This is a genomic window from Streptococcus sp. E17BB, from assembly GCF_041807725.1.
In the GTDB taxonomy this organism is placed as follows: Bacteria; Bacillota; Bacilli; order Lactobacillales; family Streptococcaceae; genus Streptococcus; species Streptococcus entericus.
This window is the reverse complement of record NZ_JBGTZC010000004.1, coordinates 1-57671: the sequence shown is the minus strand read 5'-3', so window position 1 is coordinate 57671 and position 57671 is coordinate 1. Positions and strand designations below refer to the sequence as shown.

The following is a 57671-nucleotide window of genomic DNA, read 5'->3' as shown; positions in this document are numbered from 1 at the left end:
CAGGGTGTAAACGCCGTTTTCATCTGGCTTGATGTAGATACGGACGGTGTTTGACCGTGTTACTTCACGACCATTTTTGAGGACTTCCTTGTAATCCTCGGCATTGACATTATAGTAGAGGGTTTCACGATAAATCTCGGTTGCTCCCCATGCAATACCTGGACGTGGTTTGAAAGTACGCGCGTCTTCATCGTAGATTGAAGCAGTGGTAATGGCAGGGCGTGAGGTATCAATCAAGATGTTAAAGCTTATTTCCTGAGATTTTGCACCAGGAACGGTTGGACGATAAGTTACGACGTAGACATATTTACCATCTGGAAGAACCTTGCCGTTATTGTCTTTACCAGCCCAAAGCGTGTTATCAAGAATAGTTGATTTGGAGTTGGCAGGTTTGCCGCCGTAGTAGTTTTTAGTTCCTGCTAGGCTATTCTCGCTGACCCAAACAGGATTAGTACGGTCGATGTCTTCGTCGCGATAAACAGCTGCAGTAACATCTGTAAAGTTCCGTAGCATGACAGCACGTAGCATGACAGCATCACGGTTATTATCACCGTTTGGTGAAATAATGTAGTATGGCTTACCTGTTTCATCACGGTAGAGGATATACTTGCCGTCACTATCTAAGTAAGTTCCAGCAATAATCGGTGTTTCTGGCGTGTAGATCCCCTTATTGTGGTCCCATTCGGATTCTGATGTCAAGAGTGTGGTGTACTCTTCGCTTTCAGTGAAATTCAGCTCGTCTATTTTTGAGCCTTCTTTGCGTTCAGGATAGTAGAACGGCAGGTCACCGTTGTTAAAGTCAAATTCACCGATTGGTTTTTCGATAACAGCTAGGTTTTCAAATGCTCCCTTGAAACCAACAAAAGGAATGCTGACCTCATCACCGCCGTCAACAGGGTTGACAAAGCGCACAAAGCCCTCAAGGAAATAACCATTGACCATGAGTTTGCTGAGCTCTTCTGTAAAGGCTGAGCTGTCCACAGTAATCGGAATCAAGACACTGCTGTTGGCAGCTACTGTGACCGTTCCGGTTGTTTGGTTCAGTTCACGTGGTTTGAGGGTGACGCGACCGTCAACAATCTCATCAGTATTCAGGTGAGTGATGTAGTTGAGGGTCTTGTCGCTGTTTGAGGTGTTATACAGACGCACATTAAAAGTAAAGCTGTCATCAACATTCCCCAGAACGATGCTGGTCAGGTCATCGTCGCCTGTCAAGTAAAGGTCAGAGTGAATAGCCTTGTGGGTATCTGCGATACCAGCACCTTGTTGACGAGGAGAAGTATAGGCCTGAGTATCAGTGTTAAAGTGTGGCAGAGCAGTGCTCATCAAAAGCTGTTTGATACGAATTTGCAGATCCTCAGGGCTTAAATCAGGGTATTTTTTCTGAAGAGCCTGTTTCATGAGGACAATAACACCAGCGATATGTGGCGATGCCATGCTGGTACCGTCCATGCTTGCATAACCATTGTTGTTAATGGCAGAGTAAATCGCTCCACCTGGTGCAGAGACATCAGGTTTTAATTCACCATCAGCAGACAAGCCCCAGCTGGTAAAGTCAGACATTTTTCCAGCTTCAGGATTGACCACCGTTTCGTAGGCTTTGTTGAACTGGAACTTGTACTTGCCTGTGCCTGACTCTTTAGCTAACTCTTCACCGAATTGGATAGGGATAAAAATTGATGGGTAAAGCGCTGTTTCAGGTCCAGGGATGTTCATGGTGAAGTCCAGTGTTTGGGTCACGTTGTTGAAGACCACAGCACCGATAGCTCCAGCTTTTTTAGCATTGGCTACCTTGTCAGCAAAGCTGATTTCACCACGTTTGATGAGGGCGATTCTGCCAGTTAAGTCCTGTCCTTCAAAGTCTTCGGTTTTACCTAGTCCAACATAGAGGTAGTCATAGGCTACATTTTCAGCGAACTCTTTTTTACTGTTTGACCCCTTGGTAAAGTTGACCTTACCAAAGTTGAGCTCAGCATTATCTTCCATACCGAGAATGGTGGCAACTTCACGAGTGAGGTGGGTGTTGTTATAAGAAGCGACCGCAATACCATCTCGGGCTGTGGCTGGTGTTGCAACAACAGCATAGTCAGGGTTATCGGCGTAAGGCAAGGATTTACCGTCCCCAAATACCGTATCGTTACCTGCTGCAATGACAACGGTAACCCCTTTTTTACGAGCATCATCAATGGCACGCGTGATGTGGTCGCCAACATCAATCAGGGAGCCGTTTGGTGACCCCAGACTGAGGTTGATTGAGTCAGCACCGAGTTTAACGGCATCTTCGATAGCACGAGCGTAGAGAAACGGAGCTGTACCCCCGCCACGAGTATCAGAAAAGACCCGCATAAACATCAACTGGGCTTCTGGGGCAACCCCAACGATGCGTGTACCACTGCTATCCGTTTGAGTCGGATTACCCACTGAGATACCAGAAACGTGCATACCGTGAGAACGCACATCGCTTTCTTTTAGTTCGGTATTGCTGTCAGTATAGTTGTAGCCAAAAACAACCTTGTCGTTGTACCATTGACCGTAGTTGATACCAGCTTCAGCTTTCTTGGCCTCCATTTCCTCTTCGCTCTTGAATTTAGCAGTGGAAATATCGCTAAGGGTCAAGGCATTGTGCTCAACGTCAAGCCCTGAGTCGATAACAGCAACGACCATGCCTTGCCCCTTGATGTTTTCTTCCCAGACAGGCTGGACATTGATAATAGCATTGCTTTCAACAGATAGGGTCTCGGCTTCTGTTTTAGCATAAAGCTCAGCAAGAGCAAAGTTTGGCTGATTGCTCTCTGATGACGTGGTGCTTGCTTGTGGCTCTGGTGAAATCGCAGAGCTGGTAGCCGTTTCAGCTGTAGTGCTGTCAGAAACAGCTGTGATGGCTGGGCTAGTAGAAGCAATAGTCACATCATCATTAGCAGCTACTGAGTAGCTATTCAGACTAAAGGCTACCAAGGCAGTAAGCAAGGTAGGGCCTAATAGCCTAACTTTTGATGTCATTTGACGACTCATCATCAAACCTCCTAAACATAATTTCCTGAAAAAAATCTTAAAGTCAGGTAAGATGAATTATCGCACATTTTTTTATATTCTGCAAGAGATTATTTAAATTTTTTTCAGAAAATTAGCAAAAAGTGAATAATTGAGTGATTTGCAAAAATAATCTCTTTTCATTGTTAAAGAAAAATAGTATAATTAGGCGTATCAGCAAAGACTGCTGGAAATAAAATTATCTAAAAAAGATAACGGATAAAATTTTTACTAACCTGTAGAAAAAAGAGGTAAAGACATGGGCTATACAGTTGCCGTTGTTGGTGCGACAGGCGCCGTTGGAACACAGATGATTAAGATGTTGGAGGAGAGCACGCTTTCGATTGACCAAATTAAGTTGCTGTCGTCAGCTCATTCTGCTGGTAAGACCTTGACTTATAAGGGACAAGAGGTGACGGTCGAGTTGACCACAGAAGATAGTTTTGAAGGCATTGATATTGCCCTCTTTTCAGCTGGTGGGTCGACATCGGCTAAGTTTGCACCTTATGCGGTGAAAGCAGGTGCTGTAGTGGTGGACAACACCTCTTACTTCCGTATGAATCCAGATGTGCCTTTGGTTGTTCCAGAGGTCAATGCCCATGCCATGGATGACCACAAAGGCATTATCGCTTGTCCAAACTGCTCCACCATCCAGATGATGGTGGCACTGGAGCCTGTCCGTCAGCAGTGGGGCTTGGAACGCATCATCGTGTCAACCTACCAAGCGGTCTCTGGGGCAGGTATGGGAGCTATCTTGGAAACACAGGCGCAGTTGCGTGCGGCGTTGAATGACGGCGTGGCACCAAAAGAGGTAGAAGCAAACATCCTTCCTTCAGGTGGCGATAAGAAGCACTACCCTATTGGCTTTAATGCACTGCCACAAATCGACCTCTTCACGGACAATGCCTACACCTATGAAGAGATGAAGATGACCAAGGAAACCAAGAAAATCATGGAAGATGACAGCATTGCTGTTTCTGCGACCTGTGTGCGGATTCCAGTTCTCTCTGCCCACTCTGAATCTGTCTACATCGAAACCAAGGAAGTCGCAGACATTGAAGCGGTAAAAGCAGCGATTGCGAGCTTCCCAGGTGCTGTTTTAGAAGATGATATTGCCAACCAAATCTACCCACAAGCCATCAATGCGGTCGGTAGCCGTGATACCTTTGTTGGTCGTATTCGTAAGGATTTGGACAAGGAAAATGGCATTCACATGTGGGTGGTATCTGACAATCTCCTCAAAGGTGCTGCTTGGAATTCTGTTCAAATCGCTGAGACCCTTCACGAGCGTGGTTTGGTGAGAAAAACGGACGAGCTTGTATTTGAGTTGAAGTAGAGTGATGAGATGGCTGGCAAAATCGTCAGTCATCTCGAATCAGTAGCATCGTTAGAAAGGAATTCTTATGTCCATCGAGCAACTACGACAGGCTAAAATCATCACAGCCTTGGTCACGCCTTTTCATGAAGATGGTACCATCAATTTTGAGGCTTTCCCAGCTCTGATTGAACACTTGCTGGCGCACCATACAGATGCCATCTTGCTGGCAGGGACGACAGCAGAAAGTCCGACCCTGACCCATGAGGAAGAGCTAGAGATTTTCAAAGTTGTGCAAGCTATTGTTAAGGGCAGAGTGTCCTTGATTGCAGGGATTGGGACCAATGATACGCGGGATTCCATCGAGTTTGCCAAGGAAGTGGCTAAATTTGGTGGTTTTGCGGCGGGCCTTGCCATTGTTCCTTACTATAATAAGCCATCTCAAGAGGGGCTTTACCAGCATTTCAAGGCCATTGCGGACGCGTCTGACCTGCCGATTATTCTGTATAATATCCCAGGACGAGTCGTGGTGGAGTTGACGCCTGAGACCATGCTTCGCTTGGCAGAACATCCCAATATCATCGGAGTCAAGGAGTGTACAACCCTTGCTAACATTGCCTATCTGATTGAGCACCGTCCAGATGATTTTCTCATCTATACAGGAGAAGATGGCGATGCCTTCCATGCCATGAATTTGGGAGCAGATGGGGTAATTTCGGTAGCCTCTCACACTAATGGTGACGAGATGCACGCCATGTTTGAAGCTATTGAGCAGAGCGACATCAAGGCTGCTGCAGCTATTCAGCGCCAGTTTATCCCTAAAGTCAACGCTCTCTTTAGCTATCCGAGCCCTGCTCCTGTTAAGGCGGTGCTGAACTATTTGGGCTTTGATGTCGGACCGCTTCGCTTGCCCCTTGTTGCAGCACCAGAAGAAGAGGCCAAGCGCATTATCAAGGTCGTCGTTGATGGTGATTATGAAGCGACAAAAGCAACCGTGACAGGTGTGATTCGTCCACGGTATTAAAGCGTGATAATACCAGAGAGCAGAAAATCCTGCTCTTTTTTTGTGGAATATAGTATTTCCATATCGAAATAGTTGACAAAGAAAAAAGGAGATGCTAGAATTATCATTGTTCTATATAGAAATAAAAAAGAAAGGAGCTCCTATGACAAAAGAACAAGGGGGCTATCGCGCGACCCACATTAGCCTCTTGAATGGTCGTCTGTTTCAGCACTTGCTGGCACAGGAGCCAGAGGCACTTTACACGGGAGAACAAGGGAAGATTCTCCACTGTCTTTGGTTACATGGTGGGAGAGGAACTGCGACAGATATTGCCATTCACACAGGGCTTGCCAACAATACCTTAACCTCTATGCTCAAACGTTTGGAGGAGCAAGGCTTGATTGTGCCACAGCCCTGTCCCAATGACAAGAGAAAAAAAATCTGGCACCTGACGGATAAGGGCTGGGGGCAAGAAGTCATCGGAAAGCGGGTTAGCGAGCGCTTGTCAATCATCTTTTACGAGGGATTTAGTGAGGAAGAGGTGACCACCTTTATCAGCTACCAAAAGCGGATTTTGGATAACCTGAGACGAGGTTTGGATAGAAAAGACAAGGACGACGAGGAGGTTGCTCATGTGGACTAGACTGGTTGATTACCTAGCACACAACAGCCACCAATACCTGACCTATCTTTGGGAGCATATCTGGATTAGCCTTCTGGCTCTGGGAATCGCTCTGGTTTTTGGGACCTACTTGGGTTACCTGGCTTACCAGCGCTCCAAACTCCGGCAAGCCATCACAGGCCTGTCTGGTGGTCTGCGGGTCATTCCCTCGCTGGGTGTGCTGTTCTTCCTCATTCCCCTCATCGGTGTTGGGCAAATGCCAGCCCTTATCGCCCTTGTCCTGCTGGGCTTACCGCCCATTATCCTACAAACCTTGGTCGGCTTGGTGCAAGTCCCAGAGAGTTTGAAAGAAGTCGGCAAGGGGCTGGGGATGACCGACAGGCAGGTCTTGCTCAAGGTCGCTTTTCCACTAGCCCTTCCCCATCTCTTGACCGGGCTCAAGTTGGCTCTAGTGGAAATCATCGCCTCCGCTAGCCTAGCCACCTACATCGGAGCAGGAGGACTGGGCACTCTGATTTTCACAGGGTTGGGGCTCTATCGCTACGATCTCTTACTCTTGGGCGGTGGCTCCGTTGCCCTGCTCTCGCTCATTGCCATGTTGAGCCTTGATGGGCTCATTCATCACATCAAACAAACCCACTAAAAAGGAGTTAAACATGACAAACAAAAAACGCCTCGGAGGCCTGTTAGCCCTCCTTGTCCTAGCTGGTTTAGGATTATTTGCCCTCTTTGGGCAAAAGCAGAGCGCACCTGCAGCTGGTGACAAACCAGTCGTGCGGATTGGTTCAAAAGATTTCACAGAAAACCTCATCGTTGCAGAGCTCTATGCTCTAGCCTTGGAAGATGAAGGCTACACCGTTGAGCGCAAGTTTAACATCGCCAGCTCTTTGGTGCATACGTCCTTGACCAATAAGGAAATCGACCTCTACCCAGAGTACACAGGGACAGGTCTGTTGGCTATTTTGAAGTTGCCATTGGAAACCGACCCTGAGCAGGTCTATCAGACGGTTAAAACCGCCTATGCCAAAGACTTTAAGCTGACGTGGTTAGACTACGCCCAAGCGACAGACAGTCAGGGCTTGGTCATTCGGACAGCCGTGGCGAAGCAGTTGGGCATCAAGACCATCTCTGACCTGCAACAACATGCGAGCGAACTCCGCTTTGCGTCCCAAGGGGAATTTGACCAGCGTGAAGACGGCTTGGCAGGCTTGAAGACGGCTTACGGTGAGTTTAACTGGAAATCTTCCAAGGTCTACGACAACAGCCTGAAATACAGCGTGCTGAAAAACGACGAAGCAGATGTGACGCCAGCCTATACTACAGAAGGTCAGCTCATTCAGACAGATGAGTTTACCCTGCTGGAAGATGACAAGGCCTTCTGGCCACCTTACAACATCGCTCCTGTTGCCCAGAGCGACTTGCTTGAGAAAGAGCCAAACCTTGCGACAGCCTTGAACACGATTTCCAGCCAATTAACGACTGAAAAAGTCACCGAACTCAACGCTCAAGTCGATGTTGACGGTAAGGATTATACGGCTGTTGCCAAAGACTTCTACAAGAGCATCGCAAACTAAGGAGACCAGATGACGCAAGCATTAGTGACCTTTGAGGGGGTGGGGAAAACCTACGGCGATACCCCAGTCTTGTCCGATTTGACCTTTACCCTCTCTAAGGGTGAGTTTATTACCATTTTAGGGACATCAGGATCTGGGAAAACGACGACGCTCAAGCTCATGAACCGCCTCTTAGAGCCAGATACAGGGCAGATTTTGTTAGATGGTCAGCCTTTGTCGGCGACCGATCCTGTTGCCCTCCGTCGGCAAATTGGCTATGTGGTTCAGCAGATTGGGCTCTTTCCCCACCTGACCGTCCGAGACAATATCGCCACTGTCCCTAAACTCTTGGGCTGGGAAAACGAGCGGATTGACCAGCGTGTGGAGGAGTTGCTGACCATGGTGCAGCTCCCTGCCAGAGACTTTGCCCATCGCTACCCCAAGGAACTCTCTGGTGGACAGCAGCAGCGGGTCGGAGTAGCCAGAGCACTAGCTGCTGATCCGCAGATGGTGTTATTTGATGAGCCCTTTGGGGCGGTGGACGCCATCACCCGCCATCACCTGCAAGACCAGCTCAAGACTCTCCACCAGTCCTTGGCTGACAAGACCTTTGTTCTCATCACCCATGATATCCATGAGGCTCTCTATCTGGGCGACCGTGTCATGGTCATGGACCAGGGGCGGTTGGTGCAGTTTGATCGTCCGCAGGAGATTATTGCTTCCCCTCGGACGGATTTTGTCAAATCCCTGCTCGAAACGGTTCAGCGGCAGGACAGGCTAGTAGGAGGATTGACCTGATGGAGTACGCACTCAGCCATCGTGAGGCGCTTTTTCGCTTGGTCTTGGAACACCTCCAATTGACCTTGCTGGCTCTGGGATTTGCCTTGGTTTTTGGAATTGGGTTAACCCTGCTCCTCTGGCGCTTTCCACGCTTGCAGCAAGTATCCGTCTATCTCTTGTCTGTCTTGTATGCGGTGCCCTCATTTGCCTTTTTTGCCCTGCTGATTCCCTTGACAGGTCTAGGGCAGACCACCACGGTTATCGTTTTGACCCTCTATGCCCAGTATATCTTGGTGCGGAGCTTTTTATCGGGCTTGATTGAGATTGACTCAGCTCTTTTGGAGGCGGGACGCGGCATGGGCATGACGGAGGGACAGTTGTTAGTGGCTGTTCAGCTACCCTTAGCCGTACCTGCTCTCTTTGCAGGCATTAAGCTAGCAGCGACCTCCATCATCGCTATGGCGACCATTGGGGCGACCATCAATGCTGGAGGGCTTGGGACGCTCTTGTTTGATGGCTTGCGCACCGCATCTCTGACCAAGCTCATCTGGGGTATCGGACTAACAGTCAGCTTGAGTGGGCTTTTTTCCCTCTTGATTGATTTTTTAGAAGACTTGGCGACGCCGAAACAGTCATCTCTATCAGAAAAGGAGAATTAAGATGACCATCACCACCCGTTTTGCAACACCAGCTGACGCAGCTACCATTTGTGCTATCTGTTCGGCCGCTTGGCGTGTGACCTATAAGGACTTGAATCCTCCAGGGTATATCGAGCAGGTGATCGCTGACTTTTACAACCTCGACCGAGTGACCAAAGAATGCTCAACCAGTGATCAGCACTGGCACGGCTACATGGTCGCTGAGCTAGACGGTCACATCTTAGGGGCTATCGGTGGCGGTGTCAGTGAGGGTAATTTTGGGATATCTATGTCCTCTATGTTCACCCAGAGCACAAGGGTAAGGGATTGGGACGTGCTCTCGTTAATTTTCTGACCGACCACCAGAAGGCGACTTACGGGATTAACCGCCAACAAGTCACCGTTGCTAAAAACAACCAGATGGGTATCCCTTTTTATGAGCGGATGGGCTTCGTCTGTCAAGGAGAAATTCCCAGCTGGTATAGTCCTGAGCGCCCCAATAATCTCACTTATGAGCGAGAGGTGGGCAGTACAGTTGGGGATTAAAAACCAAAACATCGTAAGAGATGTCTAAAAAACTGGGCACCAAGAGACTGGTTGTGGTCTGTTGGTTGTGACAGCTTTGAGACTTCACTTGTTGATGGTATTAGTCGTATAGTTATCAGAATAAAGACAGCTTTTTAGCTGTTTTTATTTTCCCTTTTTTGCTATAATGGTAGGAGTAATCGCTCCCTGTTACCTAAGGTGTTTATAGCAACAATAGTCCTATGTGATTAAATTCTTCTCCATGACTGGGAGTTTTAGATCAGATTAGCCATCAGATAAACTGGTATTAAAAGAGTTAAGTCTAAGTCTGATGTTGAAAACCTAATTGATAATTTTCACAAACTGCCATTTCTTAGAAAGTGACCTGTAATGTTCAAGACGATTTCTTCTATTGAGAGACACATTGATTATGTCCTGCTGTTGCCAGTCTTTTTCCTGCTATTGACAGGTTTTTTTTCAGTTTTTATCGCGACAAGTCATGATTATCCAGACCGTGTGGGGATTGTGATGATTCAGCAACTCGCTTGGACAGCTATCGGTCTACTGATGGCTTTGGTGGTCATGCTCTTTAGCAAATCATTTCTCTGGAAGGTCAGTCCCCTGCTCTATGTGTTAGGGCTAGGGTTGATGGTCTTGCCCCTGATTTACTTTGATGCGGGGCTGGTTTCGTCAACGGGTGCTAAAAACTGGGTGACCCTTGGTGGCGCGACTTTATTTCAGCCATCTGAGTTTATGAAAATCGCCTATATTTTAATCTTGGCGGTTGTGACCGTGTGGTATCAGGAGAAGTTTCCTCAGGTATCTATTGCAAGGGACTTGAAATTGCTGAGTCTATACGGGTTATTAACGGTTCCTGTGTTTATCTTGTTAGGTCTTCAGAAGGATTTAGGCACATCTCTTGTCTTTCTGGCAATTTTGTCCGGTATCATTCTCTTATCAGGTGTTAGTTGGCGGCTTATTTTACCTGTTGTCGGAGGATTTGCTGCGGGAATTGCAGGTTTTTTATGGGTATTTACACAATCGTGGGGCAAGGATTTCTTTTTTAACTTGGGAATGGATACCTATCAGATTAACCGAATTTCGGCTTGGCTAGATCCTTTTGCTTATGCTGAAGGCATTTCGTACCAGCAAACCCAGAGCATGATTGCAATCGGTAGTGGTGGCTTGACTGGGAAAGGATTTAACGTGATTGACCTAAATATTCCTGTCCGGGAGAGTGACATGATTTTTACGGTTATCGCAGAGAATTTTGGGTTTATCGGCTCTAGTCTGCTTTTGATTCTTTATCTGCTATTGATTTATCGCATGTTAAAAATCACGCTGGTTTCTAATAATCGGTTTTATGTCTATATTTCGTCCGGCTTCATTATGATGATTCTCTTTCATATTTTTGAAAATATCGGAGCAGCAATGGGTCTTCTTCCCCTAACAGGTATTCCCTTGCCGTTCATCTCTCAAGGGGGGTCTTCTCTAGTTACAAATTTAATCGGAGTCGGTCTAGTCTTATCCATGTCCTTTCAACAATCACTAGAACAAGAACAGAAATCATCATAAACACAGGGCAAGGAGCTGTTGCCAAGTTCCTTGCCTTTTTTCTGTGTAGTCATGAGAAAATATTGGCTAGGTCTCTTTAACTGTCAAACGAGCAATAGACAGAGATTGTTTATCTGGTAGTTAGGAGATACGAAGTGAGTCAAACGGTTATCGTTGCCGTTTTGATGTCGTCCTAGTGATTTTTGCTGGATTAGCTTTATGATTTTCTGAAAATGTGGTAAAATAAAACTATGGTAAAACGTGATTTTATTGCAGGGATATTGTTGATTGTAACAGTCATTCTTGTTTTTGTCGGGCTTCAGTCTTTTGTCTTTGGGACTTATACGATTCAGGAGAGAGATAGCAATTCTTTCCTTAACACAGGTGATCAGGTCTTGTTTTCACGACGAGAGACACCTGATTATGGCAACCTTGTGATTTATGAAGTCGACAACGAGACTCACATCGGGCGTGTTATAGGGCAGGCAGGCGATCAGCTGATGTCTGTTGAGGATATTTTATACCGTAATCAGGAAGTGGTTGAACAGCCCTATATCGAGGAGATGAAACGGGCTTACCTGTCAAAAACAGGTCATGAGATGCCCTTTACGCCAGATTTCAGCTTGGCAATTTTACTGGATGACCCAGATGCTACAGTGCCTAAGGGGCAGTACTTTGTCTTGAACGACAATCGTCAAGAGATGACCGATAGCAGAGAGTTTGGTCCGATTGCTCGTCAGGACATCAAGGGTGTCCTCATCTTTCGCTTGAAACCGTTCGAGAGTTTTGGCTTCTTACGAACAGAGTAACATCAATTATAAAGGATAACGATGACAGAAAAACATATTCCAGCGGTGATGTCCAATTTGCGACGTGAGATTGTTCAAATTCCCAAAGAGATTGCAACTTGTAGCGGCATTTCTATTTATGGGCGTGTGATTAAATCTGTTTTATTTTCCACAGACGTGGCAGTTATCGCCAATAATAATGCGGATGCCATTTTGGTGGTTTATCCATTTACACCACACCCAGCTATCTTAAAAAGTGTCATGTTAGTTGCCTCTGTTCCTGTTTTTGCAGGTGTTGGCGGTGGTTTAACGACAGGTGACCGATCGGCGAATATGAGTTTGTTTGCGGAGTCTGAAGGAGCGATGGCTGTGGTGGTTAATGCTCCGACCGATAGTGACACGATTAAAAAGATTAACAATCGTATTGACATTCCGATTATCTATACCTTGGTTTCAGAGCATTCTGATTTGCCATCACGTCTGAAAGCTGGTGTTGATATCGTTAATGTTAGCGGAGGAGCTAAAACCGCAATGATTGTTAGAAAGATTCGTGAGCAATACCCAGACCTTCCGATTATCGCAACGGGCGGTCAGAGCCGAGAGAGTATTCTAGAGACCATTGCCGCAGGCGCCAATGCCATCAGCTTTACCCCGCCGACCAATGGCGAACTTTTCAAAGAGAAGATGGACAAGTACCGTCAGTTGGCAGAGGCAGAGTGCTGATTAGATGATGCTTGCAATTTTTGTCAAATCACGGTACAATAACAAGGCAAGGTTCCCTTAGTTAAATGGATATAACACCTTCCTCCTAAGAAGTAGTTATCGGTTCGATTCCGGTAGGGAATATCATCTAGTGCCCCTTGCCTTCTGGCGAGGGGTTTTGTGTGCAAGAAGGGAGAAAACATGCGTCAACACCTCTCGGGACTAATGGTATCAGGGCTCGCCGGCATCTTTGCTATTTGGCTGAGTTCATTTCTACCTCTGGTAGATAGTAGCATCCTCTCTCTGGCACTGGGGCTTAGCTTGTCAGGTCTACTGAGACAGGAGAAACACTTGAGCTCTGGGCTAGGGTTAGCCAGTAAACTTGGTCTCCAGTACAGTATTATTTTGCTAGGATTCCGACTGTCCTTTGCAGATATAAAGTCCCTAGGTCTGTGGTCGTTTCAATTAAGTATCCCCCTTCTCTTTCTCGCCTTTGCTGTTGCGCTGGTTTTGGGAAGACAATTAAAGCTTAGTCACAATCTGACCTTGTTGATTGCTTTTGGGACGGCAATCTGCGGAGGATCAGCTATTGCGTCAGCAGCACCTATCCTTGACGCTGAAGAGGACGACATCGTCCTCGCTCTATCGACAGTGTTTTTGTTTAATTTGCTGGGGCTATTGATTTTTCCTGCTCTTGGGCAAGCCCTCGACCTCAGTCAGCAAACCTTCGGTATTTGGGCAGGCACAGCTATCAATGATACTTCCTCTGTTGTTGCCGCAGGTTATAGCTATGGTCAGGTGGCAGGCGATGTGGCAGTGGTGGTCAAATTAGCGCGAACACTATTGATTTTACCAGCCTGTGTCTTTTTTGCTTTTCGACGTTTTGAAAAAGGACAGAGCGGCAGAACACGCCAACTGAGACAGGTTTTTCCGACCTTTGTTTTCCTGTTTTTACTCGCTTCTTTACTGACAAGCTTGGGGCTGATACCGGATGCCTTGAGAGACCTTAGTCAACCCCTATCGAAATGGTTGATGGCTATGGCCCTCTTTGCTGTCGGCAGTAAGCTGTCCATTGCACAGATTAAACGTGCAGGTCTAAAACCGATGTTATTGGGTGCGATGGTCTGGTTTAGTATTGGATTAGCAAGTCTGCTATTGCAGCAAGTGATGACGCCATGACAAGCTTGAACATGGCTACCTTGGCAATAGCGCGAAAAAACTTATCCAAAGCCAGGTTGTGAAAAAATAACTTTCCTACTACCGTATTGAGGGATAATATGGTAAAATGGAAAGGATAAGAAGCAAATAGAAAAGAGGACCTAAAAATGGTGCAACCCAAGTACAATCGTGTCTTGATTAAGCTATCAGGCGAAGCTCTGGCTGGTGAGCGTGGTGTTGGTATTGATTTACCTACCGTTCAGAGCGTGGCGAGAGAAATCCAAGAAGTAGCAGAATCAGGCATTCAGATTGCTTTGGTTATCGGTGGCGGTAACCTCTGGCGGGGTGAGCCAGCGGCAGCAGCTGGTATGGATCGGGTATCAGCGGATTACACTGGCATGCTTGGGACAGTGATGAATGCGCTGGTGATGGCGGACAGCCTCAAGCAGTGCGGTGTAGATACTCGAGTACAGACAGCGATTAACATGCAACAACTGGCTGAACCCTATATTCGAGGGCGTGCCCTTCGTCATCTGGAAAAAGGACGAATTGTTATCTTTGCTGCAGGGACAGGGTCTCCGTACTTTTCAACTGATACGACAGCTGCTCTACGGGCTGCTGAAATTGAAGCGGATGCCATTCTCATGGCGAAAAATGGGGTAGACGGTGTCTACAACGATGACCCTCGTAAAAACGCTGATGCCATCAAGTTTGACGAGCTAACCCATATCGAAGTCCTCAAGCAAGGCTTGAAAATCATGGATTCGACCGCTAGCTCCCTGTCTATGGACAATGACATTGACTTGGTGGTCTTTAACCTCAATGAACCGGGCAACATCAAACGTGTTGTTCTGGGGGAAAATATCGGAACAACTGTTTCCAACCGTTGCTAATCAAAAAAGGAGAATACAATGACAATTATTGCCAAAGCTAAAGAACGTTTTGAACACTCTCACCAGTCCCTCTCTCGTGAGCTTGCTGGTATCCGTGCCGGTCGTGCCAATGCTAGTCTCTTGGACCGCATCTCAGTAGAATATTACGGGGCACCGACACCGCTCAATCAGCTAGCTTCTATCACTGTGCCTGAGGCGCGTGTGCTCTTGATTACTCCCTTTGACAAGTCTGTCTTGAAAGATGTTGAGCGTGCCATCAACGAGTCAGACCTCGGCATCAACCCAGCCAATGATGGCTCAGTTATTCGTTTGGTCATTCCAGCCTTGACAGAGGAAACTCGTCGTGACTTGGCCAAGGAAGTGAAAAAAGTTGGTGAAAACAGTAAGGTTGCTATCCGCAACATCCGCCGTGATGCCATGGATGAGGCTAAAAAACAAGAAAAAGCTAAAGAAATCACTGAAGATGAGCTTAAAAAATTAGAGAAGGATATCCAAGCAGCGACAGACGACGCTGTTAAACACATCGACAAGATGATTGCCGACAAGGAAAAAGAATTGTTGGACATCTAAGCCGTTAGTTAAGAAGAGAGAAAAAGATTTGGCAGGGTGGCAGGTTGGTCGCTCTGCTATTTTTGATAAAGATGACGACAGATTAACGAGTGCTGCGACGACTAGCTGATGTTAGTAGCGCTAGCCCTTGAAGCTCTTGTTGGATCTGCAAAATGATGACAGACATGGAGATTGAGCACGATGAGGTATTATTTGGCTAGGGTATTAACCGAAATGGTATTTGACCCTCCTCGGTCGGATTATTCGTCTTTTTCGGAGTTGATCATCATCGGTCGTGCTAAAATGAATCTGGATTATTCAAGGGTTTTATATGATGACAGACGAGATATTCTTGACCAGCTCTTAGCAGAGTACGAAAACAGCTTAGCTCTCAGCTACCAGACAGCAGACAACCACCGTTTGACCAGATGCTTGCGTGAGATTGTTAAGCTGGAGGAGATTTTAGACCATATCAGTCTTGGTCAAGAGCTGATTGAGGTTGATGAGCGCCTCTATACCTTTGACCATGCCTTATCGTTTGAGGCTTTTAAGACCATGTATGAGTTTGGGCAGTTTGGTGGCTAGCTTAGCACTCAGAGCGCTATAACCTTGTCTAAAAGAGGCTGATAGAAATCTTTTGATGACCAGAGGTGCTTAGCCATGACAAAGGAATGTGACACAAAGAAAGGAACATGATGACGATACAGTTAGCAAAAACCATAACAGCCATGGTGACCGATGAGAACAAGGACTACTATTTTGTTCAAAAAGACGGGGTCACCTATGCGCTAGCAAAGGCGGAAGGGTCCCATCAACTCGGTGAGATGATCACTGGCTTTGCTTATCAGGATATGACACAGAAAAATCGCCTGACGACCCTAGAGCAGACAGCAACCCAGACCAGTTATGGCTGGGGGCAGGTGACTGATTTTCGTAAGGATTTGGGTGTCTTTGTCGATACAGGCTTACCAGATAAGCAAGTTGTGGTGTCTCTTGATGTCCTACCTGAGCTCAAAGAACTCTGGCCTAAAAAAGGCGACAAGCTTTATGTGACATTGACTGTTGATAAGAAAGACCGACTCTGGGCCTTGCCTGCTGAGCAAGAAGTTTTCCAACGCTTAGCTGGTAAGGCCTACGACAACATGCAGAATCAGCAGTTGCGTGCCATTGTTTACCGTCTGAAACTGTCAGGCACCTTTGTCTACCTGCCTGATAATAACATGTTGGGCTTTATCCATCCTAGTGAGCGTTTTACAGAACCGCGTCTGGGAGAGGAATTGTCGGTGCGTGTCATTGGTTTCCGAGAAGTTGACCGCACGCTCAATCTCTCGCTCAAACCACGATCGTTTGAGATGTTGGAAAATGATGCTCAGATGATCTTGACTTACTTGCAGGGACAGGGCGGGTTCATGACCCTGAATGATAAATCCAGTCCAGATGAGATCAAGGCTACCTTTGGTATTTCTAAAGGGCAATTCAAAAAGGCTCTCGGTGGTCTGATGAAGGCTGGCAAGATTAAACAGGATGCCTTTGGAACAGAAGTGATCGGTTAAGTCAGAGCACACTCCTTGGTTGCTGTAAAATCCAAGACAGGAACATGATATAGTGCTTCTGTTTTAAAAACAGTTGAAAGCAGAAAATCTTGTTCCTCTATCAAATGATAGTCTGACATTAACGATTAGTCTTTTAAGAGTGGAATGATGATAAAAACCGACCTGAACGGACTTAAGGGCTCCAGTTCAGGTCGGTTTTTTGTCTAGGTCATCTCAAGGTCAATCCATTTTTCTGAGCTATTGAGGCTCTCCTGATGGCTGACGAGGAGAATGGTTTTGTCTTGCTGTTTATCAAGATAGGCGTTGATGGTCTGTCGACTGATTGGGTCAAGGGCTGAGGTGATTTCGTCCAGTAACCAAATCGGTTTATCCTCTAGGGCACCTCGTAAAAAGCTCAGCCGTTGTGCCTGTCCGCCTGATAAGCTCTCCTGACTAATCTGACTATCCAGCCCATCTGGTAGCTGCGCTAGCCATTGCCCCAAACCGATAGCGACTAAGCCATCGAGCAGGGGCTCATCAGGGATAGTCCGCCCCAGTGTGAGGTTGTAGCGGAGGGTGTCGGTGAAGATAAAGCTGTCCTGAGGGACATAGGTGGTCAGTTGGGTCAGCGCCCTTGTCCTAGCAGGTAGGCTATCCATCGTTAGCTGTCCTGTCGTCGGGGTCAAGCGACCAGAGAGGAGCATGAGCAGTGTGGACTTGCCTGAACCAGACGGTCCCATCAGGCGGTAGTGCTTGCCCTTAGTTAACGTGATATTAGGAAAGTCAAGGATCAGCTGCTCGTTGACCATCAGTTGTATATCATGGGTTGTGAGCGCTGTGCCCATGGTTGTTATCCAGTCTGCTCCAGATTTGGTCGCTTCAGGAATGTTCTGGAACTTCGTAAAAATCGGCGCAATCGATCGCACTTCTGCCCAGTTGGCAAAGAAGCCAGTCAAGCCAGCAAAGGTGATGGAGGCAAAGTAGGGGCTGCTGGACACTGCACCGATGGGCACCTGATTAAGGGCAAAGAGGAGACCAGCCTGAGCCAAAATGGTCAACTGACTGAGAAAACTCAGCCCATTTTGTGTCGCCATCATCTTGCCCAGCGTCTGCTGATAGCTCACTCGGCTAGCGGCGTAGGCAGCTTCTGGCGCGCCCACACGCCGCACCAATTCACTTAAACGCCCAGCTCCAAAGAGTGTACCATAACCCTTCAGGGTGTGGTTGATGCTGGTAAGCAGTTGGTCATTTTTTTCGGAAAATAGCAGAGCTTTGTCTGCCAGTTTCTGCTCAAAGCGTTTAGGCAGGAGGCTCATCAAGCCAGTGAGAAGCAAAACTGAGAGGGCAAAACTTGGGTGGTAAGAGATTAAGGTTATTGCAGAAAAGATAAGGTTCAGCAACTGCGTCAGCATGAGCTCTAAGGTTTCAAAACCCAGCTCGTTGATTGTCAGAATGTCATTGGTCAACCAAGAGGTGTAGGTATCCGCAGACTCACGCTGGAACTGCTCATAGTTGGTCTGACTCAGTCGTGTGAGAATATCCGTCCGCATCTCGTGGTTCATGGCTTGTAGGGCACGCTCACGAGCAGGGACAATCTGTTTAATCTGAAGCATCCAGAGTAAGTAGACCAAGAGGTTCAGACCTGTAGACATGAGAAAAGCTCGAACATCTTGGGCGACGAGATTGGTCAGAGCTTGGGCAGACAAGAGCCCGTTTGCCAAGACACAAAGCGAGTTAAGGACAAGCCAAAAGAGCAGTTTGGCATTCTCCCGTTTGCAACGAAGAAGATAAGTTGTGATCGACATGTTTTTCCTTTCACAGGGCTAAGGAGGGAAATCCCTCAGGCAAAGGAAAACAAGCAGAGAGCAGACAAAAAGGCAGGCAAGCGCCAGCCTCCAATCGCTATCGTCCATCGGTCGATGACTTGTTCATCAGATGTTTCATGAAAAAGCTGATGTTAACAAGGCACTAGACCGTACGTGTTTTCCTGACGACAATGAGTTGGGGTTGGTGTCATCATATTTAGCATAGTTTAGTCCTCGCTTTCGTTTAAGATAGGTTTAGTATAACATAGCTGGTTTTAAAATACAAGGGGAATGATTTAAGTTGTGACAATAGAGGGTCAAAAAATATAAAACCACACTGATACGCTGTCTTGAATATTTTTTCAAGACGTGGGTACAGTGTGGTTTTGAGGTTAGTTTTTGTTTGAGTTATGTGTTGAACAGAATTGGCATTACTTCAAAAAATCTGCAGCAAGGTAAGGAATCCCCTCATGGTAGTAATAGAAGCCTTGATTGCTAGACTGTCCAATGTGGGCATTTGCGATTTTTTCCTCGAGTAATTGAAGTCGAGGTATTGGTCACAAAAATAGCTTGTTTGGGTGCAAGATCTGCAACAGATGACCAGAAGGCTTTTTTGATATCCAGGCGTTCAGCGACTGCTTCAATGACCAAGTCAACAGTCGTAAAAGCTTCTGTAATATCTGTAGTATAGGTGATAGACTGCTCTGCTTTTTCCAAAACTGCCAAGGGGGTCCCTAAATCTTGATGGTGCATGTTAGCCCAAGTGTGGATTTTTCCCTTGGCTGTTTCTAAAGCCTCTTGACTGATGTCGTATAAGGTAACCTCAAAACCATAGACAGCCGCTTGGTAAGCAATTTGACTACCTAGAACACCGCCACCAGCAACGGTTACACGCTTGATAGACATAAAGTATACTCCTTATAGAAATTATTTTCATGCTTACTATTTATTTTACGATAAAACGCTTTCAAAAGCAATTAAAAAACAGACAAAAATTATTTTTTGTGCTAGACTAATAAGAACATTGAAGGAGGTTTGAGATGAACGGGTTGATGATGCAATATTTTGAGTGGCATACCCCAAACGATGGTGAGCACTGGAATCGTCTGGCAGCTGATGCCGAGCATTTGGCGGAGTTGGGAGTGACAGCGGTTTGGCTACCACCCTGCTATAAGGGTGGTGATCAAAATGACGTTGGCTATGGCGTGTATGACTTGTATGATTTGGGGGAGTTTGACCAAAAAGGAACTGTCCGGACCAAGTACGGCACGAAGGCGGAGCTTTTAGTAGCTATTGATCGGTTGCATGAATGTGGCATTCAGGTCTATGCTGATTGGGTGCTAAACCACCGAGGAGGAGCCGACGAGCTAGAGCGTTTTACAGTTGTTGAAGTTGACCCAAATAGCCGTCAAGAAGTTTTAACAGATCCTTACGATATTGAGGGTTGGACAAAGTTTACCTTCCCTGGACGTGGCGAAACTTATTCATCCTTTAAATGGCACTGGTACCATTTTTCAGGTTTGGATTTCAATAATGAAAACGGCAAGTCAGCGATTTACATGATTCAAGGTGACGGTAAGGGTTGGGCGGACAACGAGATGGTTGACGGTGAAAAGGGCAACTACGACTATCTGATGAATGCGGATATTGATTACAGCCACCCTGAGGTCATGACTGAAACTAAAAAATGGTTGTCGTGGTTCATCACCCAAACCGGTGTCGATGGGGCAAGGTTAGATGCGGCCAAGCATATTGATGCGACTGTCTTAGAGGAGTTAATAGATTATGTTCGGCAGGAACATGGTGATGATTTCTTTTTTGTGGCGGAGTATTGGCATCATGACTACGGGCAACTAGACGAATTTTTTGGATTGACCTTTGGAAAAGTGGATAGTTTTGATGTACCCTTGCACCAACACCTTAGACAAGCCAGCCTAGAAGGTAGAAATTACGATTTACGTCAGATATTTGACGGCACAGTTGTCGCCCAGAACCCGACAAGGGCGGTCACTTTTGTGGATAATCATGATTCGCAACCTGGGGAGGCCTTAGAATCATTCGTTGACGCCTGGTTTAAGCCGCATGCTTATGCCTTGATTTTACTGAGGGAAGCAGGTTTTCCTTGCTTATTTTACGGTGATTACTATGGCATAGACGGGCAAGAAGGGCACAAAGAAGTATTGGATAAATTGCTCCATCTTCGTAAAGAACATGCCTACGGTGCTCAAGATGATTATGCTGATGACCCGACTTGCTTGGCTTGGGTTAGACGAGGAAGAGCAGAACATCCAGGTGCTTGCGCAGTTTTGGTGAACACAGCAGACCAAGCACAGAAACGTCTTTTTGTCGGGGAAAATAGAGCAGGTGAAGTATGGTATGATGCCATGGGGCATCACGAAGAAACAGTTACCATCGCCCCTGATGGCTTTGGTGAGTTTACAGTACCAGCGGGTCAGGTATCCGTTTGGATCAATCAAGATAAAGGAGAATAGTATGGAACGAGCAATTTTTGCAGGTGGTTGTTTTTGGTGCATGGTTAAGCCTTTTGAGCTGACGGACGGTGTTCTCTCTGTCCTGTCGGGTTATACGGGTGGTCATGTTGAAAACCCGACCTATGAGCAGGTCTGCAGCAAAACGACAGGGCACACCGAGGCGGTTGAGATTATCTTTGACCCTGAGAAGATTTCTTACAGCGACTTGGTTGAGCTTTACTGGCGCCAGACGGATCCGACCGATGCTTTTGGCCAGTTTCAGGATCGAGGGGATAGCTACCGCCCTGTGATTTTTTATACGACCGATGCCCAGCGGGCAATAGCAGAGCAGTCTAAGCAGGCGTTAGCTGATTCTGGACGCTTTGATCGCCCTATCGTGACTACGATTGAGCCAGCCCAGACCTTCTACCCAGCGGAGGGCTATCACCAGGCCTTTTACAAGACAAATCCTGTTCGTTACAAGATGAGCAGTGGGGTGCGTGAGGCCTTTATTGCGAGGAATTGGCAGTGAGAACATCCTTCTACCATTGGTTGATGACGCAACGCCATCCGAAATCAACTGCCCCAGTAGCGATACTGGCTGATTTGGCTTTCTCAGAGAGTGATTTTCCTAAGCACACTGATGATTTTGACACCATCAGTCGTTTCTTGGAACAGGAAGCTAGTTTTAGCTTTTCACTCAGTGATTTTGACCAAATTTGGGAAGACTACCTCGCCCACTAGGATAGGGTCGACCAGTTAATTTTGATGTCGTTTCTATGTTGACAACTGAGTTGTTTTAATGATACAATAGTCCAATTTTTTTAAGAAAGGGCATTTTTTATGAAACACTTAAAAAGACGTGAGCTAACGATTATCATTAGCCTAGCTCTGCTATTTGCCATTTGGAACCCCTTGGGCTTTTCGTTCAATCAGACCGTGTTAGTGTCAAGTCTTATCATCACGGTTGCCTCATGGGCGACCGATGCGGTGCACAAGAGCCTAGCTTGTCTCTTTTTACTAGCGAGCTTTATCATTTTTGGACAGATGCCTCCTATCGAGATATTTGGCTTTCTCTGGGGAGATATGAACCTGCTGATCATGAGCACGACCTTGCTCAGTATGGGCATGATGAAGACAGGTCTGATTCAGGCCTATGTGGAAAAGTGGCTGGCGACATCAGCTAACAATACTAATCTCTTGCTGTTAGTGCCCTACGCTTTGGGTTTGGTCTTGATTATCCTGATTCCTCAGGCCTTTGTGCGTGTGATTATCTTAGGGACTATTTTGGACGGTCTCTTGCAGGCCAGAACAACAGAGGAAATGGCTGCCAAGCGAGTGTTGATGATGAACGGTTTTATCGGTGTATCGATTGCCTACATGCTGGTGCGGCAGGGTGATATCTTGCTCAATTTGTCAGCTATCAGTTTCGGTGGCCAAGACGTTGCAGCGACCTTGACCAGCTGGAACTGGTTCAAACTCATGAGCTTGCCAGTTGTGGTTACCGCTGCTGTGACCATCTTAGTGACCAAAACTCTCTTCAAAAAAGAGTTATCAGCTTTTAGCTCTGCCATGCTCCTAAAACCAGATAAGTCTCATCAGAGTTTATCTGCCAACCAGCAGCGTCTCAGCCTGCTAGTCATCGCAGGGGTTGTGCTTTCTTGGACAATAGTTGGATGGCACCAGCTGCCAGCCTGGTTGCCGGTCGTGGTTGGTGTGGTCATCTTTTTTGCGACAGGCATTTTGACCAAGGATGATTTGTCTGCCATCAACCCGCACTTTATCCTTTTTTTAACGACTATTTTCTCGATTGGCAAGGTGCTGGGACAGGCTGGCATTACCGGGCTGGTCTTTGAACAGATGAAGGTTCTGATTCCCAGTGGGCAGTCACCCATCTACCTCTTGGTGATTATCGTGATTATCATGCTGTTTCATGTCTTGATTGGGTCATCGGTCGCTACCATGTCGGTTGTTCTGCCGATTGTCGCGCCTCTGATGGCGGCCGCAGGTTATCAAGCGCACTTAGTGACCTTGATGACTTATACCCTTGTCAACATTCATTTTCTCTTGCCCTTCAATCATGCGATTATCCTCTTGGGGATTGGCAAGGGCTATTACCCTGACCACTACATGCTCCGCTACGGGATTGTCATGACGGTCTTGACACCGCTCTTGCTCCTTGGCATTTACTGGACTTGGTGGAGGTTATTCTGATGAGAGAGATTAAACGCGGGCAGGCTCCTGCCCTTTGTGGCATTATCAATGTGACCCCTGATTCTTTTTCTGATGGGGGAAAATACCTGGCGGTAGACGCAGCGGTCCAGCAGGCCAAAGAGCTGATTGCAGCGGGGGCCACGATGCTTGACATCGGTGGTGAATCGACCAGACCAGGATCAACCTATGTTTCCGTGGCTTATGAGATTGCTCGTGTTGTCCCCGTTATCCTAGCCATTCGAGCCATCAGTGATATCCTCATCTCCATTGACACGTGGAAAGCAGACGTCGCGGCGGCTGCTCTGCAAGCAGGGGCAGATGTGGTCAATGACATCACAGGCTTTCTGGGAGATCCCAAGATGGCTCAGGTGGTCGCCCAGCATGGCAAACAGGCCATTCTGATGTTTAATCCAGTCATCGCTCGTCCCCAAAATCCGAGCAGCCAAATTTTTCCGACCTTTGGGACAGGCTGGGCCTTTACCGCAGAGGAGTTGGAAGAGTTTGCGGAGCTACCGATCCTTGACCTGATGCAGGCTTACTTGTCTCGCTCGATAGCAATAGCAGAGCAGGCAGGGATTTCAGCTGATCGCTTGGTCTTAGATCCAGGAATTGGCTTTGGATTGACGCAACGGGAAAATTTGTTGTTATTACAACACCTATCTGTGCTTCATGATAGGGGTTATCCCATCTTTCTCGGAGTATCTCGTAAACGGTTCATCATGAGCTTGCTAGAGGAGGCTGGGTTAGAGACTGATGTCGCTAGCCCAGCAGGCTTTGCCAATCGTGATCTGGGTTCCTGTTACCTAACTGCTATCGCTGCCAGTCAGGGGATTGAAGTCCTGCGTGTCCATGATGCGGCGGCTCACCGTTTGGGTCTACTGATGGGCTCTGCCATTGCCCAAGCCCAACAACAAACGGATAAGCATTTATCAGCTTACAAGAAATAAGGAACAGCCCCCTGAGGGCTGTTTTTAGCTTGAAAGTGCTTTGAAAAAAGGGTAAAATAAAAAGATAAAAAGAAGGGGGTTGCCATGGATTTAGGCAAGATTGAAGCAGCAGTAGAACAGATTATTGAAGCGATTGGAGAGGACAAGCAACGGGAAGGCTTGCAAGAGACCCCAGCCCGTGTGGCGCGGATGTATACGGAGGTGTTTTCAGGTTTGGGACAGACAGCCGAGGAGCACTTGACTAAGTCTTTTGAAATTGTTGACGATCACATGGTCATCGAGAAGGACATCACCTTCACCTCCATGTGTGAGCACCATTTTCTTCCTTTTTATGGTAAGGCTCATATCGCTTATATTCCTAACGGCCGTGTCGCAGGGCTGTCCAAACTAGCACGGTCGGTTGATGTTTACGCCAAGAAACCGCAGATTCAAGAGCGTCTGACCATGGAAATCGCTGATGCCCTCATGACCTACCTTGATGCCAAAGGAGCTCTGGTCGTTATCGAGGCAGAGCACCTGTGCATGACCATGCGAGGGGTTAAAAAACCAGGAACGCTCACAGTAACCAGTGTTGCTCGGGGGCTTTTTGACACCGATAAGGACTTGAAAAACGAGGCCTACCGCCTCATGGGGGTCTAGGATGGACAGGCTAGAGATTTTAGGATTGGAGATTTTTGCAAACCATGGGGTGTTCCCAGCGGAGAAAGCATTAGGGCAGAAGTTCATCATTGACCTGACACTGACTTATGATATGACTAAGGCAGCAAGGACAGGCGATTTAACGGCTTCAATTCATTACGGTGAGCTCAGCCAGCAGCTGACGGACTGGTTGCAGGAGACCAGCTATGACCTGATTGAGACGGCGGCTTATCGGCTAGTGGAGCAGATTTTTGAGCATTACCCGATTAGTCAGTCAGTCACCCTTACCCTCAAAAAGCCTTGGGCACCTGTGCATTTGCCCTTAGAGACTTGTTCGGTCGCGCTCACGCGTGAAAAGAGCAGAGCCTTTATCGGACTTGGCACAAACTTGGGGGACAAACAGGCTCACCTGACTCAGGCCGTAGAATTGATGAGGCAGACGGGCCTAACCATCGTTAAGCAATCTAGTGTCCTAGAAACTGAGCCTTGGGGCGGTGTGGAGCAGGATAGTTTTCTCAATCAAGTGATTGAAATTGAAACCTGGTTGACACCGGAAGCCTTGCTTGACACCTTATTGGCTATTGAAGCTCAGATGGGCAGGATACGTGAGGTCAAGTGGGGTCCTCGCGTCATTGACTTGGATATTCTATTTGTTGGTGATAAGACCCTCTACACAGACAATTTACTTGTGCCCCATCCCTATGTGGCTGAACGAGAATTTGTTTTGCAGTCGTTAGCGGAAATTGCCCCTCATTATACCCATCCAGTTCTGAACAAGACAATGCGCCAACTCTTGGCAGAATTAGTGCGCCAGTAGGATAACATGGCTGACAGTGATAGCCAAAATTTATCAGTTACTAGGTAGCAAATAGGGTCAATATGTGTTATACTAATAGTCATAATGAGTCCCGAAAAGGTAGTTTGGGGTCAGTCTTTGTACGGTTGGTCGGAGCAATTGCTTGCTCATGACGAGTATTGTTTATGAGGGACTGACCACAAGCTAGTGCTTTGTAACTCGTTTTAGGGGGGATAGGCTGTTTTTTGCTGTGTCCTCCCGTCTTGGTGCTGGTGGTTGACCTAGTCAATACGAGCATACATCATTTTAGGGGGGGACATTTTATGTCAGAACGGAAATTATTCACGTCTGAGTCAGTATCGGAAGGGCATCCTGATAAGATTGCTGACCAGATTTCAGATGCGATTTTGGATGCGGTTTTAGCCCAAGATCCAGATGCCCACGTGGCAGCAGAGACGGCTGTTTACACAGGGACGGTGCATGTTTTTGGGGAAATCTCAACGACAGCCTATGTCAATATTGACAAGGTGGTACGAGATACCATCGCAGAGATTGGCTACACTAAAAATGACTATGGTTTTTCAGCTGAGTCGGTCGGGGTACACCCATCCTTGATTGAGCAGTCTCCAGATATTGCCCAAGGGGTCAATGAAGCTCAAGAGGTGCGGGATGGTGATATGGATAGCCTGAGCCTCATCGGTGCGGGAGACCAAGGGCTGATGTTCGGCTTTGCCATTGATGAAACGCCTGAACTCATGCCGCTGCCTATCTCGCTGTCCCATGCCTTGGTTCGGAAATTAGCCGAACTCCGCAAATCAGGCGCCATCAGCTACCTACGACCAGACGCCAAATCGCAGGTGACGGTGGAGTATGATGAAACCGACCGCCCAGTCCGCGTAGATACGGTGGTTATCTCGACCCAGCATGACCCAGAGGTGACCAATGCGCAAATCCGCAAAGATATGATCGAACAGGTGATTAAGGCGGTGATTCCAGCTCAGTATCTGGATGAAGAGACCAAGTTCTTTATCAATCCGACGGGTCGCTTTGTGATTGGTGGACCGCAGGGAGATTCTGGTCTGACGGGTCGAAAGATTATCGTGGATACCTATGGTGGTTTTGCTCGTCATGGTGGCGGTGCTTTTTCTGGCAAGGATGCGACCAAGGTTGACCGTTCCGCTTCCTATGCTGCCCGTTACATCGCTAAAAATATCGTCGGTGCAGGTTTGGCTAAAAAAGCAGAAGTCCAGCTGGCCTATGCCATCGGAGTTGCCCACCCTGTCTCTGTTCGCATTGATACCTTTGGTACTGGACAGGTAGCGGAGAGCCAACTAGAGGCTGCGGTTCGAGAGGTTTTTGACCTGCGACCAGCTGGCATCATCCAGATGCTGGATCTCAAATGTCCGATTTATCGTCAGACAGCGGCCTATGGCCACATGGGGCGGACAGATATTGACCTCCCGTGGGAGCGCTTGGACAAGGTGGAAGATCTGAAAAAGGCAGTGCAATAAGACAAAGATGAGAAGACTAGCCACGGCTGGTCTTTTTTGGTAAAATAAAGGGAAAGATTAAGGAGAGGCTTTGTGCAGATTACCATTCAAAATAAAATTCAGATAGATGATGATGTCGAGCTGATTCACGAAACGCATACAGGCGATTTAGTCGTCAAAGGTGACTGGCTATACTTGATTTACCATAACAGCGAGGGGGAGAAAGTTATCATCAAGCTCAACACTAATGAGTTGCTGATGACCCGTTATTCCGCTCCCTTGACGCAACTGAGGTTGGTTGCTGGCGGCATCGGTACGGCCAATCTTCCGACACCGATGGGGGTTCAGCGGTTAGTGACCAATAGCAGAGCGTTTAACTTATCGGCAAGTCAGCAAACCGTTCTTGTCAGTTATGACCTCTTGCCCTCACCAGAAGCTCAGCAGCCTTTTGCTAGTTATGAGTTACACATTTCTTGGCAAAAATAAACTGACGAAATTCTTGCTATTTTGCTGATGATTTGGTAAACTAGTAGACATATTCAAGGGAGTAGCAGCAGCTGGCAACAGCTGGGCAGGGTCGTCATTCCGAAAATTATTTTCCGGCGCTGTCTGAAACCGCGAGACTTGTTTTAGAAAAAACAGGTCTTTTTCTATTGACATGGAAAAAGACTAGAAAAGGAGAACACATGTCAAAAGAACAAAAACGTGACGCCTATTATGCCAAGCATGAAGACGTCGTGTTGGCAGAGTTGGAGGCCAGCATTGATGGTCTGACCAATGATCAGGTGAAGGCTCGTCTAGCAGACTATGGTCGCAATGAGCTCGATGAGGGAGAAAAACGCACCCTCTTGCAGAAATTTATCGACCAATTTAAGGATTTGATGATTATCATCCTCTTGGCAGCGGCGATTTTGACCGTAGTGACAGAAGGGATGCACGGCTTGGCGGATGCCATCATCATCTTAGCCGTTGTCGTTCTAAATGCTGCCTTTGGTGTTTACCAAGAAGGACAGGCAGAAGCTGCCATTGAAGCCCTAAAGAGCATGTCTTCGCCTGTTGCCCGTGTCCGTCGGAACGGTCATGTCATCGAAGTGGACTCAAAAGACTTGGTGCCTGGCGACATCGTCATGCTAGAAGCAGGGGATGTGGTGCCAGCGGATATGCGTCTCTTGGAAGCCAACTCCCTGAAAATCGAGGAAGCTGCTCTGACGGGTGAGTCAGTTCCTGTTGAGAAAGATTTGACAGTCACCTTGGCTGCGGATGCTCTGATCGGTGACCGTGTCAACATGGCCTACCAGAACTCAAACGTGACCTACGGTCGAGGCTCTGGTGTCGTGACCAACACAGGGATGTACACTGAGGTCGGTCATATCGCTGGTATGTTGGCAAACGCAGATGAGAGCGATACCCCGCTCAAGCAAAACCTCCATCAGTTGTCTAAGGTGCTGACCTATGCGGTCTTGGTGATTGCAGCTATTACTTTTGCTGTTGGTGTCTTTGTCCAAGGAACGCCAGCTCTGAAAGGGTTGACAACAGCGATTGCCCTTGCGGTTGCGGCTATTCCAGAAGGACTGCCAGCTATCGTGACCGTTGTTTTGTCACTTGGTACAAAAGTATTGGCTAAGCGGAATGCCATTATCCGTCAGTTGCCAGCGGTGGAAACGCTCGGTTCGACGGAGATTATCGCTTCGGATAAAACGGGTACTCTGACCATGAACCAGATGACCGTTGAGAAAGTATATACAAATGGTGAATTGCTCAATGCGTCAGCGGCATTTGACGCTAGCAATTCAACCCTTCGTGTCATGAACTTTGCCAATGACACCAAGATTGACCCATCAGGCAAGCTCATCGGTGACCCGACGGAGACAGCCTTGGTGCAGTTTGGTCTGGACAAGAACTTTGATGTGCGTGAGGTGTTAGAAGGGGAACCACGTGTGGCAGAGTTGCCATTTGACTCAACGCGTAAGCTCATGTCCACTATTCACCGACAGGCAGATGGTCGCTACTTTGTAGCGGTCAAAGGTGCGCCAGACCAGCTCCTCAAGCGGATTACCCAGATTGAGGACAGTGGTCAGGTGCGTACCCTGACAGACGCTGACCGTGAAGCCATCCTTGCGACCAATAAATCGCTGGCCAAGCAAGCGCTTCGTGTCCTCATGATGGCTTACAAGTATGTGGACAGCATTCCGACACTTGAGACAGAAGTGGTCGAAAATGACCTCATTTTCGCAGGCTTGGTCGGTATGATTGACCCAGAGCGTCCAGAAGCAGCGCAAGCTGTTGCTGTGGCAAAAGAAGCGGGTATCCGTCCAATCATGATCACAGGTGACCATCAGGATACTGCGGAAGCTATTGCCAAGCGCCTCGGGATCATCGATCCGAATGACACGGAAGATCACGTCTTCACAGGAGCAGAGCTCAATGAGTTGACCGATGAAGAGTTCCAAAAAGTCTTCAAGCAATACTCTGTCTATGCCCGTGTATCGCCTGAGCACAAGGTGCGGATTGTCAAGGCTTGGCAAAATGAAGGCAAGGTTGTTGCCATGACAGGTGACGGTGTCAACGATGCACCGTCGCTCAAGACAGCTGACATCGGTATCGGGATGGGTATCACAGGTACGGAAGTTTCAAAAGGTGCTTCTGACATGGTGCTGGCGGATGACAACTTTGCCACCATCATCGTCGCAGTTGAAGAAGGTCGGAAGGTCTTCTCCAATATCCAGAAAACCATCCAGTACCTCCTGTCAGCCAATACCGCAGAAGTGCTCTGTATCTTCCTTGCAACCCTCTTTGGTTGGGACGTTCTGGAGCCAGTTCACCTGCTCTGGATTAACCTGGTAACCGATACCCTGCCAGCTATCGCCTTGGGTGTGGAGCCTGCTGAGCCAGGTGTCATGAGCCACAAGCCTCGTGGACGCAAGTCCAGCTTCTTCTCAGGTGGCGTGCTAGGAGCCATCATTTACCAAGGTATCCTGCAAACTATCTTGGTCTTGGGTGTTTACTGGTTTGCCTTGCAGTTCCCAGAGCATGCAGGTGACCACCATGCCATCCATGCAGACGCTTTGACCATGGCGTATGTGACCCTTGGTCTCATCCAGCTCTTCCACGCCTTTAACGTCAAGTCTGTTTACCAGTCTATCTTTACAGTCGGTCCATTTAAGAACAAGCTCTTCAACTGGTCGATTGTAGTGGCCTTCCTCATGTTGATGGCAACGATTGTGGTGCCAGGTTTTAACACCTTCTTCCACGTGACGGTGCTGACACCGACCCAATGGCTGGTAACAGTCATCGGTGCAGGTCTCATGATTGTGGTGGTTGAGCTTGTTAAGGCTGTGCAACGTGCGACTGGACAAGATAAGAATGCGATTTAACCCTCGAACTCAGCGATTCGCTGGGTTCTTTTTTTCTTGACAGAGAAGGGGGATATGATATAATAAAATCAAAAAAAATGGGAGAGAATGATGGTTTCTGTTACGCAACGTATCAGTGCGATTAAACAACCAAGAGGTGGTTATGTTAAACCATCTCGTTTTGAGGTCACTCAGTTGCCTATTGGTGAAGAGTTAGCGCCTGCTGAAAATATCCATAGCAGCTTGGTTGGTTTGGCGGTTGATTATTTAACGCGTTTTACATTGGGTACAAAGGCTGAGGAGACGTTTCGGATTTCCCTCTATGGTGCTCAGATGATAGATGAACTTGAGCATGCTTGGGAATTGTTGGAGAGCATCATTGGTTTGGATAGTTATTCCATTACTTGCGCTTGTCAATTAGTCGGCTATGATGTGGTCTTCCGTGCTGGTCGCTCTGGTTATAAGCCTGTTGAGAGCATCGTTCCGGATATGTGGACTATTGAAAATATTCGAATAATGGTCGAGCGGAGTTTAGTCTTTTTCAATCATTATGGTCCTGTTATTAAAGACGGTTTTAACATGCTGGGAGGTTATACAGAAACCATTGATAGTGGGGATGGAGACTTTTTAACCAGTGATACCCTGTGGGATTTTAAGGTGAGTAAGGCAAAACCAACAGCAAAGCACACCCTTCAGGTACTCGTTTATTACTTGATGGGTCTCCAATCTTATGATGATCATTTTAAGTAACTTCTTTATCTTGGAATTTACAACCCACGCTTGCATCACGTTTACCGCATGAGGATTGACAGTGTCGATGGCGAGACGATTGATACCATCTGTCGAGAGGTGATTGGCTATTCTGTCTGAACTGGGTATCTTCATCTGTCAAACAGTTTTCTTGTTCACCAATCCGAAAGGGTTGGTTTTTATGTCACCAACTTGTAACGCTAGCTTCTTGCGCTTGTCACTTTTTTGGCGTACAATGAGAGTATGGATTTAAAGGCTCAGATTCAGCAACTCGCGCGAGAGATTGGCATTTCAAAAATCGGCTTTACCACGGCTGATGATTTTTCGTATTTGGAGAAAAGCTTGCGCGCAGCAGCTGATGAGGACAGGTTGTCAGGCTTTGAGCACAAAAACATTGAGGAACGTTTGGATCCCAAGCTGAGCTTGGCATCAGCCAAAACCATCATCTCCATAGCGGTTGCTTACCCCCATAAACTGCCGATTGAACCTCAAAAGACCAATTACAAGCGAGGTAAAATCACCCCAAACAGCTGGGGACTTGATTACCATTATGTTCTCCAAGACAAGCTCAATCGTTTAGCAGCAGGCATTCGAGAGTTGTGCAAGGCTTTTCCGTTAGAGCACAAGGCCATGGTGGATACGGGCGCTCTGGTTGATACAGCGGTAGCCAGACGAGCAGGGATTGGTTTCATCGGTAAAAATGGCTTGGTCATCTCCAAAGAATACGGCTCGTATATGTATCTGGGAGAGCTAATTACTAATCTGGAGATTGAGCCCGACCAGCCTGTGGACTATGACTGTGGGGACTGCAGGCGGTGTTTGGATGCCTGTCCGACGTCCTGTTTGATTGGGGATGGGAGCATGGACGCCAAGCGTTGTCTATCCTTTCAAACCCAGGACAAGGGCATGATGGCGCTGGAATTTCGCAAGAAAATCAAGACTGTTATCTATGGTTGTGACATCTGCCAAATCTGCTGCCCTTACAATAAAGGGTTAAATAATCCCTTGGCCAGCGAGATTGACCCTGAACTGGCTTGGCCAGAGCTGATTCCCTTCTTGGAATTGACCAACTCGACCTTCAAGGAAAAGTTTGGCATGATTGCCGGTTCTTGGCGAGGGAAAAATATCCTCCAACGCAATGCCATCATCGCCCTTGCCAATGCTCACGACAAGACAGCAGTCGTCAAGCTCTTGGAAATCATTGATAAAAACAATAACCCCATTCACACGGCGACAGCGCTTTGGGCCTTGGGGGAAATCATCAAAACACCGAACGATGATATGCTAGAGCTGGTGCTGGCGGTGAAGACGGACAACGCTGATATTCTGACGGAGCGTGAGCAACTGCTTCAAAAATGGCAAGTTAGCTAAAAATATGATAGAATAGAAAAGTTATGGCAGTTTCCTGCCAATTAACCGAAACGGACTAACACTGGGGTGCAGCTCTGCTATTGCCCTAAAAAAGAACCAGCGAGGTAAACTATGGATATGATTGACAGCCGCAACAAGATTGCGAACCTGCGTGCAAAGCTAACCAGCTTTGGGAGGTCTCTTTGACCTCGACCGTTTGGAAGAGGACATCGCGACCTTAGAGCACCTTATGACTGAGCCAGATTTTTGGAATGATAATCAGGCGGCGCAAAAGGTCTCTCAGGAGCTAAATGACCTCAAAACAACCTACCAGACCTTTCATGACATGACGGAGCTCTGCGACGAGTGCGAGTTGCTGCTGGAGATGGGAGCAGAGGACGAGAGTTTGTTGGAGGAGTTGTCTGACAGTTTGACGAGGCTTGAGGGTCTGATGACCAGCTACGAGATGACGCTACTCTTATCAGAACCCTATGATAGCAACAACGCTATTTTGGAGATTCACCCAGGCTCTGGTGGTACTGAGGCTCAGGACTGGGGTGATTTGCTGCTTCGCATGTACATGCGTTTTGGCAATGCTAGAGGGTTTAAGGTAGAAACCTTGGACTATCAGGCGGGAGACGAGGCTGGGATTAAGTCAGTGACCCTGTCTTTTCAAGGGCCAAATGCCTACGGTTTATTAAAGTCAGAGATGGGGGTTCACCGTTTGGTGCGGATTTCACCCTTTGACTCGGCGAAACGTCGTCATACCTCATTTGCCTCTGTTGAGGTCATGCCGGAGTTAGACGATAACATCGAGATTGCTATCCGTGATGATGAGGTCAAGATAGACACCTTCCGTTCAGGTGGTGCAGGTGGTCAGAACGTCAACAAGGTCTCAACAGGGGTGCGCTTGACCCACATTCCGACAGGAATTGTTGTCGCTTCAACTGTTGACCGCACCCAGTACGGCAACCGAGACAGAGCCATGAAGATGCTCCAAGCCAAGCTCTATCAGTTGGAAGAAGAGAAAAAGGCGGCTGAAGTGTCTGCCCTCAAAGGTGACAAGAAAGAAATCACATGGGGCAGCCAGATTCGTTCCTATGTCTTTACCCCTTACACCATGGTCAAAGACCATCGGACCAGCTATGAGGTTGCTCAGGTGGACAAGGTCATGGATGGTGAGATTGATGGCTTTATCGACGCCTACCTCAAGTGGAAAATGGGTGTGGATGAGTAAAACAAGCCAGTGGCTTGTTTTAGCCTGAGCTTGAAAATGAGGTAGCGAGGGAAAGCCAGTGGCTTGTTTTAGCCTGAGCTTGAAAACGAGAGAGTGAGGAGAAGTTCTGCCCTTTGCATTCTTATTTATCAGAACCTCTTAGGTTTAGGATTTTCTGAGAAATAGCAGAGCTGAGCAACTGCTCTGAGCTGAAAAACGAAAGGAGTGTCTATGGCACTGATTGAATTACGCGATGTGACCAAGAAATACCATCGCTCGACAACTGCCTTGCGCGGTGTTGACCTTGATGTCAACCAAGGCGAATTTGTCTATATCGTTGGCCCATCAGGGGCTGGTAAATCAAGTTTTATCAAACTGATTTATCACGAGGAAAAGGCGACCAGTGGTCGTATTAAGGTAGGTGAGTTTGATGTCACCAACCTCAAACCCAAACACCTGCCCTATCTTCGTCGCTCGATTGGCGTTGTTTTCCAAGACTATAAACTTCTGCCCCGTAAGACTGTTTTTGAGAATGTCGCTTACGCTATGGAAGTTATCGGTGAAAGACGTAAAACCATCAAAAAACGTGTTCCTGAAGTGCTAGAACTTGTTGGTCTCAAGCACAAGATGCGTGCCTTTCCTGACCAATTATCAGGTGGTGAGCAACAGCGTGTGGCTATCGCGCGAGCTATTGTTAACAATCCGAAACTCTTGATTGCTGATGAGCCGACAGGTAACCTTGATCCTGATAACTCTTGGGAAATCATGAAGCTTCTTGAGCGTATCAATATGCAAGGGACAACTATTTTAATGGCGACCCACAACAGCCAGATTGTCAACACCTTGCGCCACCGCGTTGTCGCTATTGAAAATGGGCGCGTGGTCAGAGACCAAGAGAAAGGAGATTACGGTTACGATGATTAGACCATTTAGACATTTTTGGGAAGCCGTGAAAGGATTGATTCGAAACGGCTTGATGAGTGTGATTGCGACATCATCTGTTAGCCTAACCTTGACCCTGTTGGCTTTCTTCTCAGTTATTATCATCAATGCGGAACGCCTAACAACAGGCGTTGAGGGCAATGTTCAAATCAACACTTTCCTTTTGTACGAATCAACGGATAATAACGAAACGATTGTCAATGACCGTGGAGAAACAGTGCCAAACCCTGATTATCACAAGGTTTATGATCAAATCATGGCCTTGCCAGATGTTGACCAAATCACCTTTTCTAGTAAGGATGAGCAGCTCGTTGCTTTGAAACAAACCATGGGTGAAGCTTGGGAAATCTATGATCAGGATAACCCTCTATCAGATATTTACATTGTTTCTACTAAGACACCTGATTCAGTTAAGTCGGTCACAGCTGCCATTGAAAAAATTGCTGGGGTTGACTCAGTGTCTTACGGCGGTCTGAAAGCTGAAGCTCTCTTCAAATTGGCGGATACTGTTCGAATTTGGGGGGTAGGCATTACAGCGCTCATTTTAGTCATGGCCATATTCTTTATTTCCAATACCATCAGAATGACCATTATCTCACGCAGCCGTGAGATTCAGATTATGCGTTTGGTTGGTGCTAAGAGCGGCTATATTCGCGGACCTTTCTTTATTGAGGGAGCTCTTGTAGGCTTACTTGGGGCGATCATGCCTGCCTTATTGGTTTATTTTGGTTACCATTTTGCCTATAGCGAATGGAATCCCGGATTAGTTGTGCAGAACCTTTCTCTGTACCCACCAGTGCCTTTCCTATACTATGTTGTCGGCGGACTATTTGCTGTCGGGATTGTGATTGGTGCGATTGGGTCTAGCCTATCTGTCCGTAAATATTTGAAATTCTAAACAAAATCTCTTGCATTTTTTATTAGAATATGCTAGAATCAATTCAGAATATCTTTAAATTCGTCCAGAGAGGCGAGCAAGGTAACTGAATCTGACAAATAGCGTATGGGAAAATGGTTATGTTTTCTAGGCTTTATTGTGTTACCCGAACGATAGGGTAACGTTAGAAAAACAACCAGCTGACCCTAGCAGTCAAAGAGCATGCACCAGAAATTTTATTGCTGATGATGTCTTTGCTGTATCCAACTTGTTGTGAAGCCATTTACAGGTGCCTTGTCGATGACAGGGCACTTTTTTGTTGCCTGAGGCTAATTAAGGAGGCGTGATGACAAAAACCATACTGGCACTGGATGTGCCTACTGCCGATCAAGCATGGGATTTGCTTGCTGATTTTCCAGAACCGATCTATGTCAAGGTTGGCATGGAGCTGTACTACGCTCTGGGGGCTGATTTTGTTCGTGAGTTGAAAGCTAAGGGGTTTCAGGTTTTTCTTGACCTCAAGCTCCACGATATCCCAAACACCGTCTCCCAAGGCATGACCCAACTGGCGACACTGGGTGCGGACATGCTAAATGTGCATGCTGGAGGTGGCATAGCCATGATGACAGCGGCTGTCAATGCTGTCAAGTTAGTCAATCCAGATAGCCTCTGTATTGCAGTGACCATCCTGACCTCGCTTGATGATCAGCAACTCCAGAAAGAGCTTGGTCTCTCTCAACCTGCCCTAGAGACAACCTTAGCTTACGCTCGCAACGCTAAAGCAGCTGGTATGGACGGGGTGGTGTGCAGTGTCCATGAGGTAGCAGCCATTCACGATGCCTGTGGGGCGGACTTTATCTGTGTGACGCCTGGGATTTCTTTTGGAAATAGCCGAGCAGCTGACCAGAAACGGGTAGCGACACCGGCTCTTGCCAAGACAGCTGGGTCTGATTATATTGTCGTTGGGCGCAGCATCAGCCAATCAGCACACCCTTACCAAACCTATCTAGCTATTGAGGAGGAACTTCTATGACAAAAACTGCTCTTGCAAGACTGCTCTTAGAGACTAAGGCTGTCTTTCTATCACCAGATCAGCCCTTTACTTGGGCTAGCGGTATACAGTCGCCGATCTACTGTGACAATCGCCGTGTACTGGCTTTTCCTGAACAACGTCGTCAGGTGAAGGATGCCTTAGTTGCCCAGATTCAATCCCTAGATTATGACGCCATCATGGGGACTGCCACGGCAGGTATCCCGATGGCTTCGATCTTAGCAGACCATCTCAATAAGCCACTGGGTTATGTCCGAAGTAGTCAAAAGAAGCACGGTCGTAGCCAGCAAATTGAAGGGTATCAAATCCCAAACACCAAGGTCGTCTTGATTGAAGACTTGATTTCAACTGGAGGTAGTGTTTTGGAGGCCGTTCACATCTTGCGTCAAGCTGATATTGAAGTGGTTGGAGTTGTGGCGATTTTTACCTATCAGCTCAAGAGAGCCGAGAAGGCCTTTGCAGCAGCAAATGTGCCACTGTACACCCTGTCTGACCGAGAAACCTTGCTGAGGTTGGCTGTTGAAGAGGGCTATTTAGCACAATCGGACTTATCTCAGGTTCAGCACTTTTTTCAAGAACTTGATAAGCCGAGTATTGACACGAGCTAGAAAACTCATCTGTTTAGCTCAGCTATTTTCCCTAAACCAACCCTACGGGGTAAGAAAGGAGTTGTGATGATCAACCTTATCCGCATGTCGGACCTGACAACTGAGCAAGTCTATGGACTAATCCATCGAGCTTTGGCGCTGAAAGCAGGTAGCCCACCCCTGCATCGTTCAGATCTCTTCGTTTCTAATCTCTTTTTTGAACATTCGACCCGAACCAAGCACAGTTTTGAGGTGGCAGAGCAAAAACTGGGGCTTCGTGTTATCAATTTTGACGCGGATACTTCCTCAGTCAACAAAGGCGAAAGTCTCTACGATACCTGTCAGACTATGGCAGCTATTGGTTGTCAGGTGCTGGTTATCCGCCACCCTAAAGAGAATTATTATACTGATGAACTAGCGGGTCTGACGGTGCCAGTAATCAACGGAGGTGACGGCAGCGGTGAACACCCCAGCCAGTGTCTGTTGGATCTGATGACCATTTATGAGCGTTTTGGTCGCATTGAAGGGCTCAGGGTAGCTATTGTTGGCGACATCAAGCACTCTCGAGTAGCCAGAAGCAATTACCATACCTTGAAAAGGCTAGGCGCGACGGTTGTCTTTGTCGGTCCAGAAGCTTTTGAGGATAAGACCTTAGGTGAAATGGTTGATTTTGACACCGTTTTACCAGAGTTGGATGTCTGCATGCTTTTACGTCTGCAGCATGAGCGGCATTTTGGAACGAAATTGTCAGACATAACAAGCTATCATCAGGCTTATGGGCTGACCTTGGAACGCTACAAGAAACTCAAACAAGAGGTGATTGTTATGCACCCTGCTCCTGTTAACCGTGGGGCGGAGATTGCTAGCCAGTTGGTGGAAGCGGACAAGTCAGTTATTTTTGACCAGATGACCAATGGTGTTTTCATGCGGCAGGCGATTTTAGAGCACATCATCACCGGCAACAACTTATAGGAGGGACAGATGTTAATCACAAATGCCACGATTTTCCTAGACGGAAAGTGGGTTAAGCGAGACATTCTCATTGCCCAAGGGTATATCGGAGAAATAGCCGAGCGGATTGATCCGATAGGGGATGAGGTACTTGATGCAGCTGGTCGCTATGTGTCGCCAGGCTTCATTGATGTTCATGTCCACTGGCGAGAACCAGGTTTTCCGCACAAGGAAACCATTGCTCAGGCCAGTCGAGCGGCTGCCAGAGGTGGATTTACAACAGTCATGCCCATGCCAAACCTCAATCCTGTCCCAGACAGTCGAGAACATTTGCAGCAGCAACTAGACTTGATTGCCCAGCATAGTGTTATCAGGGCGCTTCCTTATGGCGCGATTACCAAAGAGGAAATGGGGCAGGACTTGGCAGATATGACGGATTTGGCACAGCGTGTTTTTGCCTTTAGTGATGATGGGCGTGGGGTTCAAGATGCCAATACCATGTATGAGGCCATGCGTTTGGCAACTTCATTGGGCAAGCCGATTGTCGCTCATTGCGAGGAAAATTCTCTTATACGAGGCGGTTGTATGCACGAGGGTAAACGTAGTCAGGAGCTAGGGTTGCCAGGCATTCCGTCTGTTTGTGAGAGCGTGCAGATTGCCAGAGACATCTTATTGGCGGAAGCCACAGGTTGCCATTATCATGTCTGCCATGTTTCCACCGAAGCCTCGGTGCGCTTGGTGCGCGAGGCCAAGAAAAATGGCATTCGAGTGACTTGCGAGGTTTGCCCTCACCATCTGGTTAGCGACGAGATGGACATTACTCACGATACTGGCCTGTGGAAGATGAACCCGCCTTTACGGTCAACTCAGGATAGACAGGCTCTGATTGAGGGGCTTTTGGATGGCGCCATTGACATCATCGCCACTGACCACGCGCCGCATGCGCCTGAGGAAAAAAACTGCTCCATGACCCAAGCAGCTTTTGGTATCGTCGGTAGTGAAACGGCTTTTGGTTTGCTTTACACTCATTTGGTGCGGACAGGGATGTTACCGTTGGAAAAATTGCTGGCGCTGATGACTGAGGACGTGGCAACCTGTTTTGATTTGCCTTATGGTAGGTTGACGGTTGGCAGCTCTGCTGACATGGTGATTTTAGATACCGAGACGGCTTATGCCATCGACCCAGACCAGTTTCTCAGCAAAGGCAGAAATACCCCTTACGGTGGACAGACCGTTTATGGGAAAGCATTGGTGACCATTTATCAAGGACAAATCGTTTACGAGGAGAAATAACATGACCAGATTACAAACCACTCTTGGACAATTTAGTTTTGACAGCTGTGTGATGAATGCCTCTGGTGTTCATTGTTATGACCGAACTGAACTGGATGACTTGCGGGCATCTAAGGCGACCACCTTTGTCACCAAGTCTGCTACGCTCAATCCACGCGAGGGCAATCCGACACCGCGTTACAAGGCAGTACCGCTAGGGTCTATCAATTCCATGGGCTTGCCAAATTTGGGCATTGACTACTATCTGGACTACCTCAAAACGGTAGAGGTTGGGGGGAGCTCGCCATTCCTATCCGTGACGGGGCTGTCTCGTGAGGAAACTCATACCCTGCTCAGGAAAATCCAGTCTTCTAGCTACAATGGTCTTGTGGAGCTCAATCTTTCTTGTCCCAACCTTATCGGCAAACCCCAGCTGGGCTATGACACCGAAGGTGTCAACGAACTCCTGACAGAAGTTTTCGCCTACTTTGACCAGCCTTTGGGAGTGAAATTACCGCCTTACTTTGATCTCACTCATTTTGACCAAATCGCCAAGGTGCTCAATCAGTTTCCCTTGACCTTTGTCAATACGGTCAACAGTATCGGCAATGCCCTCTACATTGACGACGAGACGGTAGCTATCAAGCCCAAAAATGGGTTTGGGGGTCTTGGAGGAAGTTACATCAAGCCGACAGCTCTGGCCAATGTCCATGCCTTTTATCAGCGGTTGAAACCATCGATTGCTATCATCGGAACAGGTGGTGTGAGCTCTGGTCGTGATGTCTTTGAGCATATCCTCTGCGGTGCACGTCTGGTGCAGGTCGGAACAGCTCTTCAGGAGGAGGGCCCAGCGATTTTTGACCGCTTGGAGGCAGAATTGCGGAGCATCATGGCTGAAAAAGGCTACGAATGTTTAGATGATTTCCGTGGAAAATTGCACTATTTGTAAGGAGAGAACATGGCAAAACGGTATTTAATCTTAGAAGATGGCACAGTGTTTGAGGGAGAAGCCTTTGGAGCTGATGTGACAACAACTGGTGAGCTGGTCTTTACAACAGGTATGGTTGGCTACCAAGAAACCATTACAGACCCAGCTCATGCTGGTCATCTTGTGGTTTTTACTTACCCAACAATTGGCAACTATGGGCTAAATGCTGATGATGATAATTCTTTCTATTCAGACTGCCGAGGTGTTATTGTTTATGAATGGGGAAAAGAAGGCAGTAACTGGCGCAGTCAGATGACCTTAGATGAGTTTTTGCGCCGCAAAGGGATTCCAGGTATTTCTGGTTTGGATACGCGAGCGCTGACGCGTTTGATTAGAGACAGAGGCTCTATTAGAGCACAGTTGACCGACCAGCGAGATGAGCCCAATCAGGTCGAAGCAATTGAGCAGAATCTCGTTGACAGGGTATCGACCAAGACAGCTTATGCCTTGCCAGGGACAGGTCGTCGTGTTGTGATCCTTGATTTGGGACTGAAACAAGCCCTGTTAAAAACACTTAAACACTTAGACTGGCAAGTTACGGTTGTGCCTTGGGATAGCTCAGCTGAACAGATTCTAGCCCTAGCCCCAAGTGGACTGATTTTGTCCAGCGGTCCTGGGAGAGCTCACCAGCTGCCACAGGTGGTTGAACTAGTCAGGAGCTTGCAGGATAGTCTGCCAATTTTGGGACTTGGTTTAGGTCATCGTGTTTTGGCGCTAGCTAATGGGGCTAGGGTCGAGCGTTTGGCTATTGGACATCACGGGACTAACCATGCGGTGCGTGAACAGGAGACGGGACGTGTGACCTTTACCTTGCAGAGTCAAACAGAAGCGGCAGTGGACGCTGACTTGCCAGAGCAACTAGAGGTGTTAGCCCGTCATTTGAATGACCAAAGCATTCAAGCGACCAGACACAAGAACCTAGCTGTGATGGGCATTGACTATGAGCCGACACGTCAGACCTTTATGGACTGGCAAGAACTCATGACCAAAAGACAAGAGCAAATCTAAAACGTAGAGGGGGACAATATGCCAAAACGTACAGACATTAAGAAAATCATGGTAATCGGCTCTGGCCCAATCGTGATTGGCCAGGCAGCCGAGTTTGACTATGCTGGAACTCAGGCCTGTTTAGCACTCAAGGAAGAAGGTTATGAAGTTGTCCTTGTTAATTCCAACCCAGCCACCATCATGACTGACCGAGAAATTGCGGACAAGGTTTATATCGAACCAATTACCCTAGAATTTGTTTCTCGCATCTTGCGCAAAGAGCGACCAGATGCTTTGCTGCCGACACTTGGTGGTCAGACTGGGCTCAATATGGCCATGTTGTTATCCAAAGAAGGCATTTTAGATGAGTTGGGAGTTGAACTCTTGGGGACTAAGCTATCTGCCATTGACCAGGCAGAGGATCGTGATCTCTTTAAGCAGTTGATGGAAACTTTGGGTGAGCCAATTCCAGAGTCTACTATTGTCACAACTGTTGATGAGGCCCTTGAGTTTGCTGAGCGTATCGGTTATCCGCTCATTGTTCGCCCTGCTTTTACGCTTGGTGGTACTGGGGGTGGACTTTGTGCCAATGAAGCAGAGCTACGAGAAATTGCAGAAAACGGCCTTAAACTCTCACCAGTCACCCAGTGCTTGGTGGAGCGTTCCATCGCAGGTTACAAGGAAATTGAATACGAAGTGATGCGTGACTCAGCAGACAACGCCTTGGTGGTCTGCAACATGGAAAACGTTGATCCAGTAGGTATTCACACCGGAGACTCGATTGTGGTGGCGCCGACGCAGACCCTGTCTGCCATCGAGTGCCAGTTGATGCGAGATGCTAGTCTCAAGATTATCAGAGCCTTAAAAATTGAGGGCGGTTGTAATGTTCAGTTAGCGCTTGATCCGCATAGTTTTAAGTATTATGTTATTGAGGTTAACCCTCGCGTATCTCGCTCGTCTGCCTTAGCCTCTAAGGCAACAGGTTTTCCGATTGCTAAGTTAGCCGCTAAAATAGCAGTTGGTCTGACCCTCGATGAGATGAAAAATCCAGTCACAGGGTCAACCTATGCCATGTTTGAACCGAGCATTGATTATGTGGTGACCAAACTGCCCCGTTTTCCATTTGACAAGTTTGAGTCTGGAGATCGCCAGTTAGGTACTCAGATGAAAGCAACTGGGGAGGTAATGGCCATTGGTCGTAACATCGAGGAGAGCTTGCTCAAAGCCATCAGATCTCTAGAAATCGGAGCCCACCACAATGAACTGCCAGAACTCCGTCAAGTATCAGATGATGAGATTGTGAAGCGACTGAGCAAGGCACAAGATGACCGCCTCTTTTACCTGTCTGAAGCTATTCGTCGAGAGTGTGAACTGGATATGCTTTACGACTTAACAGGGATTGATCGCTTCTTCCTCACGAAATTGGTTAACATTTATCAGTTGGAGCTTGCTTTAGCCAGTCAACCTAATGAGCTACAGCTCTTGAAACTGGCCAAGCAACATGGTTTTTCCGATCGCAAGATTGCAGAGCTGTGGCAGGTGGATAGCTCTGCTATTCGCCAGAAACGTCTGGAAAACGGCATCACGCCGGTCTATAAGATGGTGGATACTTGCGCGGGTGAGTATGCTTCTGAGACGCCGTATTTTTACTCTACTTACGGTCTTGAGAATGAGTCTGTGGCTTCTGGTCGACCATCTGTGCTGGTGTTAGGGTCTGGTCCTATCCGTATCGGGCAAGGGGTAGAGTTTGACTATGCGACGGTGCATTCGGTCAAGGCCATTCAGACGGCAGGTTATGAGGCGATTATCATGAACTCTAACCCAGAAACGGTTTCGACCGATTTTTCAGTGTCAGATAAGCTCTACTTTGAACCGTTGACTTTGGAAGATGTGCTTCATGTCATTGACCTTGAGCAACCGATTGGGGTCGTGGTGCAATTTGGTGGACAGACGGCAATCAATCTAGCTGAACCTCTTGCCCAGGCAGGTGTTAAGATTTTGGGGACACAGGTGGCGGATCTCGACAGGGCAGAAGACCGTGATCTTTTTGAGCAGACCCTGCGAGAGCTTGACATCCCGCAACCACCAGGACAAACTGCTGTTGATGAAGAAGGTGCGGTGCAAGCTGCCGCTCGTATCGGTTATCCGGTGCTTGTCCGCCCATCGTATGTTCTCGGTGGTCGTGCCATGGAAATTGTCGACAAGGAGGCTGATCTTCGCAACTATATGCGGACGGCAGTTAAAGCCAGCCCAGACCACCCCGTCCTAATTGATTCCTACATCATTGGTCAAGAGTGCGAAGTTGATGCCATTTCGGATGGTCAGACAGTTTTGATACCAGGTATTATGGAACACATTGAGCGGGCAGGAGTTCACTCTGGGGATTCGATGGCTGCCTACCCGCCGCAGACTCTGACAGAGGCGGTTCAAGACACCATTGTGGATTACACCAAGCGTTTGGCTATTGGGCTCAACTGTATTGGTATGATGAATATTCAATTTGTCATCAAAGATGAGCAAGTCTATGTGATTGAGGTTAACCCGCGTGCCAGCCGGACAGTGCCATTTCTCTCTAAAGTTACAGGGATTCCAATGGCACAGGTCGCGACCCAACTGATCTTAGACAAAACACTAGATGAGCTTGGCTACGTTGATGGTCTCTACCCAGAAAGTCCGCAGGTTCATATCAAAGCTCCTGTCTTCTCCTTTACCAAGTTAGCCAAGGTTGATAGCTTGCTTGGTCCTGAAATGAAATCTACAGGCGAGGTGATGGGGACAGACCGTACGCTTGAAAAAGCGCTGTATAAAGCCTTTGAAGCCAGCTATCTTCATCTGCCAAGTCATGGCAACATTATTTTTACCATTGCTGATGAGAGCAAGGGGGAGGCTTTAGATCTCGCAAGACGTTTCCTAGCTATCGGTTATGGCTTAATCGCAACTGCAGGCACAGCGCGTTACCTGATTGAGCAAGGTTTGCCAGTTCAGACAGTCCCCAAAATCGGTGATGGAGGAGCTGATATTTTAAACTCGATTCGTCAGGGCAAGGTTCAAGCCGTGATTAACACTTCCGGTCTCGACCGAACAGCAGGGCAGGACGGGGCAAAAATCCGTCAGGCTGCTATTGAAAATGGAGTTCCGCTTTTCACCGCTTTAGATACGGCTAAAGCTATGCTGAAAGTGCTGGAGAGTAGAAGTTTTATGGTACAGACCCTTTAGACAAAAAGCGCCCTCAGTGAGAAACAGGACACTGAGGGCGTTTTGAGCGATAAGAAATCCACACTATTTCTGCATAAGAGCAGCATCGATAGCTGTTAAAACAGCAAGGATTGTGACAGGATCAACGGTTTGGTCAATAAGTTCAAAAGCATAAGCGCCTTCTTGCAGAAGACCTTGCCTATTGATGATTGCAATAACCTCACCGTTGTTGTTAAAGAGTTTGTACTCGCGTGATAGGAACTTTCCTTCCACAGACCAGTCTAGACCAGTAATGGTGAATTTTGGCTTTAAGGATAGGTTTTTCTTGGTGACGTTGGCAATTAATTGATCATCTCGTAGGATATTGTAACTGTAGTGGGTTAACGAGATTTTTTGCTTGAGCAGGGCTAATTCTTGGTCATCTGCATTAAAAATAGTCGTTTTTGCACCGAACATCAAGGTGTTCCCACGAATTTTATAGGCAAGTTTTCCAGCTTCATCAATGACATCAAAGGCCTGATAGACAAGCGAGCCGGCATAGTTAACGACAAATTTCATATAAAATCTCCTTATAAGATATCGTTTATAAAAGATTCAACCTCAGTTGTAATTGGGTGATTACTACCCCATCTTAAATAGGACAACTCTGATTGAATGCTAATTATCTCATAGAAATTATTAAAACGCAAATACTTTGATTATCAAACAATAACAGCAAATTTTGTGCTTGACAAATTTGGTCAAGATGATATAATTTACTGGTTGACCTTTAACTGGTTAAAATAAAAGGAGAAAGAGATGAAAAGAAAACTACTGGCAGTTGTTGGCTTACTAAGTCTTTCGACATTGGGCTTGGCAGCCTGCTCGGCTAACAATTCGTCCAAAACGGATGAGAAACTAGAGGTGGTTGCAAGTTTTTACCCCATTTATGAGTACACCAAAAACATCGTTGGTGATGAGGGCAATGTTGAACTCTTGATCAAGGCAGGAACTGAAGTACACGGTTTTGAGCCATCAACCAAGGACATCGCTAAAATCCAAGACGCTGATGCCTTTGTCTATGATGATGAGAACATGGAAACCTGGGTGCATGATGTCGAGGAAGCTGTTGACACGGATAAGGTGACCTTTGTCAAGGCGACTGGGGACATGATTTTAGCGCCTGGTGTCGCTGAAGAGGAGCATGACCACGCTGACCACGATCACGGTGAAGAGGGACACACCCATGAACTCGATCCCCACGTTTGGTTGGCACCGAGCTTGGCCATCAAACTGGTGGAAAATATCCGTGATGACCTCAAGGCAGAATTTCCAAAATCAGCAGGCGCTTTTGAAAAGAATGCTGCTGCTTACATCGCTAAGCTAGAAGAACTGGACAAGGAATATGATACTGCTCTGGCAAGCCCAAAACAAACCAGCTTCGTTGTCCAACACGCCGCCTTTGGCTACTTGGCACTGGAGTATGGCCTGACCCAAATCCCTATCGCTGGGGTATCGGCAGATAGCGAGCCATCAGCCAAACGCTTGGCTGAGCTAGCTGAATACGTTAAGGCTAACGGCGTCAAGTACATTTATTTTGAAGAAAATGCCTCCTCAAACGTTGCCAAAACTCTGGCAAATGAGGTTGGGGTGGAGACAGCTGTCCTCAACCCGCTGGAAAGTCTAACAGAGCAGGAGATGGCTAAGGGAGCTGATTATTTCTCTGTCATGCGAGACAACCTGAAAGCTCTGCTATTGACCACAGAAACAGCTGGCGATGCCATCAAGCCTGAAGAGGACAAGACCAAGACGGTTTATAAGGGGTACTTTGAGGACAAGGACATCACTGACCGCACATTAGCGGACTGGGATGGCGACTGGCAGTCGGTTTACCCTTATCTGGTCGATGGTACACTTGACCCTGTCTGGGACTACAAGGCTAAGACTGGCAAGACCATGATAGCTAGCGAGTATAAGGACTACTACACTGTTGGTTACAAGACCGATGTTGATAACATCATCATTGACGGCGACAAGAACACCATGACCTTTGTCCGTGGTGGCGAGAAGAAAACCTTTACCTACAAGTATGTCGGCTACGAAGTGTTGACTTATAAAAAAGGCAATCGTGGCGTGCGTTACCTCTTTACAACGGATGACGCTGATGCTGGTGAGTTCAAAAATATTCAGTTTAGCGACCACGCCATCGCACCGCAAGACTCTGAGCACTTCCACATCTACTGGGGGGCTGAGGATCACAAGGTCTTACTCGAGGAGCTGGACAACTGGCCAACCTATTACGAGACTGGCTTGACTGGTCGTGAGATTGCTCAGGAGATTGTGGCTCACTGATTGATGACAGATAACGGCTTTGGCCGTTTTTTGTCTGTCAAATAGCAGAGCAGAGTAAGCTGGAAAGATCTAAAGTTCCTGAGGAGTGCTTGAAAATTCGTGAAAATCACTGAAAAGACCTGCCTTCGGCAGGTTTTTGCTGTTTTTTGAACAAAAAACTTGACAAAATGCCTATATACTAGTATATAGAGCTTGACTTTTCAAGCCAAGCTCTTCTAAACAGCAACTATTTATAAAAAAGGAGGAGTTTATGAAAAAACTTCTAAAGTATGGCGTGACCAGCCTGACACTGGTAGCGCTTGGGGCAGTTGCAACAGCAACTGAGTTGCCTGTGATTGGTACGACGGTTGTGAGGGCTGAGGAAAATGTTGCTCAAATGAAAGTTATAGCATCATATGGTTACTCTGAAGATGGCGAGTGAGGGACACTTTTAAGTGAGACTTTTTTGCTGTCTCCAGGAGAGTCAGTTACAGTTGAAGCTAAGGAGTTCCCAGGATTTATATTTATTGATTTTAATAATAATGGGATATCTCGAAATGGTTTCACCTATACCTATGAAGACATTAAAAGGGATAATCTCTTAGGCTTCGCTTTGGCTGGATTTAGTTACTCCAAAGATAATCCTGCTTCAGAACCATCTAACAATGGTAATAACCAAGATAACCAGCCTGACAACCAAACTCCACCATCAGCTGGCAATAGTAACCAAGGTGAGGCTACCCCACCAGCTCCGCCAACTACCAACGATGGCACAAATACTGAAAACCCACCAATTAACAACGGTAGTGGGAACACGATTACACCACCAGCCACAGGCAATAACGGCACAACAAGCCCAACCCCAATCACCCCAGCCCCACAAGCACCAGACTTGTCGCCTGTACGTGCCCAGATTTTGGCGCAAATCGATCAGTTTAATCTTACTGACGAGCAAAAAGGCGACTTGGCAGTTCTCATCAGTTTTGCTGAAACGACTGAAGATTTGGATAAAGTCAAGGCTCAGTTTGCCAAACTGACCAAACCAGCTACATCAGCTACTGAAGCAACAAAAGCAAAAACAGAGAGCAAAAACACCTTACCACAAACAGGTGAGGCTAGCTCCCTTGCACTAACAGGTTTGGGTCTGGTAGCGACCTTGGCAAGCCTTGGCTTGGTTCATCGTCGTCAGATTAACTAGTCAAACATAAGACCGACAACTACAAAAGCTGTCGGTTTTTTGCTGGTTCAATCAGTAAAAATGAGTTAACGACGGTTATCCCAGAATGTCAAAAAAGAGCTCTGCTATTTTTCAAAAGAATGCATATCAGAGATGAAAAACGGGCGCAACTATGCTATAATAATTAAGATAACAAAATAGAAAAGGTGGTTTTCATCATGGAAAAATGTCAGGTTATTTCGCATCCGCTGATTCAGCACAAGTTGTCTATCCTGCGGCGGACAACAACATCAACCAAGGATTTTCGTGAGTTGGTTAATGAAATTGCCATGTTGATGGGTTACGAGGTATTGCGTGATTTGCCTCTTGAGGACGTTGAGATTGAAACCCCTATTACCAAGACTGTGCAGAAACAGTTGACTGGTAAAAAGTTGGCTATTGTGCCAATTTTGCGGGCAGGTATCGGCATGGTGGATGGTCTTCTGAGCCTTGTTCCTGCGGCTAAGGTTGGGCACATCGGCATGTACCGTGATGAGGAAACCTTGACACCTGTTGAGTATTTGGTTAAATTGCCAGAGGACATCGACCAGCGCCAGATTTTTGTGGTTGATCCGATGTTGGCGACTGGTGGCTCAGCCATCCTAGCGGTTGATTCTCTGAAAAAGCGTGGCGCAACCAATATCAAGTTTGTCTGCTTGGTTGCAGCGCCAGAAGGGGTCGAAGCCCTCACAGCAGCCCACCCAGATGTGCCAATTTTCACGGCAGCATTGGATGAAAAACTCAACGAAAACGGCTATATCGTTCCAGGTCTTGGTGATGCGGGTGACCGTTTATTTGGGACTAAGTAGGTCTTGACACCGACAGGTTCTTAAAGATAGTTTAGTCGATACTAGTCAACAGAAGGGAAGAGGGCGATAGCTAAATCACCTTCCTTTCTTTTTGCTAAAAATGATAAGTTTTTTATTTGACCATTTTTGACCAATCGCTTATAATAGACCTATACTGAAACAAGAAAAGGAGACATTATGATTCCAGTAGTTATTGAACAAACCAGCCGTGGGGAACGTTCCTACGATATTTATTCTCGCTTATTAAAAGATCGTGTCATTATGCTGACAGGACAAGTTGAGGATAATATGGCAAACTCTATCATTGCCCAGTTGTTATTTCTAGATGCTCAAGACCCAACCAAAGACATTTACCTCTATATCAATACCCCTGGGGGATCTGTTTCTGCAGGTCTTGCTATCGTGGATACCATGAACTTTATCAAAGCTGATGTGCAGACGATTGTGATGGGGATGGCAGCTAGCATGGGAACAGTTATCGCTTCAAGTGGAACTAAAGGGAAACGGTTCATGTTACCAAATGCCGAGTACATGATCCATCAGCCGATGGGAGGTACTGGTGGCGGTACTCAGCAGACCGATATGGCTATTGCTGCTGAGCACTTGCTCAAGACCCGTAAACGTTTAGAGCAAATCTTAGCTGATAATTCTGGTAAGACTGTTCGTCAGATTCATAAAGATGGCGAACGCGATTACTGGATGACAGCTGAGGAAACCTTGGCTTATGGGTTTATTGATGAAATCATGACGAATAATGATTTGAAATAAGAACTAAAAAATGAGGAAGCTAGGATAATAATCCTGGTTTTTTCATTTTATTAGCGCTAACGAGGCGAAAAGAGTGGTTTGGAGCAACTGTTATCGGCTTTGCTGATTTTAGAGTTGCCCATGCACGGGTCATTAGGCGCTTTCGTGCCAATGTCTAATTGTCAAGTGTCTCAAGGCGTATAATCTTTGAAAGCTGAACCGTGAACACCTTGATCCCTGACAAGCAGATGTCGTCAGCTGAGTAGTCCTACTTAACTTTTCAGAGAGGGGTAACGGCTAATCAATTTCTGTCGAATTGTCCCCCTCTATTTTTGAGAAATAATCAGTTAGTCTGCCTGAACAGCTCTGCTATTTCCCAAAAAAAACACAGCTTTTATGGTATAATAGACGAAAGAGAAAAAAGGAGAAAAACTTGGAAGATTTTTCATTGGACATTCGCTTAAAACACCCTGATGATATGCTAAGCTTGTTTGGCAGTAATGAGCGCTACCTCAAGCTAATAGAGCAAGAGCTTGGTGTTACTCTGCATGCTCGGACGGAAGTGGTGCAGGTGCTGGGCGAAGAGGCAGCGGTTGAGTTGGCGAGATTGGTCATCGAGGCTTTGCTGGTGTTAGTCGGACGAGGCATGGTCATCGCGACACCTGATGTTGTGATGGCGATCAGTATGGCACGCAGCGGTGAGATGAACAAATTTGTCGCTCTCTATGAAGAGGACATCATCAAAGACAGCTACGGTAAGCCAATTCGAGTTAAAACGCTGGGTCAGAAGGTCTATGTCGATAGTGTCAAGAGCCATGATATCGTCTTTGGGATTGGTCCAGCAGGGACAGGAAAGACTTTTTTGGCGGTGACCTTGGCGGTAACAGCCCTCAAGCGGGGACAGGTCAAGCGGATTATCCTGACCCGCCCTGCGGTTGAGGCTGGTGAGAGTCTGGGCTTTTTACCGGGTGACCTCAAGGAAAAGGTCGACCCGTATCTGCGCCCTGTTTATGACGCCCTTTACCAGATTTTGGGCAAGGAGCAGACCGCTCGCTTGATGGAGCGGGAGATTATCGAGATTGCCCCTCTAGCCTACATGCGGGGACGGACACTGGACGATGCCTTTGTCATTCTAGATGAGGCACAAAACACTACCATCATGCAGATGAAGATGTTCCTGACCCGTCTGGGCTTCAATTCTAAGATGATTGTCAATGGTGATATCAGTCAGATTGACCTGCCCAGCAAGGTCAAGTCAGGCTTGATAGATGCCACAGAAAAATTGCAGGGCATTGCTGCGATTGACTTTGTGCATTTTTCCGCTAAAGACGTGGTGCGGCATCCTGTGGTAGCAGAAATTATCCAAGCGTATGAGGCAGAAGCTTAAGAATAATAGCAGAGCGTTTTCGTGAGTTTTGGAAAAAATTAGTGGAAAAATAGCGAGTAGCGACAGCAGGTAATGACATAAAAGAAAAAATTCACGATTCCCTTGACAAGTCAAGAATCTATGTTATAATAAATACCATCAAAACAGGAAGGAGTATAGCCATGAACACAGTAATCATGATTAATGTTAGACGTATACATGGAACAAGCCTCCTTTCTGACAAGCAAGAATAGGTCTATTTTTGTAGACCGTTGACCTGGGTGGCTATGTCCATCTAGGTTTTTTGTGTTTTTAAGGAGGAAGAGATGTTTGGTTTGATTTGGAGTTATATGCGGCAACACAAGTGGCGCTATTTATGGATTGCGGTTTTGATTGTGGTCTATGATGTGACCTTGCTAGTACCGACAAAGGTGACGCAGCGATTGGTGGATGAGCTCTCTCAGAAAAGTCTAACCCAAGAAAGTTTGATGAATGACATTTCGTTTTTGGTACTTGTTACCTTCATTGGCTATGTTTCTTCTCATCTTTGGCATAAACAGTTGTTCCAAGGATTGGTGGATTTTAAGTTTGGCTTGCAGCAGCAGGCATTTACGAAGCTGGTTCGTATGCGAACACCTTTTTATGAAAAATTCCGATCAGGGGATATGTTGACCCGCTTTTCGACCGATGTGGAAGGGTTGATGGAATTAGTAGGCTATGGATTGATGATTGTGGTGTATGCTGGAGGAATGATTGCCTTTATTCTTCCTGCTATGCTGATTTTATCCTGGCAAGTTACGCTTGTCTCCATGTTGCCCCTGATTGTCATGATGGCTTTGATGTATGCGATTAGTCGCAAACAAGACCAGTTGATCGAAGACAACCGTGAGGCGGTTGCCCAGCTTAATAATGAGGTTTTGGAAGTCGTAGAAGGGGTTCAAGTAACCCGTGCCTATAGCAGAAAAGCAAAATACAGAGTGAGCAGTTCCGCAAACGGACTCATGAATTGGCAGAGACAGGTAATCGTATTGGAGACTGGCAGTCTCTCTACAATCCAGTTGTGGTAACGCTACCAGGAATATCGACGGTAGCGGTCTTGTGGTTGGGAGCTCACTTTTTACAAAAAGGAGCTATTAGCCTCGGTCAGGTGTTGGCCTTACAATTGTATATGGTGTCTTTGATTGAGCCTTTTTGGATGATAGCGGATTTGTTATTGGTCTATCAGACAGGGAAAACTTCTTTTGAAAAAATCCATGAACTGATTGAGACTGGTGACGACATGGAAGCAGATGGTCAGCTCGTGCTGACAAAACCGCAGACCTATGCTTTTGAAAACTATCAGTTTACTTATCCGCAGGCAGAGCGGTACAGTTTACTAGGCATCAACTGGGTCTTGCAGGCAGGTCAGACGGTTGGGATTGTCGGAAAAACGGGTTCAGGTAAGACAACCTTGGTCCGTCAGTTTTTACGCCAATACCCTCTTGGTCAAGGGGCATTCACCATTGACGGGCGGTCTGTCTTGGACTATCGGCGGCGTTCGATTGAGACCTTGATTGGCTATGTGCCGCAGGAGCATGTGCTCTTTTCTAAGTCGGTCAGAGACAATATTCTGCTGGGAAATCCTGCTGCGTCAGCCCAGGATCTGGCAGCAGCGATTGAGATGGCGGCCTTTACTGAGGATGTTGAACGGATGGCAGATGGTTTGGAGACCATGATTGGGGAGCGGGGCTTGTCCATTTCAGGTGGGCAAAAGCAGCGGATTTCCATCGCTCGTGCCCTGATTCGTCAGCCAGAACTGCTGATTTTGGACGACTCATTGTCTGCGGTCGATGCCAAGACCGAGCGGCTAATTATCCAGCGCTTGCAAGAGGAGCGTCAGGGTAAGACAAACCTCATCGTTGCCCACCGCTTATCTGCGGTTCACCATGCGGATTGAGTCTTGGTTTTAGATGACGGTCAAATCATCGAAGAGGGACGACCAGCAGACTTGCTGGCGGCAGGTGGCTGGTATGCTGACCAGTACAACCGCCAGCAAACACAGAAAGGAGGGCAATAATGACAGTTATTCTTACCTTAATCAAGGAAATCAAGCAGGTTAAGTGGCTCTTTTTCTGGGCAGTCGTGCTCTTTTTACTAGGAACGATGGCCAGTCAGTTAGCCCCCATGATGCTTCAGACAGCGATTGATGCTCATCTGCGTCCACTGACGGGACAAACTGTCTTTCAAGCGTCAGCTTTTCTTCAACTGATGAGTGGCTACTTGCTCCTCTTACTCATGGGAGCGGGATTAACTTACTGGGCGTCACGTTTGCTACGGAGGTCGGGCAATCAAATTGTTGCAGATTTGCGCAATCGCGCCTACGATGTGATGCAGAATTTGCCGATTGCTTACTTTTCAGACAAGCCAGCAGGGCAGTTGGCGACACGGATTGTCAACGACACAGAGACCTTGCGCAATGATTTCTACGGGATTTTGGTCAATCTCCTGACCAATTTCTTACGGGTGGTTTTAACCTATGGGATTGTTTTTTATTTGAATCTTGCTCTGGGAGCTATCTTGCTCTTGCCAGTCTTTTATCTGGTGCAGCTGCTTTACAAGAAGCTGACAGACCAGCCGACCAAGGACTTTTTTGAGGCCAGAAGTCAGGTCAATACTCAAGTCAACGAGACCATGAATGGGGCTAGTCTCTTGCAACTTTATGGTCAGGAGGAGGCAGTTCTAAGCGAGTTTGAAGCAGCTGCAGGTCATTTGTTGGATGCCGACAAGCGGATTATTTGGGGCCAGTCTATTTCATCTTGGCCTTTGACAGAATTTATTCGTAATCTGGTCGTGACAGTCATTTTGACCTTGGGGGGTTACCAATTTCTCTCTGGAAAGGTAGCCATTACCCCTGGACGGCTCTTTCTCTACCTCAACTACATGGTGGACTTGTTTGATTTGATGGGTGCGCTGGTGCGGCAATTTCCCAATATTCAGCGTTCTATCGAGACTGGTAAGCGAGTTCAAGAGTTGCTGGGTGAGGAGACCGAGATGGATGCGGCAGCAGAGCTGGTGATGACAGATGGTCGTGTGATCTTTGACCATGTTAGCTTTGCTTATGAAGAGGGGCAAGCGACCCTGTCAGACATCAACCTCGTCGCTGAGAAAGGGCAGACCATCGATCTGGTCGGACATACAGGTTCTGGTAAGTCTTCTCTGATGAACTTTCTCTACCGTTTTTATGAGCCAATTCAAGGACAGATTTTGGTGGATGGTCAAGCTATTGACCAGTTTTCACGAGAAAGCCTGAGGCGCTATATGGGCATTGTCTTGCAAGATCCTTACCTATTCACAGGCACCATTGCCAGCAATGTTGCCATGGATCAGGCGGATGTAGATGACGAGGCCATTATCGTAGCTCTGGAGAAAGTTGGAGCAGCTGATTTGTTAGCTAGACTAGACAAGGGCATCCATGAGCCTGTGGTGGAAAAGGGAGCAGCCTTCTCCAGCGGCGAGCGCCAGCTCATTGCCTTTGCTCGAACGCTCTTTTCCAATCCCAAGCTCTTAATCTTAGATGAAGCGACATCGCATATTGACACAGAGACGGAAGAGGTCATCCAGCTAGCCATGGAGGTGGTCAAAGAAGGTCGCACAACCTTTATCATCGCTCACCGCCTGTCCACCATTCAACACGCTGACCAGATTTTGGTCTTGGATAAGGGGCGTATCGTCGAGCGAGGCAGGCCTGAGGACTTGCTGGCTCAAGATGGAGTCTATGCCCACATGTATCAGATTCAACAGAACGTTTAGGTGATTTGATGGAAAACTATGGCTATGGTTTAAAACCGAGGTCAGACCAAAAACAAGACGGTAGACTAGTGTCTGAGACCAGGCAGAGCTATCAAATTGGTTTGGTCACAGGCGAGGTGATTACGGTCAAAAAACGTTATGGAGAGCCCAACTATGTGGTTGGCGATCTTGTTCAGTTAACTGAACAGAAGGGGCGATTGGTGATTGAACGCTTGTTGACGCGTGAACAGGTAGTCAAAAAAGCAGTTAATCATAGCCTGAAAGACTATCGTCAGTTAGAAGCCAGTCAGATTCTAGCTAGCAATGTGGATCAGCTCTTTATCCTGATTGCGCTTGACCAGAATTTCTCTCTATCTAAGCTAGAGCGATTTATCCTTGTCTTTCAGCAGGACGGACAAGAACTCCATGTTCTGCTGACTAAGAAGGATTTATGTTCGCAGGTGGATGACACATTAGCGCATTTATCCAGTCTCTATCCTCATATTCGCTTTACAGCTTTAAGCATCTTTGATGACCAATCCCTTGCTGTGGTTAAGCGTCAGCTCATTCCACAAAGCATAGGTTTGATGATTGGTGCTTCAGGGGCAGGAAAGTCCAGCCTCCTTAACCGTTTGCTGGGGCAGGATTTGGAGCGAACTGAGGCGGTGAAAAAGCGTGATGGCAAGGGCAAGCACACCACGACAGGGACGACCCTCCATGTTTTGGAGGAGCTGGATTACTGTTTGATTGATAGCCCTGGCTTTAAGGGGATTGACAGTCAAGAGGTGGTTTCAGCAGTCAGCCTTTTTGATGATATTGTGGCTTTGGCTGACAGCTGTAAGTTTTCGGACTGCCAGCACAAGACAGAACCTGGCTGTGCGGTTAAGGCAGCAGTTGTCAGTGGTGAGCTTTCTAAGGAAAAGTTGGATCGCTATCACTATCAGGCCGACAACATTAAACAGTTTACTGCAAGATGAGCGTAAAAAGGTGGCAGGCGATCTGCTGCCTTTTCTTTCTTGGGTTATCTTCTGCATTTTATAGGGAAGTATGTTATAATAAGGCAAAGTAAAGAAGAGAGGTGAGTTGTGTCATGTATATTGAACTCATTGATGAAACTGGACAGGTCTCTGAGGAGATATTGATCCAAACCAGAGAAATTTTAGAATTTGCGGCAGCTAAGTTGGGCAAGGTCGGCAAGGAAATGGCAGTGACCTTTGTGGACAATGCCCGCAGTCACGAGTTAAATGTGCTCTATCGCGGTGTAGACCGACCAACCGATGTGATTAGTTTAGAATATAAGCCAGAAATGCCCATTGTCTTTGATGATGAGTTAGCAGAAGATACTGATTTAATGGAGATGATGGCGGAATTTGATAGTTACATCGGTGAGTTATTTATCTCCATTGACAAGGCGGCAGAGCAGGCTCTAGCGTATGACCATTCCTACGAACGAGAGATGGGCTTTTTAACAGTGCATGGTTTTTTGCACATCAATGGCTATGACCATCAGACACCAGAAGAAGAAGCAGAAATGTTTGGCTTGCAAGAGGAGATATTGACAGCTTATGGACTTAAAAGAGACTGATGTAAAGGTTTATCAAAAATCTGACCCCATTGAGCCCAAAGCAGAGCGTCAAAAGTGGAAAAACAGCAATTTCATCAATAGTTTTGAATTTGCTTGGTCAGGCATAAAGACAAGTTTTGTGCAAGAGCGCAACATGAGAAAGCATGTACTATCAGCAGCTGTCGTTCTTCTTGCCGGTCTGTTTTTCAAGGTGTCTACGACTGAGTGGCTGATTTTGTTGCTTTGCATCTTTGGAGTGATTTGCATGGAAATTGTCAATTCAGCCATTGAAAACGTTGTTGACTTGGCGAGTGATTACCATTTTTCTATGCGAGCAAAAAATGCTAAGGACATGGCAGCGGGAGCGGTTTTGATGATGTCTTTTTTAGCTGTTATTGTTGGCTTCATCATCTTTTTGCCCAAGTTATGGGCTTTGTTCTCCTGAGAAAGGAGCATCATGACGCAAGATTATATTTCTTATATCCGCTCAAAAGTCGGACATGACAAGATTATGCTGACCTTTGCTGGTGGGATTTTGACCGACGAAGCAGGTAGGATTCTCTTGCAACGGCGGGGTGATTTTAACAGTTGGGGTCTTCCTGGGGGGGGGGATTGTGTCATAATAATGACAGGTGCTTAAAACGCTGTTAAATCGAGGATTTGAGCGTTCTACAATCTGTTCTTAAGGAGGATATTATCACATTTAGAAAATATAATTGCTTAGGCAAGAACAATTTAGAGTGTNCATTTAGAAAATATAATTGCTTAGGCAAGAACAATTTAGAGTGTTCTTGCCTTTTTTATTTTACAGGGAGGAAAATCGTGGAACTTGCAGAATCAACTCGCCTAGGTGTTGTTAGCTATCTCATGATTGTTATGGGAGTTACATCATCTAAAGCAACAGACATGTTGAAAGAATTAGAAACAAGTGGGCTGGTTAATATTGCTACAACTGGTCAACTAGCACTCAAAGTATTGGAGGACAATCATGAAACGCATTAGTGCAAATCAGTATCAAACATCAGAACGGTATTACAAGCTCCCAAAACTCTTATTTGAGAGTGAGCGATACAAGGACATGAAGTTTGAGGTTAAAGTCGCTTATGCCGTCTTAAAAGACCGTTTGGAACTGTCCCTAAGTTCAGGTTGGATTGATGAAGACGGTTCAATCTATCTCATCTATTCCAATTCTAGTTTAATGGAGCTTCTTGGGTGTTCTAAGTCCAAACTCCTGTCCATCAAAATGAATCGGTTACACTAAACTAGACAGAATTTATAAAGTGTTCTACACTAAAGAAAACAGGAGAACTCTATGTCTAGAAAAATCCGTCGTCAATTTAGTGATGACTTTAAGCAACAAATTGTTGA

The 57671-nt window shown here is 46.9% G+C and carries 53 protein-coding genes, 1 tRNA gene and 4 pseudogenes (1 of these 58 running past the window's edge); 54 read left to right on the top strand and 4 right to left on the bottom strand.

Annotated elements, in window-relative coordinates; all coding sequences use genetic code 11:
- Positions 1–3015: the 5' portion of a S8 family serine peptidase gene (locus tag ACERC7_RS01760; RefSeq protein WP_373665956.1), read on the bottom strand. It extends 1509 nt beyond the left edge of the window; only the first 3015 of its 4524 coding nucleotides appear in the window; it begins with the start codon at positions 3013–3015; its stop codon lies beyond the left edge, outside the window.
- A gap of 274 nt (positions 3016–3289) precedes the next feature.
- Between ACERC7_RS01760 and ACERC7_RS01755 the strand changes: the two genes are divergently transcribed.
- The 18 genes from ACERC7_RS01755 (at position 3290) to ACERC7_RS01670 (ending at position 16663) form a co-directional block, all read left to right on the top strand.
- Entirely contained in the window at positions 3290–4366 is a 1077-nt protein-coding gene (locus tag ACERC7_RS01755; protein WP_373665955.1) for an aspartate-semialdehyde dehydrogenase, read from the top strand.
- A gap of 67 nt (positions 4367–4433) precedes the next feature.
- Positions 4434–5369, top strand: coding sequence for a 4-hydroxy-tetrahydrodipicolinate synthase (gene dapA / locus ACERC7_RS01750; protein ID WP_373665954.1), 936 nt, complete (start codon positions 4434–4436; stop codon positions 5367–5369).
- A gap of 142 nt (positions 5370–5511) precedes the next feature.
- Positions 5512–5991: a MarR family winged helix-turn-helix transcriptional regulator gene (locus ACERC7_RS01745; RefSeq protein ID WP_373660076.1), complete on the top strand. Its 480-nt coding sequence runs from the start codon at positions 5512–5514 to the stop codon at positions 5989–5991.
- On the top strand, positions 5981–6613 hold the full coding sequence (locus tag ACERC7_RS01740) for an ABC transporter permease (protein ID WP_373658205.1): 633 nt from the start codon (positions 5981–5983) through the stop codon (positions 6611–6613). The genes ACERC7_RS01745 and ACERC7_RS01740 overlap by 11 nt, the downstream gene beginning before the upstream one ends.
- Before the next feature lie 13 nt (positions 6614–6626).
- Entirely contained in the window at positions 6627–7544 is a 918-nt protein-coding gene (locus ACERC7_RS01735; protein ID WP_373658206.1) for a glycine betaine ABC transporter substrate-binding protein, read from the top strand.
- A 9-nt stretch (positions 7545–7553) separates the two neighbouring features.
- Positions 7554–8321 carry an ABC transporter ATP-binding protein gene (locus ACERC7_RS01730; protein ID WP_373660073.1) on the top strand — a complete coding sequence of 256 codons (768 nt, stop codon included), beginning with the start codon at positions 7554–7556 and terminating at the stop codon, positions 8319–8321.
- Positions 8321–8962 (top strand): ABC transporter permease, encoded by a 642-nt coding sequence (locus tag ACERC7_RS01725; RefSeq protein ID WP_373658208.1) that lies wholly within the window; start codon positions 8321–8323, stop codon positions 8960–8962. The genes ACERC7_RS01730 and ACERC7_RS01725 overlap by 1 nt, the downstream gene beginning before the upstream one ends.
- A 1-nt stretch (position 8963) precedes the next feature.
- Positions 8964–9296 (top strand): hypothetical protein, encoded by a 333-nt coding sequence (locus ACERC7_RS01720; RefSeq protein WP_373665953.1) that lies wholly within the window; start codon positions 8964–8966, stop codon positions 9294–9296.
- Positions 9269–9487 carry a GNAT family N-acetyltransferase gene (locus tag ACERC7_RS01715; RefSeq protein WP_373665952.1) on the top strand — a complete coding sequence of 73 codons (219 nt, stop codon included), beginning with the start codon at positions 9269–9271 and terminating at the stop codon, positions 9485–9487. Before ACERC7_RS01720 ends, ACERC7_RS01715 begins: the two co-directional genes overlap by 28 nt.
- Positions 9488–9856: 369 nt before the next feature.
- On the top strand, positions 9857–11041 hold the full coding sequence (locus ACERC7_RS01710; RefSeq protein ID WP_373665951.1) for an FtsW/RodA/SpoVE family cell cycle protein: 1185 nt from the start codon (positions 9857–9859) through the stop codon (positions 11039–11041).
- A gap of 230 nt (positions 11042–11271) precedes the next feature.
- Positions 11272–11829 (top strand): signal peptidase I, encoded by a 558-nt coding sequence (lepB, locus tag ACERC7_RS01705; protein ID WP_373658211.1) that lies wholly within the window; start codon positions 11272–11274, stop codon positions 11827–11829.
- A gap of 21 nt (positions 11830–11850) precedes the next feature.
- Complete coding sequence (locus ACERC7_RS01700) at positions 11851–12531, top strand: hydrolase (RefSeq protein WP_373658212.1); 681 nt, start codon at positions 11851–11853, stop codon at positions 12529–12531.
- A 51-nt stretch (positions 12532–12582) separates the two neighbouring features.
- Positions 12583–12654 (top strand) — tRNA-Arg (locus ACERC7_RS01695).
- A gap of 57 nt (positions 12655–12711) precedes the next feature.
- The gene (locus tag ACERC7_RS01690) at positions 12712–13689 is read left to right on the top strand and encodes a YeiH family protein (RefSeq protein WP_373658213.1); all 978 of its coding nucleotides are present in this window, start codon (positions 12712–12714) and stop codon (positions 13687–13689) included.
- A 146-nt stretch (positions 13690–13835) separates the two neighbouring features.
- Entirely contained in the window at positions 13836–14561 is a 726-nt protein-coding gene (gene pyrH, locus ACERC7_RS01685; protein WP_018369182.1) for a UMP kinase, read from the top strand.
- An 18-nt stretch (positions 14562–14579) separates the two neighbouring features.
- Entirely contained in the window at positions 14580–15131 is a 552-nt protein-coding gene (frr, locus tag ACERC7_RS01680; protein ID WP_018369181.1) for a ribosome recycling factor, read from the top strand.
- A 180-nt stretch (positions 15132–15311) separates the two neighbouring features.
- Positions 15312–15695 (top strand): hypothetical protein, encoded by a 384-nt coding sequence (locus tag ACERC7_RS01675; protein WP_373658214.1) that lies wholly within the window; start codon positions 15312–15314, stop codon positions 15693–15695.
- 110 nt (positions 15696–15805) lie between these two features.
- Positions 15806–16663, top strand: coding sequence for a S1 RNA-binding domain-containing protein (locus ACERC7_RS01670; protein WP_373665972.1), 858 nt, complete (start codon positions 15806–15808; stop codon positions 16661–16663).
- A gap of 203 nt (positions 16664–16866) precedes the next feature.
- On the opposite strand, the gene ACERC7_RS01665 is transcribed toward ACERC7_RS01670, so the two are convergent.
- Together ACERC7_RS01665 and ACERC7_RS01660 are read right to left on the bottom strand one after the other, a co-directional pair.
- Positions 16867–18447 (bottom strand): ATP-binding cassette domain-containing protein, encoded by a 1581-nt coding sequence (locus ACERC7_RS01665; protein WP_373665950.1) that lies wholly within the window; start codon positions 18445–18447, stop codon positions 16867–16869.
- Positions 18448–18942: 495 nt separating this feature from the next.
- Positions 18943–19353 (bottom strand): 3-hydroxyacyl-CoA dehydrogenase NAD-binding domain-containing protein, encoded by a 411-nt coding sequence (locus ACERC7_RS01660; protein WP_373658216.1) that lies wholly within the window; start codon positions 19351–19353, stop codon positions 18943–18945.
- Between the two features lie 134 nt (positions 19354–19487).
- Here ACERC7_RS01660 and ACERC7_RS01655 point away from each other — a divergent pair, with 134 nt between their 5' ends.
- From ACERC7_RS01655 to carB, 22 genes and pseudogenes are all read left to right on the top strand, one after another.
- A complete protein-coding gene (locus ACERC7_RS01655; protein WP_373665949.1) occupies positions 19488–20939 on the top strand; it encodes an alpha-amylase in 1452 nt (483 codons plus the stop codon).
- A 1-nt stretch (position 20940) separates the two neighbouring features.
- A complete protein-coding gene (gene msrA, locus ACERC7_RS01650; RefSeq protein WP_373658218.1) occupies positions 20941–21450 on the top strand; it encodes a peptide-methionine (S)-S-oxide reductase MsrA in 510 nt (169 codons plus the stop codon).
- A complete protein-coding gene (locus tag ACERC7_RS01645; protein ID WP_018369174.1) occupies positions 21447–21662 on the top strand; it encodes a YozE family protein in 216 nt (71 codons plus the stop codon). The genes msrA and ACERC7_RS01645 overlap by 4 nt, the downstream gene beginning before the upstream one ends.
- A 99-nt stretch (positions 21663–21761) precedes the next feature.
- Complete coding sequence (locus ACERC7_RS01640; RefSeq protein WP_373665948.1) at positions 21762–23132, top strand: SLC13 family permease; 1371 nt, start codon at positions 21762–21764, stop codon at positions 23130–23132.
- Positions 23132–24079, top strand: coding sequence for a dihydropteroate synthase (folP, locus tag ACERC7_RS01635; RefSeq protein WP_373665947.1), 948 nt, complete (start codon positions 23132–23134; stop codon positions 24077–24079). The genes ACERC7_RS01640 and folP overlap by 1 nt, the downstream gene beginning before the upstream one ends.
- A gap of 84 nt (positions 24080–24163) precedes the next feature.
- Positions 24164–24718 (top strand): GTP cyclohydrolase I FolE, encoded by a 555-nt coding sequence (gene folE / locus ACERC7_RS01630; RefSeq protein ID WP_373658221.1) that lies wholly within the window; start codon positions 24164–24166, stop codon positions 24716–24718.
- Between the two features lies 1 nt (position 24719).
- Entirely contained in the window at positions 24720–25535 is an 816-nt protein-coding gene (gene folK / locus ACERC7_RS01625) for a 2-amino-4-hydroxy-6-hydroxymethyldihydropteridine diphosphokinase (protein WP_373665946.1), read from the top strand.
- A gap of 302 nt (positions 25536–25837) precedes the next feature.
- Positions 25838–27025, top strand: coding sequence for a methionine adenosyltransferase (gene metK, locus ACERC7_RS01620; RefSeq protein ID WP_373660063.1), 1188 nt, complete (start codon positions 25838–25840; stop codon positions 27023–27025).
- Between the two features lie 72 nt (positions 27026–27097).
- Positions 27098–27490: a DUF1934 domain-containing protein gene (locus ACERC7_RS01615; RefSeq protein WP_373658224.1), complete on the top strand. Its 393-nt coding sequence runs from the start codon at positions 27098–27100 to the stop codon at positions 27488–27490.
- 200 nt (positions 27491–27690) lie between these two features.
- Positions 27691–30378: a cation-translocating P-type ATPase gene (locus ACERC7_RS01610; RefSeq protein ID WP_373665945.1), complete on the top strand. Its 2688-nt coding sequence runs from the start codon at positions 27691–27693 to the stop codon at positions 30376–30378.
- Positions 30379–30468: 90 nt separating this feature from the next.
- Positions 30469–31227: pseudogene (locus ACERC7_RS01605) on the top strand (hypothetical protein).
- Positions 31228–31350: 123 nt separating this feature from the next.
- Positions 31351–32478 carry a tRNA epoxyqueuosine(34) reductase QueG gene (gene queG, locus ACERC7_RS01600; protein ID WP_373660060.1) on the top strand — a complete coding sequence of 376 codons (1128 nt, stop codon included), beginning with the start codon at positions 31351–31353 and terminating at the stop codon, positions 32476–32478.
- A gap of 111 nt (positions 32479–32589) precedes the next feature.
- A protein-coding gene (gene prfB / locus ACERC7_RS01595; RefSeq protein WP_373660059.1) for a peptide chain release factor 2 occupies positions 32590–33694 on the top strand; the annotation gives its coding sequence in 2 pieces (ribosomal slippage) (positions 32590–32661 and positions 32663–33694; 1104 coding nt in all).
- A 210-nt stretch (positions 33695–33904) separates the two neighbouring features.
- Entirely contained in the window at positions 33905–34597 is a 693-nt protein-coding gene (gene ftsE / locus ACERC7_RS01590) for a cell division ATP-binding protein FtsE (protein WP_018369163.1), read from the top strand.
- Positions 34590–35513 carry a permease-like cell division protein FtsX gene (gene ftsX, locus ACERC7_RS01585; protein WP_373660058.1) on the top strand — a complete coding sequence of 308 codons (924 nt, stop codon included), beginning with the start codon at positions 34590–34592 and terminating at the stop codon, positions 35511–35513. Before ftsE ends, ftsX begins: the two co-directional genes overlap by 8 nt.
- Before the next feature lie 325 nt (positions 35514–35838).
- A complete protein-coding gene (pyrF, locus tag ACERC7_RS01580) occupies positions 35839–36525 on the top strand; it encodes an orotidine-5'-phosphate decarboxylase (protein WP_373660057.1) in 687 nt (228 codons plus the stop codon).
- Positions 36522–37151 (top strand): orotate phosphoribosyltransferase, encoded by a 630-nt coding sequence (gene pyrE, locus ACERC7_RS01575; RefSeq protein ID WP_373660055.1) that lies wholly within the window; start codon positions 36522–36524, stop codon positions 37149–37151. Before pyrF ends, pyrE begins: the two co-directional genes overlap by 4 nt.
- A gap of 66 nt (positions 37152–37217) precedes the next feature.
- Positions 37218–38102, top strand: a complete 885-nt coding sequence (locus ACERC7_RS01570) for an aspartate carbamoyltransferase catalytic subunit (RefSeq protein ID WP_373665944.1) — start codon at positions 37218–37220, stop codon at positions 38100–38102.
- A 9-nt stretch (positions 38103–38111) separates the two neighbouring features.
- A complete protein-coding gene (locus tag ACERC7_RS01565; RefSeq protein ID WP_373665943.1) occupies positions 38112–39374 on the top strand; it encodes a dihydroorotase in 1263 nt (420 codons plus the stop codon).
- 1 nt (position 39375) lies between these two features.
- The gene (locus ACERC7_RS01560) at positions 39376–40302 is read left to right on the top strand and encodes a dihydroorotate oxidase (protein WP_373658234.1); all 927 of its coding nucleotides are present in this window, start codon (positions 39376–39378) and stop codon (positions 40300–40302) included.
- 9 nt (positions 40303–40311) lie between these two features.
- On the top strand, positions 40312–41349 hold the full coding sequence (locus ACERC7_RS01555) for a carbamoyl phosphate synthase small subunit (RefSeq protein WP_373660052.1): 1038 nt from the start codon (positions 40312–40314) through the stop codon (positions 41347–41349).
- A gap of 18 nt (positions 41350–41367) precedes the next feature.
- Positions 41368–44544, top strand: a complete 3177-nt coding sequence (carB, locus tag ACERC7_RS01550; RefSeq protein ID WP_373665942.1) for a carbamoyl-phosphate synthase large subunit — start codon at positions 41368–41370, stop codon at positions 44542–44544.
- 63 nt (positions 44545–44607) lie between these two features.
- Here the strand turns inward: carB and ACERC7_RS01545 are convergent, their stop codons facing one another.
- A complete protein-coding gene (locus tag ACERC7_RS01545; protein WP_373658238.1) occupies positions 44608–45081 on the bottom strand; it encodes an LURP-one-related/scramblase family protein in 474 nt (157 codons plus the stop codon).
- Between the two features lie 240 nt (positions 45082–45321).
- On the opposite strand from ACERC7_RS01545, the gene ACERC7_RS01540 reads away from it, so the two are divergent.
- The 14 genes and pseudogenes from ACERC7_RS01540 to ACERC7_RS01475 all read left to right on the top strand — a co-directional run.
- Positions 45322–46854: a zinc ABC transporter substrate-binding protein AdcA gene (locus ACERC7_RS01540; protein ID WP_373660050.1), complete on the top strand. Its 1533-nt coding sequence runs from the start codon at positions 45322–45324 to the stop codon at positions 46852–46854.
- 250 nt (positions 46855–47104) lie between these two features.
- A complete protein-coding gene (locus tag ACERC7_RS01535) occupies positions 47105–47275 on the top strand; it encodes a hypothetical protein (protein WP_373658241.1) in 171 nt (56 codons plus the stop codon).
- Positions 47276–47299: 24 nt separating this feature from the next.
- Complete coding sequence (locus ACERC7_RS01530; protein WP_373665941.1) at positions 47300–48031, top strand: LPXTG cell wall anchor domain-containing protein; 732 nt, start codon at positions 47300–47302, stop codon at positions 48029–48031.
- Positions 48032–48228: 197 nt separating this feature from the next.
- A complete protein-coding gene (upp, locus tag ACERC7_RS01525) occupies positions 48229–48858 on the top strand; it encodes a uracil phosphoribosyltransferase (protein WP_373658243.1) in 630 nt (209 codons plus the stop codon).
- Positions 48859–49035: 177 nt separating this feature from the next.
- Positions 49036–49626 (top strand): ATP-dependent Clp protease proteolytic subunit, encoded by a 591-nt coding sequence (locus ACERC7_RS01520; protein WP_018369150.1) that lies wholly within the window; start codon positions 49036–49038, stop codon positions 49624–49626.
- A 457-nt stretch (positions 49627–50083) separates the two neighbouring features.
- On the top strand, positions 50084–50992 hold the full coding sequence (locus tag ACERC7_RS01515; protein ID WP_373658249.1) for a PhoH family protein: 909 nt from the start codon (positions 50084–50086) through the stop codon (positions 50990–50992).
- A gap of 305 nt (positions 50993–51297) precedes the next feature.
- Positions 51298–53027 (top strand): annotated as a pseudogene (locus tag ACERC7_RS01510) (ABC transporter ATP-binding protein).
- The gene (locus ACERC7_RS01505; RefSeq protein ID WP_373665940.1) at positions 53027–54760 is read left to right on the top strand and encodes an ABC transporter ATP-binding protein; all 1734 of its coding nucleotides are present in this window, start codon (positions 53027–53029) and stop codon (positions 54758–54760) included. The pseudogene ACERC7_RS01510 and the gene ACERC7_RS01505 overlap by 1 nt, the downstream one beginning before the upstream one ends.
- 8 nt (positions 54761–54768) lie before the next feature.
- Complete coding sequence (gene rsgA / locus ACERC7_RS01500; protein ID WP_373665939.1) at positions 54769–55716, top strand: ribosome small subunit-dependent GTPase A; 948 nt, start codon at positions 54769–54771, stop codon at positions 55714–55716.
- A 113-nt stretch (positions 55717–55829) separates the two neighbouring features.
- Positions 55830–56324 (top strand): rRNA maturation RNase YbeY, encoded by a 495-nt coding sequence (ybeY, locus tag ACERC7_RS01495; protein ID WP_373665938.1) that lies wholly within the window; start codon positions 55830–55832, stop codon positions 56322–56324.
- Complete coding sequence (locus ACERC7_RS01490; protein ID WP_373665937.1) at positions 56305–56748, top strand: diacylglycerol kinase family protein; 444 nt, start codon at positions 56305–56307, stop codon at positions 56746–56748. Before ybeY ends, ACERC7_RS01490 begins: the two co-directional genes overlap by 20 nt.
- A gap of 12 nt (positions 56749–56760) precedes the next feature.
- Positions 56761–56910: pseudogene (locus tag ACERC7_RS01485) on the top strand (DNA mismatch repair protein MutT); the annotation flags it as partial.
- A 215-nt stretch (positions 56911–57125) separates the two neighbouring features.
- The gene (locus ACERC7_RS01480; RefSeq protein WP_043026295.1) at positions 57126–57305 is read left to right on the top strand and encodes a hypothetical protein; all 180 of its coding nucleotides are present in this window, start codon (positions 57126–57128) and stop codon (positions 57303–57305) included.
- Positions 57292–57546, top strand: a pseudogene (locus ACERC7_RS01475) (replication initiator protein A); the annotation flags it as partial. The gene ACERC7_RS01480 and the pseudogene ACERC7_RS01475, both read left to right, overlap by 14 nt.
- Positions 57547–57671: the final 125 nt, after the last annotated feature.

Coding starts and splice junctions, on each gene's coding strand:
- ACERC7_RS01755 (WP_373665955.1), top strand. CDS start 3,290: ATGGGCTATACAGTTGCCGTTGTTGGTGCGACAGGCGCCGTTGGAACA.
- dapA (WP_373665954.1), top strand. CDS start 4,434: ATGTCCATCGAGCAACTACGACAGGCTAAAATCATCACAGCCTTGGTC.
- ACERC7_RS01745 (WP_373660076.1), top strand. CDS start 5,512: ATGACAAAAGAACAAGGGGGCTATCGCGCGACCCACATTAGCCTCTTG.
- ACERC7_RS01740 (WP_373658205.1), top strand. CDS start 5,981: ATGTGGACTAGACTGGTTGATTACCTAGCACACAACAGCCACCAATAC.
- ACERC7_RS01735 (WP_373658206.1), top strand. CDS start 6,627: ATGACAAACAAAAAACGCCTCGGAGGCCTGTTAGCCCTCCTTGTCCTA.
- ACERC7_RS01730 (WP_373660073.1), top strand. CDS start 7,554: ATGACGCAAGCATTAGTGACCTTTGAGGGGGTGGGGAAAACCTACGGC.
- ACERC7_RS01725 (WP_373658208.1), top strand. CDS start 8,321: ATGGAGTACGCACTCAGCCATCGTGAGGCGCTTTTTCGCTTGGTCTTG.
- ACERC7_RS01720 (WP_373665953.1), top strand. CDS start 8,964: ATGACCATCACCACCCGTTTTGCAACACCAGCTGACGCAGCTACCATT.
- ACERC7_RS01710 (WP_373665951.1), top strand. CDS start 9,857: ATGTTCAAGACGATTTCTTCTATTGAGAGACACATTGATTATGTCCTG.
- lepB (WP_373658211.1), top strand. CDS start 11,272: ATGGTAAAACGTGATTTTATTGCAGGGATATTGTTGATTGTAACAGTC.
- ACERC7_RS01700 (WP_373658212.1), top strand. CDS start 11,851: ATGACAGAAAAACATATTCCAGCGGTGATGTCCAATTTGCGACGTGAG.
- ACERC7_RS01690 (WP_373658213.1), top strand. CDS start 12,712: ATGCGTCAACACCTCTCGGGACTAATGGTATCAGGGCTCGCCGGCATC.
- pyrH (WP_018369182.1), top strand. CDS start 13,836: ATGGTGCAACCCAAGTACAATCGTGTCTTGATTAAGCTATCAGGCGAA.
- frr (WP_018369181.1), top strand. CDS start 14,580: ATGACAATTATTGCCAAAGCTAAAGAACGTTTTGAACACTCTCACCAG.
- ACERC7_RS01675 (WP_373658214.1), top strand. CDS start 15,312: ATGAGGTATTATTTGGCTAGGGTATTAACCGAAATGGTATTTGACCCT.
- ACERC7_RS01670 (WP_373665972.1), top strand. CDS start 15,806: ATGACGATACAGTTAGCAAAAACCATAACAGCCATGGTGACCGATGAG.
- ACERC7_RS01665 (WP_373665950.1), bottom strand. CDS start 18,447: ATGTCGATCACAACTTATCTTCTTCGTTGCAAACGGGAGAATGCCAAA.
- ACERC7_RS01660 (WP_373658216.1), bottom strand. CDS start 19,353: ATGTCTATCAAGCGTGTAACCGTTGCTGGTGGCGGTGTTCTAGGTAGT.
- ACERC7_RS01655 (WP_373665949.1), top strand. CDS start 19,488: ATGAACGGGTTGATGATGCAATATTTTGAGTGGCATACCCCAAACGAT.
- msrA (WP_373658218.1), top strand. CDS start 20,941: ATGGAACGAGCAATTTTTGCAGGTGGTTGTTTTTGGTGCATGGTTAAG.
- ACERC7_RS01640 (WP_373665948.1), top strand. CDS start 21,762: ATGAAACACTTAAAAAGACGTGAGCTAACGATTATCATTAGCCTAGCT.
- folP (WP_373665947.1), top strand. CDS start 23,132: ATGAGAGAGATTAAACGCGGGCAGGCTCCTGCCCTTTGTGGCATTATC.
- folE (WP_373658221.1), top strand. CDS start 24,164: ATGGATTTAGGCAAGATTGAAGCAGCAGTAGAACAGATTATTGAAGCG.
- folK (WP_373665946.1), top strand. CDS start 24,720: ATGGACAGGCTAGAGATTTTAGGATTGGAGATTTTTGCAAACCATGGG.
- metK (WP_373660063.1), top strand. CDS start 25,838: ATGTCAGAACGGAAATTATTCACGTCTGAGTCAGTATCGGAAGGGCAT.
- ACERC7_RS01610 (WP_373665945.1), top strand. CDS start 27,691: ATGTCAAAAGAACAAAAACGTGACGCCTATTATGCCAAGCATGAAGAC.
- queG (WP_373660060.1), top strand. CDS start 31,351: ATGGATTTAAAGGCTCAGATTCAGCAACTCGCGCGAGAGATTGGCATT.
- ftsE (WP_018369163.1), top strand. CDS start 33,905: ATGGCACTGATTGAATTACGCGATGTGACCAAGAAATACCATCGCTCG.
- ftsX (WP_373660058.1), top strand. CDS start 34,590: ATGATTAGACCATTTAGACATTTTTGGGAAGCCGTGAAAGGATTGATT.
- pyrF (WP_373660057.1), top strand. CDS start 35,839: ATGACAAAAACCATACTGGCACTGGATGTGCCTACTGCCGATCAAGCA.
- pyrE (WP_373660055.1), top strand. CDS start 36,522: ATGACAAAAACTGCTCTTGCAAGACTGCTCTTAGAGACTAAGGCTGTC.
- ACERC7_RS01570 (WP_373665944.1), top strand. CDS start 37,218: ATGATCAACCTTATCCGCATGTCGGACCTGACAACTGAGCAAGTCTAT.
- ACERC7_RS01565 (WP_373665943.1), top strand. CDS start 38,112: ATGTTAATCACAAATGCCACGATTTTCCTAGACGGAAAGTGGGTTAAG.
- ACERC7_RS01560 (WP_373658234.1), top strand. CDS start 39,376: ATGACCAGATTACAAACCACTCTTGGACAATTTAGTTTTGACAGCTGT.
- ACERC7_RS01555 (WP_373660052.1), top strand. CDS start 40,312: ATGGCAAAACGGTATTTAATCTTAGAAGATGGCACAGTGTTTGAGGGA.
- carB (WP_373665942.1), top strand. CDS start 41,368: ATGCCAAAACGTACAGACATTAAGAAAATCATGGTAATCGGCTCTGGC.
- ACERC7_RS01545 (WP_373658238.1), bottom strand. CDS start 45,081: ATGAAATTTGTCGTTAACTATGCCGGCTCGCTTGTCTATCAGGCCTTT.
- ACERC7_RS01540 (WP_373660050.1), top strand. CDS start 45,322: ATGAAAAGAAAACTACTGGCAGTTGTTGGCTTACTAAGTCTTTCGACA.
- ACERC7_RS01535 (WP_373658241.1), top strand. CDS start 47,105: ATGAAAAAACTTCTAAAGTATGGCGTGACCAGCCTGACACTGGTAGCG.
- upp (WP_373658243.1), top strand. CDS start 48,229: ATGGAAAAATGTCAGGTTATTTCGCATCCGCTGATTCAGCACAAGTTG.
- ACERC7_RS01520 (WP_018369150.1), top strand. CDS start 49,036: ATGATTCCAGTAGTTATTGAACAAACCAGCCGTGGGGAACGTTCCTAC.
- ACERC7_RS01515 (WP_373658249.1), top strand. CDS start 50,084: ATGCTAAGCTTGTTTGGCAGTAATGAGCGCTACCTCAAGCTAATAGAG.
- ACERC7_RS01505 (WP_373665940.1), top strand. CDS start 53,027: ATGACAGTTATTCTTACCTTAATCAAGGAAATCAAGCAGGTTAAGTGG.
- rsgA (WP_373665939.1), top strand. CDS start 54,769: ATGGAAAACTATGGCTATGGTTTAAAACCGAGGTCAGACCAAAAACAA.
- ybeY (WP_373665938.1), top strand. CDS start 55,830: ATGTATATTGAACTCATTGATGAAACTGGACAGGTCTCTGAGGAGATA.
- ACERC7_RS01490 (WP_373665937.1), top strand. CDS start 56,305: ATGGACTTAAAAGAGACTGATGTAAAGGTTTATCAAAAATCTGACCCC.